Source organism: Geodermatophilus tzadiensis, assembly GCF_003002915.1.
In the GTDB taxonomy this organism is placed as follows: domain Bacteria; phylum Actinomycetota; class Actinomycetes; order Mycobacteriales; family Geodermatophilaceae; genus Geodermatophilus; species Geodermatophilus tzadiensis.
On record NZ_PVTG01000011.1, the window covers coordinates 111,067 to 167,753 of the forward strand.

Genomic DNA, 56,687 nt, shown 5'->3' on the forward strand with positions numbered 1-56,687 from the left:
GGGCAGCACGCCGGACGACGGGGCGCCCGACCGCGAGCGGCGCTCCGCGGCCGGCACCCTGCGCGACGTCCTCGGCGCGGTGGCCTCCGCGGCCGGCCGCCGGGGCGACGCACCGGCGGCCGCCGACGGCGAGGGCGGCCGGTCGCCGGGCGCCGTGCTCGGCGACCTGCTGGCCGCGGCGGCACCCCGGCTGCCCATCCGCGACGCCGCTCGCTTGCGGGCCGCCCACCCCGGGCGGACCGACGAGGAGATCGCCGACGCCCTCGTCACCCGGGCGTCCCGGCTCACCGCCGCCGTGGGCGCGGCCACCGGCGGCCTGTCGGCCGCCCACTGGTTCGCCCCGCCGTCGCTGGTGGCCCTGCCGCTGGAGCTCGGCGCCGAGACGGTGCTCGTGGCCGCCGTCGAGGTGGTGCTGCTCGGCGAGCTGCACGAGCTGGCCGGCCGCCCGGCGCCGGGCGACGCCCGTGAGCGGGCGCTGGCCTACCTCTCCAGCTGGACCCAGCAGCGCTCCGTCCAGGGCACCACGGAGCAGGGCGTCGGCGCGGTCCTGGGGACGGCGGGCTTCCGGGCGCTGCGGCGCCGGCTGTCCCGCCGGCTGGTGGGCAACGTCGGCTCGGCGGCACCGCTGCTGCTCGGCGCCGCGCTCGGCGGGCGGGGCAACCTCAAGTCCACCGAGACCCTCGCCCGCAGGGTCCGCACCGACCTCCGCCGCGCCGGCTCCTGACCCCGCGGCCGGTCGGCCGGACCGCCCGCGGCGCCGTTAGGGTCGCCGTCGTGGTCGACCCCCTCGAGGTCCCCGTCCGGCTCACCGCGGCGGGGGCCGAGCCCCCGCGGTACGCGCTGCCGGGCGACGCCGGCGCCGACCTGACCGTCACCGAGGACGTCGAGCTCGCCCCGCTCGGGCGGGCGCTGGTGGGCACCGGCGTGGCGGTGGCGATCCCGGAGGGCTACGCCGGGTTCGTGCACCCGCGCTCGGGCCTGGCCGTCCGGCACGGGGTCAGCGTGGTCAACGCCCCCGGCACCATCGACGCCGGCTACCGCGGGGAGATCAAGGTCAACCTGGTGAACCTCGACCCGACCACCCCGGTCACGCTGCGCCGCGGCGACCGGGTCGCCCAGCTGGTGGTGCAGCCGGTGGTGCGCGCCCGCTTCGTGACCGTCGAGGTGCTGCCGGAGAGCGTCCGCGGCGAGGCCGGGCACGGGTCCACCGGCGCGGGACAGGAGGCCTGAGATGCCCTTCGGACGACGGCGCAACCGGATCGACCGCAGCCTGCGCGAGCGCGGCGTCCCGCCGGAGCCGCAGCACCGGGAGCGCGAGGTCGACGAGACCACCGGCCCCTACGACGCCGCCGACGTCCCCGACGACGGCACCGTGCGCGTCGACCTGGGCTCGCTGCGGCTGCCCGCCGTCCCGGGCACGGAGCTCCGGGTCGACGTCAACCAGCAGCAGAAGGTCATCGGCGCGACGCTGCGCTACGGCGACTCGCTGCTGCAGGTCTCCGCCTTCGCCGCGCCGCGCGCCGCCGGGATCTGGGACGACGTCCGCGCCGACCTCGCCCGCGGCGCCTCGGGCCAGGGCGCCCGCCTGCAGGAGGTCGAGGGCCCGTTCGGCACCGAGCTCGCCGGCAGCATCGTGGTGACCCCGCCGGCCCAGCCCGGGGGCCCGCCGCCCAAGCCGGTCCGCCGCCCTGCCCGCTTCGTGGGCGTCGACGGCCCGCGCTGGTTCCTCCGCGGGATGATCAGCGGCCCGGCCGCCGAGACCCCCGAGGCCGCGGCGGTGCTCGAGGACGTGTTCCGCAAGGTCGTCGTCGTCCGGGGCACCGAGCCCATGCCCGTGCGTGAGCAGCTGCCACTGTCCCTGCCGCCGCAGGCCGCCGCGCAGCTCGCCCGCCAGCAGCAGGCCGGCCGGCCGGCCACGGCCCCGCCGCCGGCCACGGCCCCGCCGCCGGCCACCGCCCCGCCGCCGGCCACCGCCCCGCCGCGCACCGGCCGGCACGCCGCACCGCCCGACCCCGCCGGGTGAGCGCCCCCGTCCCCGTCGCCTACGGCGGGCACCCCGACCAGTTCCTCGAGCTGACCCTGCCCGCCGGCGGCGGCCCCGCGCCCGTGGCCGTGGTGCTGCACGGCGGCTTCTGGCGCGCCGCGCGCGGGGTCGAGCTGGCCCGCCCGCTGGCGGCCGACCTCGCCGGCGCCGGCTGGGCGGCCGTGGCGGTGGAGTACCGCCGGGTCGGCACCGGCGGCGGGTGGCCGGCCACCCTGGAGGACGTCGCCGCGGCGCTCGACGCGCTGCCCGGCCTGCCGGAGGCGGCCCGCCTCGACCTGACCGAGGTCGCCGTCGTCGGGCACTCCGCGGGCGGCCACCTCGCCGCGTGGGCCGCCGGGCGCGGCCGGTTGCCCGAGGGCGCGCCCGGCGCCGGCCCGCGGGTGCGGGTCACCGCGGCGGTGCTGCAGGCCGGCGTCCTCGACCTCGTCCGCGCCGCCGACCAGCGGCTCGGGAACGGGGCGACCCAGGAGCTCCTCGGCGGCGAGCCCGGCGAGGTGCCCGACCGCTACGCCGTCGCCGACCCGGTACGGCTGCTGCCCACCGGCGCCGACGTGCTGTGCGTGCACGGCACCGGGGACGACGTCGTCCCCCTCGAGCAGTCCGAGCGGTACGCCGCGGCCGCCGGCGCGCTCGGTGACCGGGTGGCGGTGCAGCCCGTACCGGGCGGCCACATGGAGCTGATCGACCCCTCGGGTGAGCAGTGGGCACGGGCGAGGGAGTGGCTCGGGCGGCGCCGCGCCGGCCGTGGCGGCAGCACTACCCTGGAGCCGTGACACAGACGCGTCCCGGCGGCTGGCTCTCGCGCACGCTGCAGCGGCTGACCGCCGACGACTCCACCATCGACGCCGAGGAGCTGCGCGCCGAGGCCGACCGCGCCGGCTGCGAGCCGGTGAGCGCCTGCCGCAAGGGCGAGGTGGTCACCGTCACCGGGCGGCTGAAGTCGGTGGTCTACACCCCTCGCGAGACGGTGCCGACCCTGGAGGCCGAGCTGTTCGACGGCTCCGGCTCGGTCACCCTGGTCTGGCTGGGCCGGCGGCGCATCCCCGGCATCGAGCCGGGGCGCACGCTCACCGCCCGCGGCCGGTTCGGCAGCTTCGAGGGCCGCAAGGTCATCTACAACCCCTGGTACGAGCTGAGCGCGGGGTGACCCCGGCGGCCGACGACGACGGCCGGCGCGATCCGGGGGGAGCAGCACCGCACGACGAGCCCGAGGACGACCGGCCGCTCACCTTCGACCGGCACCTGGTCCTCGACCAGCTCGGCGGCTGGCGCGGCATGGTCGACGCCTCGCTGCCGACGATCGCCTTCATCGTCGCCAACGCCATCGGCGACCTGCGCACCGGCATCTGGAGCGCGCTGGGCGCCGCCGTCCTCGTCGTGCTGTTCCGGCTGGTCCGGCGCGAGAGCCTGCAGCAGGCGTTCAGCGGCCTGTTCGGCGTCGCCGTCGCGGTGGCCATCGCCGCGGCGTCCGGGCAGGCGCGCAACTACTTCGTGCCCGGGATCATCCGCAACGCGGTCATCGGCGTGGTGCTGCTGGGGTCGGTGCCGCTGCGCTGGCCGCTGGTCGGCGTCCTCGCCGAGTTCCTGGCCCCCAGCCACCTGGGCTCGATGGCCGCGCACTCGCTGCCGGGGCTGCGGCGGCGGGTGGACAGCGCGCGGGCGCGGCTGCACCACCGGCCGCCGCCCGAGCAGGCACCCGACGGCCGCCGGGTCGACCCGGAGCCCGAGCGGCACTGGCGCGACGACCCCCGGGTGGTGCGGGCCTACGGGTGGCTCACGGTCCTGTGGGCGCTGACGTTCCTGCTGCGGGTGGCGGTGCAGACGCCGCTGTACCTGGCGAACGAGGAGGACCTGCTCGGTGTCGCCTCGCTGGTGCTCGGCCTGCCGGTGACCGCGGCCGCGCTGGCGGTCACCCTGTGGGTGGTCGCCCGGCTGCACCGCCACCGCGTGGCCACGGACGCCGGCGCCGCCCCGCCGCCGGACTGACCGGCGTCAGACGACGCTGGCGGAGAGCACCTGCTGCAGCTGCTCCTCGACGTCGGCGTGGGTGACGAACAGCAGCTCGTCGCCGACCTCGAGCGGCTCGTCGGGCGAGGGCGTGATCACCCGGTCGCCGCGCAGCAGCGCCGTCAGCACGGTCTCCCGCGGCAGCGGCACCTCGCCCAGCGGCCGGCCGGCCCACGGGGTGTCCTCGGCCAGGGTGATCTCCACCAGGTTGGCGGCGCCCTTGCGGAAGCTCATCAGCCGGACGACGTCGCCGACGGTCACCGCCTCCTCGACCAGCGCGGCGAGCACCCGCGGGGTGGAGACGGCGACGTCGACGCCCCAGGCCTCGGTGTAGAGCCACTCGTTGCGCGGGTCCTTGACCCGGGCGACGACGCGGTTGACCGCGAACTCGGTCTTGGCCAGCAGGGACACGACCAGGTTGGCCTTGTCGTCGCCGGTGGCGGCCACCACGACGTCGCAGGTGGCCAGCTGCGCCTCCTCGAGGGAGGACACCTCGCAGGCGTCGGCCTGCACCCACTCGGCCCCGGGCACCGCCCGGGTGCGCACCTTGCGGCCGTCCTTCTCGATGAGCATCACGGTGTGCCCGTTGCTGAGCAGCTCTCCGGCGATCGAGCGGCCGACCGCGCCGGCGCCGACGATGGCCACGCGCATCAGGCCCGCCCTCCCTCGGGGTGCTCGACCGTGGCGTGCACCCGGTCGGAGATCTCGTCGGTGGCCGCGACGACGAGCTGGTCGCCGTCCTGCAGCACGGTGGCGGCCGAGGGCAGCTGGGCCTCGCCGAAGCGGACCAGCCAGGCCGCCCGGGCGCCGGAGGCGGCCTCGAGCTCGGCGAGCTTGCGGCCCACCCAGCCGTCGGTGACGGTCACCCGCATCAGCAGCACCCGGCCGGTGGGCTCGCGCCAGATCTCGCTGACCTTGACCGAGAGCAGCTCGCGCAGCAGCCGGTTCACCGTCCACGGCACCGTGGCCACGCTCGGGATGCCCATCCGCTCGAACACCTCGGCGCGCTTGGAGTCGTAGATCCGCGCCACGACGTGCTGGACGCCGAACGTCTCCCGCGCCACCCGGGCGCTGATGATGTTGGAGTTGTCGCCACTGCTGACCGCGGCGAATGCGCCGGCGGAGTCGATGCCCGCGTCGAGGAGGGTCTGCCGGTCGAAGCCCAGGCCGGTGACCTGGCGGCCGGTGAACTCCGGCCCCAGCCGGCGGAAGGCCTCGGGGTCCTGGTCGATCACCGCGACGCTGTGGCCGATCTGCTCCAGCCGCCGCGCGATGGCCGAGCCGACACGGCCGCAGCCCATGACGACCACGTGCACGTGTGCTCCCCGAGTCGTCGTCGCGGGCGCCTGCGGCCCGCGTACCGGGCGCGAAGCTACACCCGCACGGCCGCGGTCCGGGGACCGTGCCGGACGCCACACACCCGCGGGGAGGACCCGCTCCTGGGTGGCGGCGACCGGTGCCCGGCGTCCGTACCATCGCCGCCGTGCCCAGCCTGTCCGACCTCGGACAACTCCCCAAGCGGCTCGTCCTGGGCCGACCGGTCCGCAGCGACCGGGTCGGCGAGTCGCTGCTGCCCAAGCGCCTGGCGCTGCCGATCTTCGCCAGCGACCCGCTCTCCTCGGTGGCCTACGCCACCCAGGAGATCCTCATCGTGCTGACGCTCGCCGGCACGGCGTTCCTGTTCCTGGCGCCCTGGCTGGCGATCGCCGTCGTGCTGCTGCTGGGGACCGTCGTCCTCTCCTACCGCCAGGTGGTGCGGGCCTACCCCTCCGGCGGTGGGGACTACGAGGTGGCGATCAAGAACCACGGGCAGTTCGCCGGGCTGGTCGTGGCCAGCGCGCTGCTGGTCGACTACGTGCTCACCGTGGCCGTGTCGGTGGCGGCCGGCACCGACAACGTCATCTCGGCCTTCCCGGCCCTCAACCAGCACCGCGTGGCCATCGCCGTGGGGCTGGTGGCGCTGCTGGCCGCGGCCAACCTGCGCGGGCTGCGGGAGTCCGGCCGCACGTTCGCCGTGCCGACCTACCTGTTCATCTCCGGGATCCTGGTCATGGTCGTGACCGGGCTGGTGCGGCACTTCTTCGGCACGGACATCACCGCCGAGAGCGCCGGCTACTCGATCAGCCCCGAGCCCGGGTTCGAGCAGCTGACCGGCCTGGCGCTGCTGTTCTTCGTGCTGCGCGCCTTCGCCTCCGGGTGCACCGCGCTCACCGGCGTCGAGGCGATCGCGAACGGCGTCCCGGCCTTCAAGCCGCCGAAGAGCCGCAACGCGGCGACGACGCTGGCGCTCATGGGCGGCATCGCCGCGACGATGTTCTCCGGCGTCACCGCGCTGGCCCTCTTCGCCGACGTCAAGTACGCCGAGCACCCCTGCGACCTCGTCGGCTTCACCGGCTGCGAGACCGAGCCGCAGCGCACGGTCATCGCCCAGGTCGCCGCGGCGACCTTCGGCGGGGACACCTCGGTCGGCTTCTTCTACATCCAGGCGGCCACGGCGCTGGTCCTCGTCCTCGCCGCGAACACCGCGTTCAACGGCTTCCCGCTGCTGGGCAACGTGCTGGCCCAGGACAGCTTCCTGCCCCGCCAGCTGCACACCCGCGGCGACAAGCTGGTCTACAGCAACGGCATCCTGCTGCTCGCCGGGTTCGCCGCGCTGCTGATCACCGCCTTCCAGGCCGACGTCAACCGGCTGATCCAGATGTACATCGTCGGGGTGTTCACCAGCTTCTCGATCGGCCAGTGGGGGATGGTCCGGCACTGGCGGCGCGAGCTGGCCACCGAGACCGACGCGCGGGCCCGCGCGCGGATCCGCCGGTCGCAGCTGATCAACGCCGTCGGCGGCAGCCTGACGACGATCGTGCTGCTGATCATCGTCGTCACGAAGTTCACCCGCGGCGCCTACCTGGTGATCCTCGTGATGCCGGTGCTCTTCCTGCTCATGCAGGCCATCAACCGGCACTACTCGCACGTCGCCGCACAGCTCACCCCCGACAGCAGCGCCCGGCTGCTGCCCAGCAAGGTGCACGCCATCGTGCTGGTGTCCAAGGTGCACAAGCCGACGCTGCGCGCGCTGGCCTTCGCCCGGGCGACCCGGCCGGACGTGCTCACCGCGGTGACGGTCAACGTCGACGACGCCGAGACCCGCGGCCTGCAGGCCGACTGGGAGCGCTACGACATCCCGGTGCCGCTGACGGTGCTCGAGTCGCCCTACCGGGAGATCACCCGGCCGGTGGTCGACTACGTCAAGGGGATCCGCCGGCAGAGCCCGCGGGAGCTGGTCATCGTCTTCGTGCCGCAGTACGTGGTGGGCCACTGGTGGGAGAACGTGCTGCACAACCAGAGCGCGCTGCGGCTGCGCGCCCGGCTGCAGTTCCAGCCCGGCGTCATGATCACCACGGTGCCGTGGCAGCTGGAGAGCTCGATCGGCCGGGGCGACGACGACCGGCGGCCGGGCCCCATGCCCGGCGACCTGCGCCGCGGCCTGACCGACGACCAGGTGGACGCGACCCCCTATGGATGAAGGACCCCCTGCCCCCCACCGCTCGCAGGCTCGCGGCAGGCCCCTGCAGGGGGCCAAGGGCCTGGGGTGGGTGGGCCGGGAGCTGGAGGTGACCGTCGGCCCGGTCGCGCACGGCGGGCACTGCGTCGCCCGCGCCGAGGGCCGGGTGGTGTTCGTCCGGCACGCGCTGCCGGGCGAGCGGGTCGTCGCCCGGGTCACCGAGGACCGCCAGCCCGGTTACTGCCGCGCCGACGCCGTCGAGGTGCTCGAGGCCGCGCCCGACCGCGTCGAGCGGCCCTGCCCGTACAGCGGGCCCGGGCGCTGCGGCGGCTGCGACTGGCAGCACGTCGCGCACGAGGGGCAGCTGCGGCTCAAGGCCGACGTCGTCCGCGAGCAACTGACCCGCCTGGGCGGGCTCGACGCCGCCGACCCGGTGCTGCGCGACCTCGCCGTCGAGGCGCTGCCCGGCGGACCGCTGCGCTGGCGGTCGCGGGCGCGCTTCGCCGTCGGCCGCGACGGCGTGCCGGGGCTGCGGCGGCACCGCTCGCACGACGTCGTCCCGCTCGGGGACTGCCCGATCACCGTCGAGTCCGCCGCGCGCGCGGTGCTCGACCGGCGCTGGCCGGGCGCCGGGGCGGTCGACGTCGCCGTCGACTCGGCCGGGGCGGTGACCACCACGCGCCTGGACCGCCGCGGCGTCCCGACGTCGACCCGCGTGCTGCGGCCGGGGGCGGACGTGCCGGCCGAGCCCGCCGGGCGGGCCGCGCGACGGGCCGGTGGGCGGGACTGGGAGGTCGAGGGCACCGGCTTCTGGCAGGTGCACGGGGCGGCGGCCGACGCGCTGGTGGGCGCCGTCGCCGCGTACGCCGGCGTCCGCGCCGGGGACACCGTGCTCGACCTGTACGCCGGCGCCGGCCTGTTCGGCGGGGCCCTGGCGCCCGCGGCGGGGGACACCGGCCGGGTGGTCTGCGTGGAGTCCGACGCCGAGGCGTGCGCGGCGGCCGAGGCGAACCTGGCCGGCCTGCCACAGGCCGAGGTGTGGCAGGGCGAGGTGGACGCCGAGGGCCTCACCGGGCTGCTCGAGGAGCTCGGCGGCACCCCGGACGTCGTCGTCCTGGACCCGCCGCGGGCCGGCGCCGGGCCGGCGGTGAGCCGCGTGCTGGCCGGCACCGGGGCGCGTGCGGTGGTCTACGTGGCCTGCGACCCGGCCTCGCTCGGCCGCGACACCGCCGTGTTCGCCGCCGCCGGGTACCGCCTCGCGGAGCTGCGCGGGTTCGACGCCTTCCCGATGACCGCCCACGTCGAGTGCGTCGCCCTGTTCACCCCTTCCCGCTGACGTCCTCCCGCGGGCGGCCTCCGGGTCACTGCCGCCCGCGGGGTGCGCGCTGCTCGGGGTGCCGGTCGACCGTCGGCGGGACCAGCCGGGGCAGGGCGGCGTGTCCGCCCACGACCCGGTCCGAGCGGGCGGCGCACCCGCCCCGGCTACGGTGGGTGGCGTGACCACCTGGGAGTACGCCTCGGTCATCACGGCCAACGACGCGGAGTCGCAGCGCGCGGGGGTGAGCGTCAAGCTCCCCAACGGCTCGCTCGAGCGGCAGCAGGGAGACACCAGCTCGGTGCTCAACCGGCTCGGTGGCGAGGGGTGGGAGCTGGTCAGCTACCACTCCAGCGGCGCAGGCACCTGGGGGTTCGAGCAGTTCTGGCTCAAGCGCCCCTCGGCCTAGGTCACGTCCGGTCGAAGGACCACCCCTCCCCCCACACCTCGCAGGCTCGGCGCGGGACCCTGGGGGGCGGCCATCCGGCCCGTCGGGTCGAACGAGCGTTCGACGTGCGGCACACTCCCCGCCGTGGGAGCTCCCGTCCCTCCGGGCTGGCCGGAGCAGGTGCGGCCGCCGGGTGCCCCCGACTGGGAGGCGACGGCGGTGGCGTGGCTGTTCGACCTGGTCCCGCCGGACTACCGCGCCCACGCCGTCCTGCGCCGCTACCCGGTGCTGCTCGCCCGGTTCGCCGCCGACCACGTGTCCGCCGGGCTCGAGGCCGCGCGGGAGGGCTGGCGCACCGTCCGCGTGGAGCTGGCCGACCACCTGCCGCCCGACGCGATTGAGGCCGCCGTCGCCGCCTACGAGCGCGAGGGCGCGCGTCTGGTGGCGGCCCGGCGCGGCGTCGAGGTGGTCGCCGGGGCGCTGCGCGGCGAGGTGTGGGTGCCCCGGCTGTAGGACGTGGGCCTTCGTCACCTGAGCCGGTCGGCCTCCCTGAGCGCGACCGCCAGCGCGCCGAGCACCTCGGCGCGGCCCCCCAGCGAGCCCGGGACCACGGCGAGCCGCTCGGCGGCGGCGGGGATGGCGGACTGCACGAGCGCCCGCCGCAGCGGCTCGATGAGCAGGTCGCCGGCGGCGCCCAGCTCGCCGCCGACGACGACGCGGTCGGGGTTGAGGGTGTTGACCAGGCCGCCGAGGACGAGGCCGACCGAGGTGCCGGCGTCGGCGACCAGCCGCCGGCAGGCCTGGTCCCCGTCGACGGCGCCGGCCACCAGGGCCCGCAGGTCGCCGTACTGCGGGGCGGCGGCGCGGATGGCCTCCAGCAGCGCACTGCCGCCGGCGGTGAGCTCCAGGCAGCCGCGGTTGCCGCAGCGGCACAGTGCCCCCGCGGGGTCCAGGCTGACGTGCCCGACCTCCCCGGCGGTGCCCCCGACGCCGCGCAGCAGGCCGCCGTCGAGGACCAGCGCGCCGCCGACCCCCGTCGCCATCTTCAGGTAGACGGTGAAGCGGGAGCCCCGGCCGGCGCCCCACCGGACCTCGGCCAGCGCGCCCAGGTTGGCGTCGTTGTCGGCGATCACCGGGACGGCCAGCCGCCGCCGCAGCTCCAGCGCCGGGGCGCTGCCCGACCAGGTCGGCAGGATGTTCGACTGCGCCACCGTGGCCTCGGCGGTCGCCGCGCCGCTCACCAGCGGCGTGGGCAGCCCGACCACCATCCCGGCGACGTCGGCCGTGCTCGCGCCCACGCTCTCCAGCTCGGCGCAGACCCGCGCCGCGACGGCGTCGAGGACGGCGTCGGCCGCGAGGTCGGCGACCGCCAGCGACACCACCTGCTCGCCGACCACCTCGTGGGAGAGGTCGGCGACGGCGACGCGGACGTGCGTGCGGCCGATGTCCACCCCGACGACCACGCCGGCCCGGCGGGTGAGCCGCACCAGACCGGCCGGGCGCCCGCCGGTGGGCTGGGCGTCGGCCGCGTCGGCCGGGCTGACCAGGCCGCGGCCCACCAGGTCGCTGACGTACCCCGACACCGTCGCCCGCGACAGGCCGGTCTGCTCCACCAGCTGGGCGCGGGTGGCCGGACCGCCGAGCCGCAGCGCCTCCACCAGGCGGCGCGGCGGCCCGGTGAGGTCGGGCAGCCACGGCCGGGGGTCCATGCCGGGGATGGTCCGGCGGGCCCCTTCTTCTGTCAACGATCGACGGAAGTCCGACGCCGAGGCGTGACCCCGGTGCGGCGCCGTCCGCTCCTCGCTCGCCCGGAGCCACCCGCCCGAGCGCGACTACAGTGGGTCGGCGGCCCTCCCGTGCCGTGCCCCTGCCGCCGACAGAGAGGACACCGCGCCGCCGTGTCGCTCCTGCGCTCCCTGCGAGACCCCGCCGACCTGAGGGCGCTGCCCGCCGACCGGCTGCCCGCGCTGGCCGCCGAGATCCGCGACGCGCTCGTCACCAGCGTCGCGCGCACCGGCGGCCACCTCGGCCCCAACCTGGGCTGCGTCGAGCTGACCATCGCGCTGCACCGGGTGTTCGACTCCCCGCGCGAGCCGATCGTCTTCGACACCGGCCACCAGGCCTATGTGCACAAGATGCTCACCGGCCGGGTGGGGGGCTTCGACCGGCTGCGCCAGCGCGGCGGGCTGTCGGGCTACCCCAGCCGCGCCGAGAGCGAGCACGACTGGGTGGAGAACAGCCACGCGTCGACGGCCCTGTCCTACGCCGACGGGCTGGCCCGGGCCTTCGCCGTCCGCGGCGACCAGCGGCCGGTCGTCGCCGTCGTCGGCGACGGCGCGCTCACCGGCGGCATGGCCTGGGAGGCGCTGAACAACATCGCCGCCGCCCAGGACCGGCCCGTGGTCATCGTCGTCAACGACAACGGCCGCTCCTACTCGCCGACCATCGGCGGTGTCGCCGACGCGCTGGGCACGCTGCGGCTGCGGCCGGGCTACGAGCAGGCGCTGCTGCAGGTGCGCCAGGCGCTGCACCGGGCGCCCGTCGTCGGCTCGGCGCTCTACGACGCGCTGCACGCCATCAAGAAGGGCCTCAAGGACGTCCTGACGCCGCAGGGCATGTTCGAGGACCTCGGCATGAAGTACATCGGCCCGGTCGACGGGCACGACGTCGAGACCATGGAGTCGGCGCTGCGCCGCGCCCGCTCGTTCGGTGGCCCGGTGATCGTGCACGCGGTCACCACCAAGGGCTTCGGCTACCCGCCGGCCGAGACCGACCAGATCGACGCCTGGCACGCCACCGGCGTCTTCGACCCCGACAGCGGGGCCAGCCCCAGCGCGGCCCGCGACTGGACGGCGGCCTTCTCCGACGAGCTGGTGCGCATCGGCGCCGAGCGGGCCGACGTCGTGGCGGTCACCGCGGCGATGCTGCACCCGACCGGCCTGGCCGCCTTCGCCGAGCGCTGGCCCGAGCGCACCTTCGACGTCGGCATCGCCGAGCAGCACGCGCTGACCAGCGCCGCGGGCATGGCGATGGGCGGGCTGCACCCGGTGGTCGCGGTCTACTCGACGTTCCTCAACCGCGCCTTCGACCAGCTGCTCATGGACGTCGCGCTGCACCGCCAGCCGGTCACCGTCGTCCTGGACCGGGCCGGGGTGACCGGCACCGACGGCGCCTCGCACAACGGCATGTGGGACATGTCGATCCTGCCGGTGGTGCCCGGGCTGCGCCTGGCCGCGCCGCGCGACGAGCCGACGCTGCGGGAGGCGCTGCGCGAGGCCGTCGAGGTCGCTGACGGGCCCACCGTCGTGCGCTTCCCCAAGGGGCCGCCGCCGGTCGACATCCCGGCGCTGGAGCGGCGCGGCCCGGTCGACGTGCTGCGCCGCGGGGAGCGCGCCGAGGTGCTGCTGGTCGCCGTCGGCTCGATGGTGCCGCTGTGCCTGGCCGCCGCGGAGCGGGCCGCCGACCACGGCATCGAGGTCACCGTCGTCGACCCGCGCTGGGTGGTGCCGGTCCCCGCGGAGCTCGTCGAGCTCGCCGCGGACCACCGCCTGGTGGTCACCGTCGAGGACGGCGGCCGGGCCGGCGGCCTGGGCACGACGCTGACCCAGGCGCTGCAGGACGCCGGCCGCGACGTCCCGGTGCGCGCGATGGGCCTGCCGCAGGCGTTCCTCGAGCACGGCAGCCGCGGTCAGGTGCTGGCCGACGCCGGGCTGACGGAGCAGGACGTCGCCCGGCGGATCGCGGAGTGGACCGCGGTGCTGACCGAGCGCGAGGAGCAGGCGCTGCCCGTCGACGGCGCCCCGCGGTGACGTCGGCGCCGGCCGGCGACTGGGTGATCGCCGAGATCCAGGTGGCACCCTCGCCGGCCGGGACGCCCGACGACCCGCACGCCCACGTCGAGGCCGCCGTCCGGGTCCTGCGGGACTCGGGTCTGCACGCGGAGGTCGGCGCGCTCGGGACGACGGTCGAGGGCGAGGCCGACGCGGTCTGGGCCGCGCTGCGAGCCGCGCACGAGGCGATGCTGGCCGCCGGCGCGACCAGCGGCATCTCGCACGTCAAGGTGGCCACCGTGTCCCGGACGATGGACAGCCTCACCCGCAAGTTCCGCTGAGTCCCGGGCGATGATCAGGTGACCTGATCGTCGCGTGTCCGACCTGACGGTGGGACGTCAGGTGGGACGCGCTGCGGTGAGGGAGGACGACGGACGGCCCAGGGCCCCCACGCGGTGTGCCCGTGCGGGCGGAACGGCGTCGGCAGCGTGGCCAGGCCCTCGAGGGTGGTGCCCGGCCGCGGCGGCTCGTCGCCCGTCCCCAGTCCCCAGCCGTGCTCCTGCGAGCGGGTGCCACGGTGACCGGCTCCGGGCCGATCTGCCCGTCGGCCACGGCCTCGGCGTACCGCTGCTGGCTGGCCGGCGCGAACGCGTCGGCGCGCTCCCGGGTCAGGTGCGGGAAGCGGTCGTGCAGGTTCTCCGCGGTGGAGCCATGGGTGCCGCTGGCGGTGGTGGTGACGGCGGTCATCGCGCCGGCGCACATGCGGTCGATCGCGTAGCCGGGCACCGACCTCGGCAGCCCGGCCAGCAGCGCGGCGGTGCGCCCGATGGTCAGCTCCTGGTCGCCGACCTGGGTGGTGGCGGCGAGGGCGACCTCGTCGGCACGCGTCCCGGCGTGGACGCCCGGGGGCCGGCCTTGCCGAAGGAGGTGCGCACACCGTCGACGACGACGACCTCACGCAGCGGGCGGGGCCGCCGCTTTCGAGATGGCACAGGACCTCCGCGGGGATCGGTACCGGCCGGTACGGCTCGGCGCGGACGGAGTTCGCCGTCGGTGACAGCGGGGTCGAGCACGCCTCGGCCGGTCCCGGGGGCGGCCTCACCCGCGATGGGGAGCGCCCCGTCCGGTCCGCCCGTCGAGGTCACGGTCCGACAACGCCGTCCGTCCCCCCTTGCACGGACTGTGAGCCAGCGCGCATCCTGACCGCCGCACTTCTGCGCATTCCCGACAGAACGGTGGACCCCTCCATGGCGCGACGGCGCACCCTCATGACGGCCCTCGCGGCCTCCCTCGTCTTCAGCCTGGCCGCGTGTGGCGGCGACAGCGGCGGCGGCGACAGCGGTTCCGGCGGTGGCGGTGGCGGCGGCGGCGAGTCCGCCGGCCGGGTCGGCGTGATCCTCCCCGACACCGAGTCCTCGGTGCGCTGGGAGAACTTCGACCGCCCCTACCTCGAGGCGGCCTTCGAGGACGCCGGTGTCGAGTTCGACATCCAGAACGCCGAGGGCGACGCCCAGCGGCAGGCGACCATCGCCGAGCAGATGATCACCGAGGGCGCCACCGTCCTCGCCATCGTCAACCTCGACTCGGCCTCGGGTGCGCAGATCCAGGAGCAGGCGGCCAACGAGGGCGTCCAGACGATCGACTACGACCGGCTGACGCTGGGCGGCTCCGCGGAGTACTACGTCTCCTTCGACAACACCGAGGTCGGCCGGCTGCAGGGCCAGGGCCTGCAGCAGTGCCTGGAGAGCAAGGGCGTCACCCAGGGCAACATCGCCTTCCTCAACGGCTCGCCGGACGACAACAACGCGACGCTGTTCTCGTCGGGCGCCCACGAGATCCTCGACCCGCTGACCCAGTACACCCAGGTGGCCGAGCAGGCCGTGCCCGAGTGGGACAACCAGCAGGCCGCGACGATCTTCGAGCAGATGTACACCCAGGCGAACGGCAACATCCAGGGTGTGCTCGCGGCCAACGACGGTCTGGCCAACTCGGTGATCCAGATCCTCGGGCGCAACAACGCCGCCGGTCAGGCCAACGTCACCGGTCAGGACGCCACGGTCGAGGGCCTGCAGAACATCCTCAACAACGACCAGTGCATGACGGTCTACAAGTCGGTCCGCGAGGAGGCCAACGCGCTGGCCGAGCTGGCCGTCGCGCTGCTCAACGGCGAGGAGGGTGAGACCACCGGCACCGTCGAGGACACCGAGGCCGGCCGTGACGTCCCGTCGGTCCTGCTGACGCCGCAGGCCATCTTCCGCGACAACGTCAAGGACGTCGTGGACGACGAGTTCGTCTCGGCCGACGAGCTGTGCGCCGGCGAGTTCGCCGCCGCGTGCTCGGAGCTCGGGATCGAGTAGTGGTCAACGGCCGCCGGGGCGTCGATGATGGGCGCCCCGGCGGCTGCGGCCCCGGCCGCACCGCACCACCCCGCCCCACCCAGCTCGACCGAGAGGCCCGGCGTGTCCGCACCCATCGACCGTCCCGAGGACGGCACCCCCACCCTGGAGCTCCGCGGCGTCAACAAGAGCTTCGGCGCCATCCAGGTCCTGCACGACGTGCACATGAAGGTCTACCCCGGCCAGGTCACCGCGCTGGTCGGTGACAACGGGGCGGGCAAGTCCACGCTCATCAAGTCCATCGCCGGCATCCACGCGATCGACTCCGGCGAGTTCCTCTTCGAGGGCAAGCCGGTCACCGTCAGCGGCCCGCGCGAGGCCGCCGCGCTCGGCATCGAGATCGTCTACCAGGACCTCGCCCTGGCCGACAACCTCGACGTCGTCCAGAACATGTTCCTCGGCCGCGAGCGCAAGAACGGCATCCTCCTCGACGAGACCTCGATGGAGGAGGCGGCGCGGGACACGCTGAGCAAGCTCTCCGTCCGGACCCTGAAGTCCGTGCGCCAGCTGGTCTCCAGCCTCTCCGGTGGTCAGCGGCAGACGGTCGCCATCGCCAAGGCCGTGCTCTGGGAGTCCAAGCTGGTCGTCCTCGACGAGCCGACCGCGGCCCTCGGTGTCGCGCAGACCCGGCAGGTCCTCGACCTGGTCCGGCGGCTGGCCGACACCGGCCACGCGGTGGTCTTCATCAGCCACAACATGGTCGACGTCTTCGAGGTCTCCGACCGGATCGCGGCCCTGTACCTGGGGCGGATGGCGGCCGACGTCCCCATCTCCCAGGTCGACCGTCCGCAGGTCATCGAGCTCATCACGGCGGGCCGCTCGGGCGACCTGGGCATCGCGCCCGCCGAAGCCGCAGCGGTGGAGGTCTGAGCATGTCGAGCACCCTGTCCACCCCCACCAGCGCGCAGGAGCCCGGCGGCGCCCCGTCCGGCTTCGAGGCCGACCGCGGCACGGACTCCCTCGGCGGGACCGTCCGGGCCTACCTCGACCGGGTCCGGGGCGGGGACCTCGGCGCGCTGCCGGCCATCCTCGGCATCGTCGTCCTCGGCCTGCTGTTCTTCGTGCTGCGGCCCGAGACGTTCCTGACCCCGCGCAACATGGCCAACCTGGCCGACCAGGCGGCGCCGATCATCATCCTGGCGATGGGGCTGGTCTTCATCCTGCTGCTGGGCGAGATCGACCTCTCCGCCGGCGTGGTCAGCGGCGTCTGCGCCGCCGTCATGGCCAAGCTGCTCGCCGACGCCGGCGCACCCTGGTACGTCTCGGTGCTGGCGGCCATCGTCACCGGCGTGGTGATCGGGCTGTTCACCGGCAGCCTGGTCGGGATGGTCGGCATCCCGTCGTTCGTCGTCACACTCGCGCTGTTCCTGGGCTGGCAGGGCTTCACGCTGCGGCTCATCGGCGAGGGCGGCACCGTGCCGGTGCGCGACCCGGTGATCTCGGCGATCAGCGACAAGAACGTGCCGGTCGCCCTCGGCTGGGTGCTCGCCCTGCTCACCATCGCCGTCTACGCCGCGCTGCAGCTCAACCGGTTCCGCGTGCAGAAGGCGCGGGGTCTCGCCCACGCCCCGCTCGCCGTGGTGCTCGTGCGCATCGGCGTCATCGCGGCCGTCGTCGTCCTGGTGACGGCGGTGCTGAGCGTCGACCGGGCGCCGGCCGTCGGCGTGGTCCTCGCCGGGGTCCCCTACGCGATCCCGCTCGTCGTGCTCCTGCTGCTGCTGCTGACCTTCGTGCTCGGTCGCACGAGCTTCGGGCGGCACGTGTACGCGGTCGGCGGCAACGCCGAGGCGGCCCGGCGCGCCGGCATCAACGTCACCCGGATCCGGGTGGCCGTGTTCGTCATCGGCTCGACCCTGGCGGCGATCAGCGGCATCGTCGCGGCCGCCCGGCTCGGCTCGGTGGCACCGGGGTCCGGCGGCGGCAACACGCTGCTCTACGCCGTGGGCGCCGCGGTCATCGGTGGCACCAGCCTCTTCGGCGGCCGCGGACGGGTGCGCGACGCCGTCCTCGGCGGCCTGGTGGTGGCGATCATCGCCAACGGGCTCGGCCTGCTGGGCACCGAGGCGTACCTGAACTTCATCATCACCGGTGGGGTGCTGCTGCTGGCCGCCAGCGTCGACGCGCTGGCCCGACGGCGGGCCGCTGCCACCGGGCACTGAAGAAGGACCTCCCTGCCCCCCACGCCTCGCTCCGCTCGGCGCGGGCCCCTGCAGGGAGGCCGTTCCAGCACCTCACCAGGGGGGCGGTCCCGGCAGTCGCCGGGGCCGCCCCTCGTGCGTTCAGGCGCGGGTGGCGGCGTCGGTCAGCAGCTCGCCGGTGAGCTCGACCTGCCACTCGCGGGCACCGCCGGCCCGCAGCGCCGCGGCGATCGTCGCCGGGTCCCGCGGCTCCGGCGGGGCCCACATCAGCCGGCGGACCAGGTCGGGCGACAGGACGTTCTCCACCGGCACCGCGTGCTTCTGCGACAGCTCGGCCAGCGCGGCGCGGGCCGCCTGCAGGCGGGTGGCCGCGGCGGGGTCGCGGTCGGCCCAGCGGTTGGCCGGGGGAGGCCCGTCGCCCGGGCGGCTGTGCGGCGGCAGCTCGTCCTCGGGCAGTCCCCGGCCGCGGGTCAGCGCGCCGAACCAGGTGCCGACCAGCTTGCGGTTGGCCCGGCCGCGGAACACCGGCAGCTCCAGCAGCGCGGCCTCGGTCTGCGGGTCGGCCTGGACGGCGGAGACCATCGCGGAGTCGGGCAGCACCCGGCCCGGGGCGACGTCACGCCGGCGGGCCAGGTCGTCGCGCGCCTGCCACAGCGAGCGCAGCATGCCCAGCTGGCGGCGGTTGCGCAGCCCGTGCACCCCGGACGTCCGCCGCCACGGGTCCTGCCGCGGCGGCGGGGGACCGGCGGCCAGGACGGCGGCGAACTCCTGCCGCGCCCACTCGGTCTTGCCCTGCTCCTCGAGGATCGCGGCCAGCGCGTCGCGCAGGTCGACGAGCACCTCCACGTCGAGGGCGGCGTAGACCAGCCACTCCTCGGGCAGCGGCCGGGTGCTCCAGTCGGCGGCCGAGTGGCCCTTCTGCAGCGAGTACCCGAGCAGCGACTCGACGACGGCGCCCAGCCCCACGCGCGGCAGCCCGGCCAGCCGCGCGGCCAGCTCGGTGTCGAAGATGCGGGCGGGCACCATGCCGACCTCGGCCAGGCAGGGCAGGTCCTGGCTGGCGGCGTGCAGCACCCACTCCTCGCCGCCGATCGCGTCCTGCACCGCGGACAGGTCGCCGAGCGGGACGGGGTCGACCAGCCCGGTGCCGGCCCCGGCGCGGCGCAGCTGCACGAGGTAGGCGCGCTGCCCGTAGCGGTAGCCGGAGGCGCGCTCGGCGTCGACCGCGACCGGCCCGCTGCCCGCGCGCAGGGCATCGGCGTACCCGGCCAGCGCCTCGGCGGTGTCGATCACCGGGGGCAGACCGTCGCGCGGGGCGAGCAGGGGGGTCGCTTCGGGGTGCTCGCTGCCGTCGTCGGCAGCGTCGGGCAGGGGCTCGGTGCTCAGTTGCCGTCCACCTTCTCGGCCGTGTCGTCCGTGCGTCCGCGGCCGGTCCTCCGGCCTCCGGGCGGATCGAGCCGGCCGGCGCGGACCCGGGGGCGTGCCCCCACCCCCGCGATGTTAGTTGCCGTCTGCCACCGGGCCGGAGGGGCCCAGCATCGCCACCCCCGGCGGGGGCAGGCCCGCGGCGTTGGCCAGCACCTCCAGCCAGGCGTCGAGGTGCCGGTCGAGCGCGGTGTCCTCCGCCGTCCAGGAGGCCCGGATCTCGACGTCGACCGAGTGCTCGGGGCCCGCGAGGTCGCCGAAGCGGGTGGAGGCGGTGCGGGTGACGGTGCCGCCGAGGGCGTGCGAGGCGGCGCCGCACCCGGCCAGCGCCTCGGTCAGCCAGCTCCAGGCGACCTCGGAGAACATCGCGTCGTCGACCATGTGCTCGTCGGTGGTGGCCGAGACGTAGCCGACGCAGCGGGTGGTGCCGTCCCAGGCCTCGTGGCCGGCGGGGTCGTGCAGCACGATGAACCGGGCGCTGGCGACCTCGACCTCCTCGTCGCCGTCGAGCTCGGTGACCCGGGCGCCGAGGGCGTGCGCGAACGGCGCCAGCCGCTGGGGCGCGGGGATGCGCTCGACCACGATCTCCGGGCGCACCCGCAGCGAGGCCAGCGACTCCAGGGCGGCCACGAAGTCGGCGGGCGGCGGGACGTCCCCGGCGCCCGCGCGTGCGCCGGCGCCGTCCCTCGGACCGGCCAGGCTGCGTGGCTCCACGACCGCAGGGTAGGGCCCCGCGGCGCGTCTGTCTCGGACGCGCCCCAGGTCGGACCCCGCGCGCGGTGGGGGAGCACCCGCCGGTCTGGGAGGATGGACCGTCGTGACCGCCGCTGCCGCCGCCGCCCCGTCCCCCGCCGACTCGGACCTGGTCCGGGCCGCGCGCGGCCTGCCGGTCGACCGCACACCGGTGTGGTTCATGCGCCAGGCCGGCCGCTCGCTGCCGGAGTACCGGGCCCTGCGCGCCGGGACGGCGATGCTGCAGGCCTGCCAGGACCCGGACCTGGTCACCGAGATCACCCTGCAGCCGGTGCGCCGGCACGGCGTCGACGCCGCGATCCTCTTCTCCGACATCGTGCTGCCGCTCGTGGTGGCCGGCGTCGACATCGAGATCAAGCCCGGCGTCGGCCCGGTCGTGGCCAGCCCCGTGCGCACGGTCGCCGACGTCGACGCGCTGCCCGACCTCGAGCCCGACCGGCTGGACTTCCTGGCGACGGCGGTGCGCCGGCTGGTCGGCGAGCTCGGCCCCACCCCGCTCATCGGCTTCGCCGGGGCGCCGTTCACCCTGGCCACCTACCTGATCGAGGGCGGCCCGTCGAAGGAGCACGCCCGCACCAAGGCGTTCATGTACGCCGAGCCGGAGGCGTGGGCCCGGCTGCTCGACCGGCTGGCGGTCTCGGCGGCGACCTTCCTGCGGGTGCAGGTGGACAACGGGGCCTCGGCGGTGCAGCTGTTCGACTCCTGGGCCGGCGTCCTCTCCGCCGCCGACTACGGCACCCGGGTGCAGCCGCACTCCCGCGCGGTGTTCGACGGGCTCGGCGACCGCGACGTGCCGCGCATCCACTTCGGCGTGGGCACCGGCGAGCTGCTCGCGCTGATCGGCGACGCCGGGGCCGACGTCGTCGGCGTCGACTGGCGGGTGCCGCTGGACGAGGCCGCCCGCCGCGTGGGCCCGGGCCGGTCGCTGCAGGGCAACCTCGACCCCGCCGTGCTGCTGGCCGACCGGGCGACGGTCGACCGCGAGGTGCGCCGCGTGGTCGAGGAGGGCCGCGCCGCCCGCGGGCACGTGTTCAACCTCGGCCACGGCGTGCTGCCCGAGACCGACCCGGGCGCGCTCACCCACGTCGTCGACCTGGTGCACGAGCTGTCGCAGCGATGAGCCGGCTCGTCGTCGTCGGCGCGGGCATCGCCGGGCTGACCGCCGCCTTCGAGTGGTCGCGGCGCCGGCCCGGCGACGAGGTGGTCGTGCTGGAGGCCGGCGGCCGCATCGGCGGCAAGATCGACCGGCTCGAGCTGGCCGGCCAGTGGTACGACACCGGGCCCGAGGCGGTCCTCGCGCGGGTGCCCGAGGCCGTCGAGCTGGTCGGGGCGCTCGGGCTGGGCGACCGGCTGGTGGCCCCCGCGACCACGCAGGCCTCGATCGTGCTGCCCGACGGGCGGCACCCGCTGCCGCCGGGCACCGTGCAGGGCGTGCCGACGTCGGCCGACGGGCTGGCCGGGGTGCTGACCACGGACGGCGTCGCGCGGGTGCGTGCCGAGGCCGACCTGCCGCCGCTGCGGCTGGACGGCGACGTGTCGGTCGGGGCGCTGCTGCGCGAGCGGCTGGGCGACGAGGTGGTCGACCGGCTGGTCGAGCCGCTGCTGGGCGGGGTCTACGCCGGCCGGCCCGACGACCTCTCGCTGGCCGCCACCATGCCGGCGCTGGCCGCCCAGCTCGCGCGCGCCGACTCGGTGCTGGCCGCCGCCGTCGCCGCACGCGACGCCGGGGCACGCAGCCGCGGGGACGCCGACGGGCCGGTGTTCGTCACCGTGGCCGACGGGATCGGCTCGCTGCCGCAGGCGCTGGTCGAGGCCTCCGGCGCGCGGGTGCGGCTGCGGACGCCGGCGCACGCCGTCCGCCGGGCCGGCGGGCGGCTCGAGGTGGCCGTCGGCCCGGTGGCCGCCCCGGAGGTGCTCGAGGCCGACGCCGTGGTCGTCGCCGCCCCCGCGGGGAAGGCGGCCCGGCTGCTGTCCCGGGTCGCGCCGGGCGCCGCCGAGCCGCTGCGCGGGATCCCGTACGCGTCGATGGCCGTGGTGGCGATGGCCTTCCCGGCGCAGCCGGTGACCGCGGGATCGGGCCTGCTGGTCCCGCCGGTGACCGGGCGGCTGGTCAAGGGCGTGACCGTCTCCTCGTCGAAGTGGCCCCACCTGTCCGACGGCGGGCTGCTGCGGGTGCGCGCCTCGGTGGGCCGCTACGGCGACGAGGCGCAGCTGCAGCGCGACGACGACGACCTCACCGCCGCGGTGGTGGCCGACGTCGCCGACCTGCTCGCCCTCGAGCGCCCCGAACCGCTGGAGGCCCACCTGGTGCGCTGGGGCGGGGGCCTGCCGCAGTACCTGGTCGGCCATCCCCAGCGGGTGGTGGCGATCCGGGACGCCGTCGCCGCAGTGCCGGGGCTGGCCGTGGCCGGGGCCGCCTACGACGGCGTCGGGGTGCCCGCCTGCATCCGCAGCGCCCGCCGCGCCGTCGACGCGCTGGCCTGACCCCGGCCTCGGGGACCCGGAGGGCTCACGGACCGGTCGGGCACGCCGTCAGCCCTCGCTCACAAGAGCAACAAGGTCGCTCACTCGCGGCAGCTCGAGTGGACCTGTCACTGCCCTTGCCAGCGGCTGGTGTGCTCCTGACGGCCCTTGTCCGGCGTCCGACGACACGAGCAGGTGGCAGGCCGCGCAGCCGCGGGAACCGGAACGCCGCGTCGTCCGGGGAAAGTCACCTCCTCGACTTCACGGACGGTGCCGTCCCGCCGATGACCGGAACAGCAGCGTGCCGCAATCGCCCAGGTCGGCCGCCCGTCGAAGGAGTAGCCGTGATCGTGGTCCGTCGAGTCGGCGCAGCCATCCTGGCTGTCGCAGCCGTCGCGGTGTGGTTCCTCATGGAGCCTGTTGAACCGCAGCGGCCGGTGGCGCAGGTCCAGGAGGAGGTCAGCGACCGGAGCTGGGAGATCCGCAACGCGCTCGCGGACTACGAGGCGAACGAGGCCCGCACCCAGGGGGCGCCGCAGCAGGCCGTGGTCAACGGTTGGGCGGCCAAGGACCTGCTGACGATCATCGCGGAGCAGCAGAACGAGGCGCTCACCCGTCCCGAGGTGCCGGCGCCCGTCGCACCTGTGGTGCCGAACGACGAGAGGGTCCCCGCGCTCGTGGGGCTACTCGTCCTGGGGCTCGCGCTCGCGGTCGCCACCGCCCCTCGCGGTGCCGTGGTGACGGCTGGCGTTCCCGGCTCGACCGGGGACGCGCCGACCCCTCCTGGCTCCGTGCACCCCGCGTCCGACGCAGCACCGCTGGTGCGAACGCTGTGAGGCTGTGGTCCGGGGGACGTGGCGGCGCGGGTGCAGGACGCACGGGTGGGGACATGACAGACGATCGCCCTGGGCACGCCGTGCCTCCTGGTGGACCACACCTGCCCCCGAGGGCCTCGACTGCACGGCCGCCGCTGGCCGCTCCTCCTCACGGATGGCTCCCGTGGGCCGTCGGCGCCGGGGGAGTGGTGCTCGGTCTCCTCGTGGGAGTCGTGGTCGCCGTGGCAGCCCTGGATCCCACCCGCTCGGACGAGTACCGGGCTCTCGAGGGAGAGGTCGCTGCCGAACAGTCGACGGCGGCAGCTGCTCAACAGGAGGCGCGGACCGCGGTCGAGGATGCTGAGGCCTCGGCGTCCAGCGCGGCGGCATCGGCCAGCCAGTACGTGGCAGACGTCGCCGAGCGGGAGGCGGCCGTGGCGGCACGAGAGCAGGCTGTGACGGCTCTCGAACAGCAGATCGTGGCGACATCGATCACCGAGGGCATGTGGACGGTCGGTCGTGACATCGAGCCAGGCACCTACCGGACTGCGGCGGCCGTCAGCGACGACTGCTACTGGGGCATCTACCGGTCCGGTTCGAACGGCGACGACATCATCGAGAACGACATCGTCAGTGGTGGCTTCCCGACGGTCACCCTGCGCGAGGGGCAGGACTTCGAGAACAACGGCTGCGGCACCTTCGTCAAGCAGTGAGGGCGACGGCGCCCCTCGGTGGCCGACTGATCAACGACATCACGGTGTGCGGCGAGCCTCCTGCGGCGACGTCAGGTGCCCGGCTGCATCCGCGGCGCCCGCCGCGCCGTCGACGCGCTGGCCTGACCGCGGCCTGACAGGCTCGCCCCCGTGACCTCCTCCGCCGTCCTGCGCGCCGCCCTGCTGGGGACCGCCGCCGGGGGCCGCAGCACCCTCGGTGTGGCCGGTCCCGTGCTCACCTCGTCCCCGCGGTGGCCGCTGAGGGCGGCCGCGCTCGCCGCCGTCGCCGGTGAGCTGGTCGGCGACAAGCTGCCCGGGACGCCGGATCGCACGATCCCGCCGAGCGCCGCCGTCCGGCTGGCCTCGGGCGCGGTGGGCGGGTGGCTGCTGGCCCGCCGGGCCGGGAGCGGGTGGGTGCTGCCGGCGCTGGCCGGGGCGGCCGGCGCCGCGGCGGGGACGCTGGGCGGGGCGCGCTGGCGGCGGGCGGCGGCACCGAGACTGGGGGCGCTGCCGGCGGCCCTGGCCGAGGACGCGCTGGTGCTGGCCCTGGCCGCCGCTGCGGTCCGCGCCACACCCGGCGCCCCGGCAGGCCGCCCGCCGGTCGCGCGATGATGGGGGCATGACCGAGACGCCCCAGGAGCAGCGCAGCGTCGGCAAGCGGGCCAACGAGCTCAACGCCCTCATCCGCTACACGATGTGGTCGGTGTTCCGGCTGGCCCGGCCGCTGGGCGACGAGCCGCGCACCGCCCTGGCCGACGAGGTGACCGGCCTGGTCGAGGAGCTGGCCGGCAAGGGCGTCGTCGTCCGCGGCACCTACGACGTCTCGGGCCTGCGCGCCGACGCCGACCTCATGGTCTGGTGGCACGCGGAGACGCCGGAGGCGCTGCAGGAGGCCTACACCCGGCTGCGCCGGACGGCGTTCGGCCGGCACCTGGAGCCGGTGTGGTCGCAGATGGCGCTGCACCGGCCGGCGGAGTTCAACCGCAGCCACATCCCGGCGTTCCTGGCCGAGGAGGAGCCGCGCCGCTACGTCTGCGTGTACCCGTTCGTGCGGTCCTACGAGTGGTACCTGCTGCCCGACGAGGAGCGGCGGGACATGCTCAAGGAGCACGGCATGCAGGCCCGGCCCTACCCCGACGTGCGCGCGAACACCGTCGCGTCCTTCGGCCTGGGCGACTACGAGTGGATGCTCGCCTTCGAGGCCGACGAGCTGCACCGCATCGTCGACCTCATGCGCGACCTGCGGGCCAGCCGCGCCCGCCGGCACGTGCGCGAGGAGGTGCCGTTCTACACCGGCACCCGAAAGCCGGTCGCGGAGCTGGTCGCCGACCTGCCGTGACGCCCGGTCGCGCGAGGATCAGGTGACCTGATCGTCGCGCGTCCTCCCCGACCGCCCACGGTTCGGTAGGACGCGCTGCGGTGAGGGAGGACGCGGTACGGCGAGGGCGGCCACCCGGCACCGGGTGACCGCCCTCGGGGCGTTCGGCCCTGTCGGGCCCGCTGCCTCGGGTCCACCGTGCGGCCGTGCTGGGGACTCTCCGCTGCCGCGTGGGCCTGCACGCCTGGCGCGCGCAGCGCAACGACCAGGGACAGGGCCACCTCGAGTGCGCCCGCTGCGGGAAGGAGGACGACCGCGGGGCGCGGATCTCGAGGATCGTCGGCGGCTGACCGGTCGCCGCGGCTACTCCGCGGGCACCAGCCGGATGGAGACGCTGTTGATGCAGTAGCGGTCGCCGGTCGGCGTCTGCGGGGCGTCGTCGAAGACGTGGCCGAGGTGGCTGTGGCAGGTGCCGCAGAGGACCTCGGTGCGGACCATCCCGTGGGTGCGGTCCTCGCGGAGCACCACGTCGTCGGCGGCCGACGGCTCGTAGAAGGACGGCCAGCCGCAGTGCGAGTCGAACTTGGTCTCCGAGCGGAACAGCTCGGCGCCGCAGGCCCGGCAGGTGTAGAGACCGACGGTCTCGGTGTCCACGTACTCGCCGGTCCACGGGCGCTCGGTGCCGGCCTGGCGGAGGACGGCGTACTCCTGCGGCGAGAGCTCCGCCCGCCACTGCTCGTCGGTCTTCGTCACCTTCGGCTGCTGCGCGGACGTCGTCATGCCCGGGAGAACGACCCGGGCCGCGGGCGGATTCCCCGCCTCACCGGCCCAGCCCCGCCTCCCGGGCCCGCACGATCGCCTGGGCGCGGTCGGTGACCTGCAGCTTGGTCAGCACGTTGGACACGACGTTGCGCACCGTCTTCGGCGACAGGAACAGCGCCGCGGCGATCTGCGCGTTGGACCGCCCGGCGGCCACCAGCTCCAGCACCTCCCGCTCCCGGGCGGTGAGCTGCGGGAACGCCGTCTCCGGGCCGGCCGGCCCGGCGCTGAAGAACTCCGCGATCCGCCGGGCCAGCGCCGCGCCGAACACCGCCCCGCCGGACGCGACGGTGGTGATCGCGCGGACCACCTCCTCCTGGTCGGCGCCCTTGAGCAGGTAGCCGCGCGCCCCGGCCCGGACGGCGGCGAACACCGTGCCGTCGTCCTCGCTCATCGTCAGCACCACCACGCCCACCGACGGCGCCTCGGCGGCGATCCGGCGGGTGGCCTCGATCCCGTCGAGCACCGGCATCTGCACGTCCATCACGACGACGTCGGGCAGCTGCTCGCGGACGACCTCGACCGCCGCCGCGCCGTCGGCCGCGGTGCCGACCACCTCCAGGCCCGGCACCGAGCCGAGCAGCAGCGCCAGCCCGTCCCGGTAGACCGGGTGGTCGTCGGCGACGACGACGCGCAGCGGCTCGTCAGGCTCGGTCACCGGTCGCTCCTCCCCGCGCGGGCAGCACCGCCCGCACCTCCGTCCCGCCGTCGGGCGGGCAGCTGACGGTGCAGTGTCCGCCGAGCTCGGCCGCCCGCTCGCGCAGCGACACCAGCCCGACGCCGGCCGCGCGCTCCGGCGGGATGCCGACGCCGTCGTCGGCGACGGTCACCACCAGGTCCCCGCCGGCGCGGGTCAGGCCCACCCGCACCCGGGAGGCGGCGGCGTGGCGGGCGACGTTGGCCAGTGCCTCCGACGCGATCCGGTAGGCCGCCACCTCCACGGCCGCGGGCAGGTCGGCCGCACCCTCGGCCTCGACGGTCACGGTCACCGGCGGGGGCAGCAGCCGCTCGGCCTGCTGGCGCACGGCACCGGCCAGGCCGAGGTCGTCCAGGGCCGGCGGCCGCAGGTCGTGCACCAGCCGGCGGACGTCGGCCAGCGCGGCGGCGACGTCGTCGCGGGCCTGTCGCAGCAGCCGGTCGGCGTCGTCGGGGCGGGTGGCGGCCAGGTTGCGGGCGGTGTCGATGCGCAGCACCACCGCACCCAGCGACGGGCCGAGGCCGTCGTGCAGGTCGCGGCGGAGCCGGCGGCGCTCCTCCTCCCGGGCGGTCACCAGCGACTCGCGGCTGGCCTGCACCTGGGCGGCCAGCGAGCTCGCGCGGGCGGCGGCGGCGGCCTGCCGGACGACGTCGGCCAGCAGCCGCTCGTCGCGGGTGAGCAGGTGCGCGCGGACGCCGTCGCGGGGCAGCAGCAGGCGGCCGACCTGCTCGTCGCGGTAGGCGATGGGCAGCGACTGCACGCCCCCCGGGCGCTCCCCGTGCTCGGCGACCAGCCGGCCGCCGTCGGCGGAGTCGACCTCGACGCCGACGTAGGGGACCCGGAACGCCTCGGCGATGCCGGCCGCGACCGCCGTCAGCTGCTCCTCCGCGCCGTCGGACCGCTCCAGCCGCTCGGCCAGGTCCGAGACGACGCGGTAGGGGTCCTCGCGCTCGCCGAGCACCCAGCGGCGCACCAGCCGCCACAGCGGGTCGCGCAGCGGGACGTAGACGACCGCGACCAGCAGCAGGGTGAGCAGGGTGGCGTCGCGCTCGCCGAACGCGTCGCCGAGCAGCGCGCCGGCCGCGCCCAGGACGGCGAGGTCGAGCAGCACCACCCCGACGGCGAGGCCGCCGTGGACGAGGGTGCCGCCGAGGAGCCGGTCGACGTCGACCGCCCGCGGCCGCAGGATGCCGACGGCCACCGCCGCGCCGGTGAGCGCGACGGCGAGGGAGAGGGCGAACGACGCCCCGTCGCCCGGCGCGAACAGGGTCCCCACCATCACCAGCAGGTCGACCACCGCCGCCCACAGCAGCCAGCGCATCCGCCGCCGGTCCTCGCCACCGGCCCGCCGGTACCGGGCGACGACGGCCGCGACCGGGACCACGACGCCCAGCACCGCCACGGGGAACGCCAGCCGCAGCAGCGGGAGGGCGACGGCCTCGGGCAGTGGCAGGCTCGTCGGGTCGAGGTCGAGCGAGCGGTAGACCTCCGGCACCCGGCTGCCGGTCCGGGCGTCGGCGATCTCCGACGGCACGACCAGGAGCAGCGTCGGCAGCAGCGCCGTCGACGCCAGGCTCACCACCGCCACCGGTCGCCAGCGGCCCGCGGGCAGCCGGCCGTCGGGGTAGAGCAGGAGCAGCAGCGGCAGGCCCAGCAGCAGCCAGGCGCCGAAGCGGTTCACGAACCAGAAGGACGCCGTCGCCCCGGCCAGCGGCGGGGCGTCCTGGACCGCGAACGTCAGCCAGGACTGGGCCAGGCCGTCGAGGGCCCACAGCAGGCCCGTCCCGCCCAGCACCCAGGAGACGGCGTTGCGCGGCGCCCGGCGCAGCAGCAGCGCGGTGGGGACCGCCAGCCCGACGCCGGGGAGCCCCACGGTCCAGCCGGGTGTGGCGCCCGCCGCCTCCCGAGCCGCGGCCGGGGTGAGGACGTCGAGCACCACGGCGCCGGCCGCCGCCGCGACGGTGGCCGCCACGAGCAGCCACCCGGCCGCCCGCGGACCGGATCCGGCGCCCGGGGCGCCGGGTGCGGGGGAGGCTGCCTCGGCCGGCGCCGCGCGTCGGGTCGTCGCGCGCCCGGTCACCGGGGCCTGGGTCTGCACGCGGGCGATCCTGGCCGACGGGCGTCCCGGCCGTCAGGAGGCAGGTGTCCCGTGTCCCCCGGGACGGCGACCGGGACCGGATCGAGGGCGGCGCGCCCTGGCCGCCCGGGACGCCGCCCCGAGACGGTTCTCCCAGGCGGTGCGCAGGGCACCGCGACCACCACCCGGGAGACGAGATGTCCCTCAGCACCACCCCCGCGCCGGCCCGCACCGACACCTCGACCGGGCTCGGCACCGCGCCCGCCCGCCCGGCGGTCCCGCTCCGGTCCGTCCGCCGCGCCGGGATCGCGGTCGCCACCGGCTCGGCGGCCTGGGCCGCCGCCACCCTGGCGTTCGGCATCGACCCCGCGAGCCGCTGGCAGGACCTGACCTACGAGGTGACCGCGCTGCTGTTCCAGCTCGGCCTCGTCGCCCTGGTGTCCGTGCAGCTGCGCACCGGGGCGATCGGCACGGGCCGGCTCGCCCGCTTCTTCCTCCACCTCGAGCACGTGCTGCTCGCCCTGGCGATCACCTCCACGTCCACCTCGGCCTTCCTGCCGCAGTACGCCGAGGAGGGCTGGTACCTGGCCCTGGACGCCTTCTGGCCGCTGTCGATGGTCGGCATGTTCCTCATCGGCATCCGCATCGCGATCGCCGGCCGCTGGACCGGCGCGGCGCGGTGGTGGCCGCTGGGCGCGGAGAGCTGGGCGCCGGTCAACATCCCGGTGGCGCAGCTCGCGCCGGAGTTCGTCGCCTACACCGCCGCCGGTCACCTGCTCGTCGGCTACGTCGCCCTCGGTGTGGTCCTGGCACTGCGTCCCGAGCTGACCGGGGCGCGCGACTAGGGCGGCCCCCTGCCCGGCGCCCCGCCACCCCGTGACCCCGGGTGGCGGGGCACCGTCGCGTGCGGCGGAGACTGCCGGGGTGACCCCGCCCGACCGGCCCCTGCCCGACACCTGGTTCCGCCGCGACCTGCCCGTACTGCGCGCGGTGGCCCGGCTGGTCGACGGGCCCGAGCACGGCGGCAACCCCTACCTGGGCCAGGTGGTGCCGGCCAGCGGTCTGGCTAAGCCCGACGTGCTGGCCGCGGCCCGGGCGCTGGCCGACGCCGGCTACGTCGAGGTGCTCACCACCTACTCCGGCGAGATCGTGCGCTTCACCGGCGTCTCGCCGGAGGCCCGCCGGCTGACCGGGTTGTGGCCGACGCCGCAGGGGGAGTGGGACCGGCTGCTCGAGCAGCTGTCCGCCCGGGCCGAGCACGCCCCGACCGACGTCGAGCGCGCCCGCTGGCGGGCCCTCGCCGACGCCGCGGCCGCCGTCGGCCCGGACGACGGCGCGCTGCTGATGTCCGCGCTCATCGGCGGGTACGTGCCCCGCGCCCGCTGAACCGGGCCCGGACACGGCAGCGCCCCCGTCCGGCGGACCGGACGGGGGCGCTGTCGGTGGCTCAGGCGATCAGAGCGGGGTGACGTTCGCCGCCTGCGGACCCTTCTGACCCTGCTCGACGTCGAACGAGATGCGCTGCCCCTCGTCGAGGCTGCGGTAACCGCTGGTCTGGATGGCCGAGTAGTGGACGAAGACGTCCGGTCCGCCACCGTCAGGGGTGGCGAAGCCGAACCCCTTCTCCGCGTTGAACCACTTGACAGTTCCTTCGGGCATTGCGCTCGCTCCTAGCTGCGATGGTGCATCGGGGTCCTGCCAGTGCGCAGGGCCTTCCCGACGGCACGACCCTAGCCTGCCGGGACGGGTCCGTGGGGGGACGGGGCTGATCGTTCTCGTCGCGACGTCCTCCACCCCTCCGGGTGAGGAGCACCGGCGGAGACCTGTTGTGTGCCACCGGATCGTCCGAGATCGGTGTCAGTCGGTCCACCAGGTGGCCGCTGTCACCAGGAGATGACATGACCCGCACCGTCCGCCTGCCCGGTCGCCGGGCCGCCCTCGTGGGCGCCTTCCTCGCACCGGTCGTCGGCCTGGCCGGAGCCGTCGGCACGGTCTGGACCTCGTCGTACGCCGCCTTCTCGGCCGCGACCGACACCCCGGCCAGCAACTGGGCGGCCGGCACGGTGGCCCTCAGCGACAACGACGCGAACACGGCGCTGTTCACCGCGAGCCGGCTCGCGCCGGGCGCCTCGGGGACGCGCTGCATCGCGGTGACCTCGACCGGCACCGCGCCCTCGAGCGTGAAGCTCTACGGCACCGGGTTGGCGACCACCAACCAGCTGTCGACCCACCTGACCCTCACGGTGACGCAGGGCACCGGCACCGCCGCCGACTGCAGCGACTTCACCGCCCTCGCGTCGGGCTCGGCGGTCTACGGCGGCACCCTCGCCGCCTTCACCGCCACCACCTACGCGGGCGGCTACGGCGCCTGGACGCCGACCGGCTCGGCCGCGGAGACCCGCGCCTTCCGGTTCTCCTACTCCTTCAGCACCTCGGCACCGAACACCACCCAGGGCGGCACGGCCTCGGTCGGCTTCACCTGGGAGACGCAGAGCCTCTGACGTCCTCCCGGAGCCTCGCCATGACCACCGATCCCGCCCCGGCCGTCCGCGGGCGCTCCGCGGGCCGACGCAGCGGCGGCGCCTGGCGCTGCACCTGGGCGGTGCTGACCGTCTCGATGCTGGCCCGCGGGCTGCTCGGTACCCTCGCCGGGCTGCTGCTGTGGTCGGTCGTGCCGGTGGCCGCGGGCTGGGAGTCGTCGGTGGTCGTGTCGGGGTCGATGGCCCCGACCCTCGACGTCGGTGACGTCGTCCTGGCCCGGCCCGTGACCGACGGCGACGTGACGCCCGGCCAGGTCCTGCTCGTCGACGACCCCGACCACGCCGGGCGGCTGAGGCTGCACCGGCTGGTCGAGGCGACCGACGCGGGCCTGGTGCTGCGCGGCGACGCCAACGCCCGGGCGGACAGCACGCCGGTCGACCGGTCCGCGGTCCACGGGGTCGGCGCGCTGAAGGTGCCGGTCATCGGCTCCCCGCTGGTCTGGCTCGGGGAGCACCGGCCGGCACCGCTGGTCGCCGGCGCGCTGGTCCTGGTCGGCCTGGCCGCCGTGGCCCTGCTGTACCGCCCGCCGGTACCCGTCGTCCCGGCGCGACCGGCGCCCGGCCGGCACCGGGCCCCCGTGCGCCGTCGGCCGGGACGCCTGTTCCTCGTGGTGGCCCTGGCCGCCGCGACCGCCGTGGCGCTCCCCGTCGTGTCGCCCGGCTGGGCCGGGTTCGTGGCCACCACGGCCGGCAGCACGGGGCAGCTGGACTCGATCCCCCACTACTCCTGCCTCAACGCGGCCGGCGACGTCGGGGCGGGCGGGATCACCGGCGCCGCCGTGGCCGACCGCTTCTACCCGCTGACCGAGACGACCGGGGCCACGGCCGCCGACACCGTCGGGACGGCGGCCAACGGCACCTACCAGGGCGGCTACACGCTCGGCGCGCCCGGACCGTGCCCGCGCGACGGCGGCCGGGCGGTGACGCTGAACGGCAGCACCGGCTACGTCAGCACCGCGACGACCGTCACGGCGGCCACGTCGCTGAGCGTGGAGGTGTGGTTCCGCACCACCACGACCAGCGGCGGCGTCCTGCTGACGCTGGCTAGTTCACCCACCGGCGCGTCGAACAGCACCGACCGGTTGCTCTACCTGGCCAACGACGGCCGCCTCTGGTTCGGGCTGCAGCCGGCCAACAACACCGTCCAGACGATCAGCTCCCCGGGCGCCTACAACGACGGCGCCTGGCACCACGTCGCCGTCACGCTGACCAGCGGGTCCGTGAACACCGGGTCCCGCCTCTACGCCGACGGTGCGCTCGTGGCCGCCAGCACCTCGATGACCACCGCCCGCACGACCGGTGGCTACCCGCGGATCGGTTACGACCAGCTGAGCAAGGACCCCTGGCCGGTGCGGCCGACCAGCAACCTTCTCGCCGGCTCACTGGCCGGTGCCACCTTCTCCCCGGGCGTCGTGCTCACGGCGGCGCAGGTCGCCGACCACCACACCGCCGGCCGCTGAGGACTACTCGCAGCCGACGCCGTCGTGGTCACGGTCGAACTTCGGGTCCCACCCGGGGTCCCCGGCGTGGATGGGCGCCGCGCCGGCAGCGCGGACCGCGTCGCAGTTCGCGTAGGTGGCCGCGGGCGCGGGGGCGGGCGCCGGTGCCGGTGCGGGTGCCGGTGCCGGTGCGGGGGCGGGCGCCGGCGCCGGTGCCGGGGCGGGAGCGGGTGCAGGAGCCGGGACCGGGACGGGCCGCGACGTCGTCGGCGCGGCCCGCGGCGTCGCGGGGGCCGCGGTGGTCGTGGCGGCGGCCGTCGGTGCGGGCAGGACGGCGACCACGCCGTCGGGCAGCGGCTGGTCGGGGCAGGTGCTGAGCACGGTGGCGATCGCGGTGCGCTCGGCCGCGGTCGCCCACAGCCCGTAGGTGACCTTCACCGCGACCTGCCGCGCCACGTAGGCGCAGCGGTAGGAGCGGTCCGGCGGCAGCCAGGTCGCCGCGTCGCCGTCCCCCTTCTGCTGGTTGAGCGGGCCGTCGACGGCGAGCAGGTTGAGCGGGTCGTTGGCGAAGGCGGTGCGGCGGGCGGCGTCCCACTGCTGGGCGCCCTTCTGCCAGGCGTCCGACAGCGCCACGACGTGGTCGATCTGCACCGCCTCGCTGGTGCCCTGGCCGCGCTGGAAGGCGATGGTCCGGCCGGAGTAGGGGTCGTCGAGGGTGCCGGTGAGGACGACGCAGTCGCGGGTGCCGGGCTTGAACGCCTCGCCGGTGAGGTCGCGGGCGAGGACGTCGTTGCGGGTGTCGCAGCCGTTGCGGTCGGTGTCCACCCAGCCGTTGCCGAACAGGTCGCGGTCGTAGCCGGTGCGCGGCGCGCGGCCCTGCACCGGCACGGCGGCCAGCGCCGCCAGGGCGGTCGTGGGCCCGGCGGATCCGACGGCGTCCGTGGTCGCGGCGTCGGACAGCAGGCCGGTGGCCGCCTCGACCGCCGGCACCGCCGACTCGTCGGTCTCCGTCTCGGCGGCCGCGGCGTCGGCCGCCACCTCGGCCGCCGCGGTGGACGTGGCCGCCCCCGTCGGGTCGGCGTGCGACGGAGGTGCGGCGGCCTGCGCCGAGGCCGCGGCCGGCTCCGTCTCCGGCAGGGTCGCGCCACCGGCGAGGACGGCGACCAGGCCCGCGCCGAGGACGGCGCTGCCGATGCGGCGCGAGGCGACGAAGGCCCACCGTGCCCGGCCGAGGACGACGGCGCACAGGCCGACCAGCAGCGCGGCGAGGCCGGCCGTCACGAGGCCGCCGCCGACCCCTCCGATGGCGATCCCGACTCCGACCAGCAGCAGCACGACGGCGGCGAGCACGCCGGGGAGGAGCCGGCCGCGCCGTCCGGCCGGTGCCGGACCGGGGGTCGGGACGGGCCGCCAGGGCGCCGGCGCGGGCGCGGGCGCGGCGAGCCGGGCGTGCTCGGAGAACGCGACGAGGACCTCGAACGGGTCCGCGCCGGCGAAGGGGAACCGCACGTCGACGCGCGTCTGCACCGCCCCGGGCAGCCCGGCGGCGAAGGCGCGCTCGGCCGTGCCGTTCGACACCAGCGCCCCGCCGTCGACGGAGAGGGTGACCTGCGGGCCGGACGGGCGGCGCGTCACCAGCCCGAGGTCGGTGGCCGGGCCGCCCGCGCCGGGCGGGACGACGTCGAAGCCGAGGGCGACGGCCTTGGCCACCACCGAGCGCACCGGCGACTCCGGGGAGCGCTCCCGGTGGTAGCGCAGGACGGCCTGGACGGCAGGGTCGGACAACGACGACATGCGAGCTCCCCGTGGCTGTGGTGCACCGGCTCGCCATGGTCCGCCACGCGGAACGCAGCCGTACAGCAACCAGGGGGCGGAGGGACGGGTGGGGCGGGGGAGTCGCCAGGGCCGCTCTCAGCCCTTGACGGCCCCGGACAGGAAGCCCTGGGTGACCTGGCGCTGCAGGACGACGTAGAGCACGACCACCGGGAGGATGGTGATCAGCGTGCCGGCGGCGAGGGGGCCGATGTCGACCGACCGCCCGCCGATGAACAGGTACAGGCCGAGCGTCAGCGGCCGGTAGCCCCCGCCGGGCATGTAGAGCAGCGGCACCAGGAAGTTGTTCCACTGCTGCAGGAAGGTGAACACCGCCAGCGCGCCCATGCCGGAGGTCACCAGCGGCACCATGACCCGCAGGAACAGCTGCCACTCGCTGGCGCCGTCCATCCGGCCGGCCTGCTCCAGCTCGGTGGGCAGGTCGGAGAAGAACGCCCGCATGAACCAGGTGCCGAACGACAGCTGCGTCGAGGCCAGGACCAGGTTGACCCCGATGAGGCTGTCGAGCAGGCCCATCGACCGCATCTGGAAGTACAGCGGGACCATGTAGGCGAAGAACGGCACCAGCAGCCCGAAGACCACCAGGTAGAACGCCACGGTGCGGCCGGGGAACGGCAGGCGGGCGAAGGCGTAGCCGGCCATCGTCGACAGGACGACGACGATCACCGTGCTGGGGACGCTGAGCAGGATGCTGTTGAGCAGGTAGCTGTCGAAGTCGCCGACGGTCCAGGCCGTGTCGAGGTTCTCCAGCGAGAAGGAGCTGAACAGGCCGAACGGGTTGGCCCGCACGTCCTGGGCGCTCTTGAGGGTCGTGGAGACGACCAGGACCACCGGGAACAGGGTGACCAGGGCCAGCAGCGCGAGCGCCAGGTGGCGGCCGATCCCCGGCCGGCCGGGCGCGTAGGCCCGTCCCCGCCGGCTCACGCGCCCAGCCCCTCGCCGGAGGCCCGCCGCTGCAGCCGGTTGAGCCACACCGCCACCGGCACGGCCAGCGCGGTCACCACGAGGGCGAGGGTGGTGCCGTAGCTGATCCGGCTGAGCTGGAAGGCGTTGCTGTAGGCGTAGGTCCCCAGCACCTCCGTGGCGTTCGCGGGGCCGCCCCCGGTCATCACGAAGACGATGTCGAAGACGGCGAAGCCGCCGATCAGCGTGAGCGCGGTGACCATGAGGAACACGGGCATGATCTGTGGCATCACCACGTACCGCAGCCGCTGCAGGTAGTTCGCGCCGTCGAGCATGGCGGCGTCGACCAGCTCCGTGGCGACGTTGCGCAGCGCCGACAGGACGATCACGAAGACGAAGCCGGTGGCCGTCCAGATCGCGGTGCCGAGCACGGCGAACAGCGCGGTGTCCGGGTCGCCCAGCCAGCCCCGGGTCACCCCGCCGAGCCCGACCGCCTCGAGGCCGCGGTTGAGCCAGCCGCGGGTCGGCGCGTAGATCCAGCCCCACACGACCCCGACGGCCACCTGGGGCAGCACGTAGGGCAGGAAGAAGACGACGCGGTAGAAGGTCGAGCCGCGCCGCACCCCCCACAGCAGCAGGGCGAGCCCCGTGCCCAGGAGGAGGGGCCCGGCGGTGCCCAGCACGATCCAGATGACGTTGTTCCAGGCGGCTGCCCACATCTGCCGGTCCTGCGCCAGCTCGGTGAAGTTGGCCAGCCCCACCCAGGGCGGGGTCGTGTCCAGGCCGTCGAAGTCGACGAAGACGTAGTAGACGGCGTTGAGCACCGGGAAGACGAGGAAGACCGCCATCAGCACGACCGCCGGCGCGACGAGCAGCACGCCCAGGCGCGCCTGCTGCCGGCGGGTGGCCGCGGAGACGCCGGACCGCTCCCGGCGTCCTCGCCGGCGCGACCTCCTCGGCTCGGGCAGCGGCGGTGCCGCGGCGGGAGCCGGCGCCGCGGTCACGCCGGCCCCCGGCCGCCGGAGGGGCCCCGGTTCACTGCTGCGACGCGGCCTGCATCGCCGCCGCCACCTCGGCCGGCGTCGACTGGCCGGTGAGCAGCGCCTGGATGCCGTCGAACATCGCCTCGTTGAAGGCCTCGGGCATGAGGACGTCGATGTTGTAGCCCAGCTGGCCGCCGCCCTCGGAGAGCGTGGAGACGTCCTCGAGCACCTGGGCGAGCAGCGGCTCGACGTCCAGTCCCGCGGTGTCGATGGGCCGCGGCGGGATGGTCTGCAGGTTCTCCACCGACCACTGGCCGTGCTCCTCGGAGGCGAAGAAGTCCAGCAGCTCGACCGCGCCCTCGGGGTTGTCGGTGTTGGCGCTGATCATCGGCCCCGAGCCCAGGCCGGCGGCGAAGACGCCCTCGCCGTCCGGTGCCGGGAAGGGCACGTAGCCGGACTCGAAGTCGGCACCGACGGCCAGGTCGTTGATGAACCAGCTGCCGGTGGGGATCATCGCCGCCTCGCCGGAGAGGTACTGCGCGGTCATCGTGTCGTAGTCGATCGACACCGGGGACTCGCCCAGCCAGCCGTTCTGGTTGGCCTCCTGCCAGAAGGTCAACGCGTCGACGACCTCGGGGGAGTCCCAGGACCGCTCGCCGGAGAGCAGCGCCTCCATGCCGTCGGCGCCCACGGCGCTCGACAGCGCCATGCTCAGCAGGTGGCTGCCGGGCCAGGCGTCCTGGTCCCCGAAGGCCATCGGGACCACGCCGGCCGCGCTGATCGCCTCGCACGCGGCGCGCAGCTCGTCGAGCGTCCGCGGCGGCTGGACGCCGAGGTCTTCCAGGACCTGGGTGTTGTAGAAGAGGCCGACGGTCTCCATCTCCCCGGGGATGCCGTGGACCTTGCCGTCGTAGGTGACCCGCTCCTTGGCGAAGTCGTAGACCTCCCAGCCGTTCTCCTCGTAGGCGTCGGTGAGGTCGTAGAGCAGACCGGCCTCGGCGAGTGCCCCGGCGAAGGAGGGCCCCGAGCCCCAGCTGATGACGTCCGGGCCGTCCTCGGCGCGCAGCCGGGTCTGCAGCACGGTGCGCATGGTGTCGATGTCGAGCTGCTGCACCTCGACCTCGATGCCCGAGGACTCGGTGAAGTCGGCCAGGTGCTCCTCGAGCCGGCTGAGCGAGTCGGCGTCCTCCAGCTGCTCGACCAGGTACACGAGCGTGTCCCCGCCCCCGCTCCCGCCGCCGTCGTCCCCGGAGGACGCCGTCTGTCCCGTGCACGCCGTGGCGAGCAGGCAGACCGCCGAGGTGGCCAGGACCTTCGAGGAGGAGCGCACGGGTGGACCCTTTCGACGTCGTCGTCCGTGGTGCAGGGCACACGGGTGGCGCATCGTCCGTCCCGGCCCGACGCGGCGTCAAGGAACGGCGACGGGTCGTTACGCGTCCGCAGCCGGAGGTCCTCAGCCCTGCAGGACCGCGGGCAGGACCAGCGCGACGAGGACGACGCTCTGCGCGCTGTGCACGGCGATGCCGACGAGCGCGCTGCGGTAGCGCCGCGCGGGGAGGGCGTAGGTCAGGGTGCCCAGCAGCAGGCCGGGGACGGCCCACCACCGGTGCAGGTGGTACAGGCCGAACAGCACCCCGTTGGCGACCCAGTCGTACCGGCCGAAGACGCCGGCCATCCGGGGGAGCAGGTAGCCGCGGAAGAGCAGCTCCTCGCCGACGACCGTGTTGAGGACGCACATCGCGACGAGGACGGCGAACCACCCCCAGGCGCCCGACAGGAGGTCGCGGCCGGCGTCGGTGCCCAGGAAGGTGAAGAAGTCGAGGCCCGCGTCGTGCGGGATCTTGGGCACGAGGTCCTTGGCGGCGGCGAGGGCGATCAACGGCACGACGACCCACCACATCCGCCCGCCGCGACGGCCGGTCCTCGGGTTGCGCGGGGAGCGCAGCCACAGCGCGTCGCGGACGACCGCCCAGCGGAGCGTCTCCTGCTCGCGGCGCACCAGGACCACCACGAGGACGAACTGCCAGGCGAGGCCGGCGACCAGCGCGAGGACCGTCGCCCGGGCGAGTGCGCCGGGCCCGTCGAGGCGGTCGGCGACCGCCGGTGCGACGACCCAGGCGAGCAGGCCCATCGGGAGCGCGGCGGCGGCCCAGACGCCGAGGACGCCGCGCAGGCCCAGCTGGGGGAGCACGGGCCCGTCCGGCCGGCCGGCCGGGGGCTGCGGAACGGTGGTGGTGGTGTGGGTGTCGGTCATGGCCGGGCCCTTCCTGGGGGGAGCCCCGGAGCGGGTCCGGGGCCGGGAGGAGCGTGCGGCACGAGCGTTCCGCCGGGCGGCGTCCGGCCACGAGCCCCGCGCGGGTCGACCGCCGCCCCCGCACGAGGGGTCCGGGAGAGCGGCGGCTCACCCGGCCGGCCGCCGCACTCCCTCGCGCGAGGGAGCAGGACGCCGCCGGCGGGGGTGTCGTCCCCGGTGCCCCGGGCGCGACGATGCGCCATGGCCCCGACGCCGACCGCCGCCCGACCGCACCCGCCGGGACGGTGGGCCGGCACCCGGATCGACGCGTGGCTGGCCGGTGGCCTCGGGGTGCTCGCCGTCCTCCACGTCCTCCTGCTGCCGGCGGGGCCGGCCTACGCACCGGTCGACGAGGGCAGGTTCCTCCTCGCGGTGCTCGGTCCGCTGGCCCTGCTCTGGCGGCAGACCGCGCCGGTGGTCGCCCAGGCCGGGGCGAGCGCCACGGTGGTGGTCAACGCGGCCGCCGGCTACCCCATCGGCTTCCTCGACTGGCCGGCGTGGATCGCGCTGTTCAGCTGCTTCGACGTCGGCGGACGGCGGGTGCGCGCGGCGGCCACGGTCGTCGCGGCGCTGGGCATCGCCGGGTACGTCGTGTTCGACCGCGGCGCGCCGACGGGCCAGCTGCCCGGCATCGTCCTGCACTTCCTCGTCGCCGTCGTCGTCGGCGAGCTGAGCAGCCGGAGGACGCGGGCCGTGGTGGCCGAGGCCCGCCTGGTCGCGGAGAGCCGCGAGCAGGCCCTGGCGGCCGAGCGGCTGCTGCTGCAGGAACGCAACCGGCTGGCCCGCGAGCTGCACGACTCGCTCGGGCACACGGTGAACGTGATGGTCCTGCAGGCGGGGGTGGGACGGCGGGTCTTCGCCGACAACCCGGCCTTCGCGCAGGAGGCCCTGGGCTCCGTCGAGACCGTCGGGCGCGCCGCGCTGGAGGAGCTCAACCGGGTGCTCGCGGTGCTGCAGCCGGACGACCCGCGGTCCGCGGAGCCGTTCGCCCCGACGGTCGCCGACCTCGGGCAGCTGGTGGACCGGATCCGGTCGACCGGCCGGCAGGTGGACCTGCGGACGACGGACGTCGAGCTGCCGGCCCCGACGGCGCGGGCGGTGTACCGGATCGCGCAGGAGGCGCTCACCAACGCCGTCAAGCACACCCCGGCCGGGCGGATCCGCGTCGCCGTGGACCGGCGCGGGTCCGAGGTCGTGCTCGAGGTGGTCAACGACTGCGCCCCCGTCGCGCAGCCGTCGTCCGGCCACGGGCTGGTCAACATGCGGGAGCGGGCCCGGCTGGAGGGCGGCGAGCTGGAGGCCGGCCCGGTCCAGGGCGGGTTCCGGGTGCACGCGGTGCTGCCCGTGGCCGCGGGGGTGCCGTCGTGATCCGGGTGCTGCTGGCCGACGACGACCGGCTGGTCCGCAGCGGACTGCGGGCCCTGCTCGACGGCGAGGAGGACGTCACCGTCGTGGGCGAGGCGGCCGACGGGCGCGAGGCCGTCGACCGAGCGCGCACGCTGCAGCCGGACGTCGTCCTCATGGACGTGCGGATGCCCCGCCTGGACGGGGTGAGCGCCACGCGCGAGATCACGTCCTGGCCGCGACGTCCCCGGGTGCTCGTGCTGACCACCTTCGACCTGGACGAGGTGGTCGACGACGCCCTGGACGCCGGGGCGGACGGCTTCCTGCTCAAGCGGGCCACCCCCGAGCAGCTGGTCGACGGCATCCGGACGGTCCACGCCGGCGACGCGCTGGTCGCCCCCGCGGTCACGCGCCGCCTGCTCGCCGCCCACGCCGGCCGCCGACCTCCCGACCGGGAGCGGCTCCGGGCCTCCGCCCACCTCTCCACGCGGGAGGCCGAGATCCTGCGCGCCCTCGCCGAGGGCCTGTCGAACGCCGAGATCGCCGGCCGGGTCTGGCTGTCGCAGGAGACCGTCAAGACCCACGTCAGGAGCATCCTGGGCAAGCTCGGGGTCCGGGACCGCACGCAGGCGGTCGTCTGGGCCTACCGCACCGGCTTCGTCGACCCGGCCTCCGGGGATCCCCCCGGTCCGCCCGCGCGCTGATCCGGGCGCGGGGGAGCGGTCGCAGAAAGGTCCGCACGGACCGCATCCGGCTGCCGGGCGGGCGCGCAGAATGGGGTCACCTCCTCCCCCGGGAGCCGACCATGGCACTGCGAGTCCACCTCCCCCACCGCCCGGCGCGCTCCGCTCCTCCGCGGGAGCGGCGCACCCTCGGCGCCCGCGTGTTCGCCGTGCAGCGCACCGGCGCCGTCCTCGTGGCCCTGTTCCTGCTCGTCTTCGGCCTGCTCGGCTTCGCCGGCGGCCTCGACTTCTTCTCCACCGAGGGCCGGCGCGTCCTCGGCCTGTCCTCCAACGGCCTGCTGTCCCTCCTCTCGGTGGTCGTCGCGCTCGTGCTCCTCGGGGCCGCCGCGCGCGGTCCCCGGGTCGCCTCCACCGTGATGATCGTCGTCGGCTCGCTGTTCCTGCTCTCGGCGTTGGTCAACCTGGCCGTCCTGCGGACCAGCCTCAACCTCCTGGCCTTCGAGTTCAGGAACGTGGCGTTCTCCGTCGCCGTCGGCCTGCTGCTGCTCATGCTCGGCGCCTACGGCCGGATCGGCGGGCACCTGCCCGAGGACAGCCCCTACGCCCACCCGCACGCGTTCGAGGCGGACGAGGACGACGGGCACCCGTCGACGCCGGCGGAGTTCGCCGCCGAGCGGGCGATGCGCGACGCCGAGGTCGCCGTCGTCCAGCACGTGGCCACCTTCGACCAGCGCCGCCGGGTGGCCGCGATGGCCCGGGTGACCAGCAGGGCCGACCGCCGGCGCGTGTGGATGTCCTTCGACGACCCGTGGCGCCGTCCCGGCTGACCCCGGGCCCCGCACACGGGTCGGCGGCGAGCGGACCGGCTCAGTCGACCCGGACGCGCACGGGGATGCTCTCCCACGCCCGCAGCGTGTTGTTGTGGTGCCGGACCGTCGGCCCGTCGAGCTCGATGGTGCGGACCCGGCGGGCCAGCGCCGTCAGGATCGCCTCGGCCTCGAGCCGCGCGACGTGCTGGCCGGCGCACTGGTGGATGCCCATCCCGAACCCGACGTGCCCCGACGGGTCGCGCGACAGGTCGAAGCGGTCGGGATCGCTCCACCGGCGCGGGTCCCGGTTCGCCGCGGCCAGGAACATGAGGATCTTGCGGCCCTCGGGGATGACGACGTCCCCGACCCGGACGTCGGTGGTCGCCGTCCGGAAGAAGGTCTGCACCGGTGACTCCCAGCGCACCGCCTCGTCGAAGGCGACGCGGGCCAGCGCCGGCTCCTCGCGCAACCGCTGCCACTGGTCGGGGTTGGTGGCGAAGGCGTACAGGACGGCGGAGATGCCGTGCACCGTCGTGTCCACCCCGGCGGTGAGCAGCGACCGCACGACCAGCGGGGCCTGCTCGGGCGTGATGTCGCCGCGGTCGCTCGCCGCCCAGATGTCCGCACCGAACCCGACCGGCGCGAGCACCTCGCGCCGGCACTGGGCGTTCACCCACGCGGAGAGCTCGGCGACGCGGGGCGCGCCCCTGGCGACGAGGTCGTTGTCCGGCCCGAACGCGTTGAAGGCGTGGTCGCCGTAGGGCAGCAGGTTCTCCCGGCCCGGCTGCGGGATGCCCACCGCGTCGGGGAACACGCGCAGCGGGAACGTCGCGGCCAGCGAGTGGACGGCGTCGAACGCCGGGCCGCGGGCGAGCACCTCCTCGACGAGGGCCTCCGCATCGGCCGCCCAGCCCTCGCGGAGCCTGCGGAGGGCGCGGGGGCCGAGGACCTTCTGCAGCACGCGCCGGGGTGCGTCGTGCCGCGGCGGGTCGGCCTCGAGCAGCAGGCTCGGCGGGCGCCACGGCTCCTCGTAGCGGAAGTTGGACAGGCCCACCCCGGCGGCGGACTGGAACTGCTGCCAGTCCACCAGGGCGGCGTGGACCTCGGCGTACCGGGCGAGCGCGTACACGTCGTAGCGGGCCAGGTGGACGACCGGTCCGGCCTCGCGCAGCTCCGCGTGCATCGGGAGCGGGTCCTCGAGCACCTCGTGGCTGAACGGGTCGACGTCGCTGGTGGGCAGCGCGGTGCCGGTGGGGGCGGTGGCGGTCATCGGGGTCCTCCGCAGGGCCTGGACGGGTCAGAGGTCGAGGACGAGGCGCTCGTCGCGCGAGCGGGAGACGCAGACGTACATGCAGTCGTTCGCGTCGCGCTCGTCGTCGTCGAGCAGGGCGTCGCGGTGGTCGGGGCGGCCGGCGAGCACGGTCGTCTCGCAGGTGCCGCAGACGCCGCGGCGGCAGGAGGACAGCACCTCGACGCCGATGCGGTTGAGCGCCTCCAGCACGCTGACGTCCGGGGTCACGGTCAGCGTCGTCCCGGTGCGGGCCAGCTCGACCTCGAACGGCGCGGTGCGCACCGGGGTGCCGCCCTCCTCGGCGACGAACCGCTCCGTGCGCAGCGTGTACGGCGGCCAGTCCGCGCAGGCCCGCTCCAGGGCGGCGAGCAGCGGCGAGGGCCCGCAGGCGTAGACGCGGGCGCCCTCCCGCGGTGCGCCGAGGAAGCCGGCCAGGTCGAGCAGCCCGTACTCGTCCTCGGGCCGGACGACGACGCGCTCGCCGTACGGCGCCAGCTCGTCGAGGAAGGCCATGGAGCCGCGCCGGCGTCCGCCGTAGAGCAGCCGCCACTCCGCGCCGAGCAGCTCGGCCTGCCGGAGCATCGGCAGGATCGGCGTGATCCCGATGCCGCCGGCCACGAAGAGGTACTCCTCCGACGGGACGAGCGGGAAGTTGTTGCGCGGCCCGCCGACGCCGACCAGGTCACCGACCTGCAGGTGCTCGTGGACGTAGCGGGAACCGCCCCGGCTGCCCGGCTCGAGCAGGACGCCGACCCGGTAGGTGTGCGGGTCCCAGCGGTCGCCGCACAGCGAGTACTGCCGGGTCAGCCCGTTGGGCAGCACCAGGTCGACGTGCGAGCCCGGGGTCCAGTCGCGCAGCCGGCCGCCGGAGGGGGAGGCCAGCTCCAGGGTGAGCACGTCGTCGGCCTGACGCTGCTTCGCCGTCACCCGCAGCGTCGCGGCCTCGGTGGCCTCCGCGGGAACGAGAGGCGTGGTGGCGACCATGGGGGAGAGGGTGGGGCACGGACGTGTGGCGCAGCCAACACCCTCTCAATGGACGAGAGACCGTCGGGCACACTGGGACCGTGCCACGCGTCGCGACGGGGGAGTCCTCGCTGAGCCGCGCCGTCCGCGTCCTCGAGGCCTTCACCGCCGAGGAGCCGGCGCTGAGCGTCTCCGAGGTGGCCCGCCGCTCGGGGCTGCACGTGGCCACCGCCTCGCGGATCGTCGGCCAGCTCGTCGAGCACGGGTTGCTCGGCCGCGCTCCCGACCGCACCGTGCACGTGGGCATGCGCATGTGGGAGCTGGCCTCCCGCGCCGCGCCGACCCGGTCGCTGCGCGACGCGGCCATGCCCTTCCTGGAGGACCTGCACGCCGTGGTCGGTCACCACGCACAGCTGGCCGTCCTCGACGGCGACGAGGTGATCTTCCTCGAGCGGCTGTCGGCCCGGGACGCCGTCGTCAACTACTCCCGCATCGCCGGCCGGCTGCCCCTGCACATCTCGTCGTCCGGGATGGTCCTGATGGCCTACGGTCCGCCCGAGTTGGTGGACCGGGTGCTGGCCCGGCCGCTCGAGAGCCGCACACCGGCGACGATCACCACTCCCGACCAGCTCCGGGCGGCCCTCGAGCAGGTGCGCCGCCAGGGCTACGCCCTGTTGACCGGACACGTCCACCCGGACGCGGCGGGGATCGCCGTCCCGGTCAGGAACGCGCTCGGCGAGGTGGTCGCGGCGCTCTCGGTGATCGTCCCCCACGACGCCCGTGCCGTGTCCGCCGTGCCGGCCCTGCTGGCCGGCGCCCGGGGGATCGGGCGGTCACTGGGCTGAACGAGGCGGGGCCCCGGCGGACGGGCGTCCGCCGGGGCCCCGCCCCTGCCCTCGGCCGCCGGCCGTCAGGCCCGACGCGGCTCCAACGGAGTCGCCCGCACGCAGCGGTACGTGCTGCCGTCGGCGGGGTCGCCGCGGCCCGTCCACTGCGCGACGAACGGGTAGAGGCAGATTGGCCGCGTCGCGCCGGCTTCGGTGGCCGCGTCCAGCGTCCGCGGCGCCCTGCCTTGCTCGACCCACTCGACCAGCGCGCTCAGCGGGTCGACCGGCTGGGCGCCGGCGCCCCCGCGGCAGTGCCCGACACCGGGGGCGACGAACAGCCGGGCGAACTGCTGCGTGTGACCGGGCCCGAGCTCGTCCTGCAGTCGCTCGTAGTAGTCCATCGTGCCCTGCACCATGACCCCGAAGTCGGCCGCGCCGTGCCACATGACGAGCTTGCCGCCGGAGTCCCGGAAGGCCGACAGGTCCGCGTCGGTCCCGCCGAACACCTCGTCGTACCGCTGCACCGACACGTCGAACCAGTGCCGGAACGACTCGTAGGTGAGCGTCCGCCAGTCGAAGTCCGGGTCCTGGGTGAGGAAGTAGCGCAACCACCAGATGTCGTAGGCGAACGGCTGCTGGACCAGGCTGCCGTCGGCCTGCGGCGAGACGTCGTGGAGCCCCGCGTACGGAGCGCCCGGCACGAGGCCGTACCACAGGAACCCGCCGTCCGCGTCGCGCACCCCCTCCGCGATCCGCCGCATGACCTCGACGTCCTCGGCCGTGATCACGCCGCAGGGGGTCACCGTGCCCTCGAGGGTGCCCAGGTCGAAGCGGCAGGCCAGCGGGTCCCCGATGACGCCGTCGACCACGCCGTCGCCGACGGTGTCGCAGGCGGCGACCGTGGCCGCCAGCGCGGCCTCGAACTTGCACGGGTGGACCGGGTTGTCCTCCTGCAACATCACGACCTGACCCCACAGCTGGGCGATCTGCAGCTCCGAGTAGTTGATGACCGGGGCCCCGGCGACGATCCCGTCGTAGTCGTCCGGGTACTTCTGCGCCTCGACGAGCCCCTGCCGGCCGCCGGTCGAGCAGCCGTTCCAGTAGGAGTACGCCGGCTCCTGCCCGTAGTAACCGGCGGTGACCGCCTTGGCCGTGACCGTCATGTCATGGACGCCCTCGTGGCCGAAGTCCTCGATCGCCGGCCAGTTCAGGCTGCCGTCGGGGTTGAGCCCGAACACGGCGTCGTCCTCCGGGTCGGCGTTGCCGCCCGCCGGGTTCCCGGCGTCCGTCCAGGCCGCGGCGTAGCCGGCGCGCAGTGCCGGAAGGGTGCGCTCCTCGCTGCCGCCGGTGAAGCCTCCGCCGCCGACGCCCTGGAACCGGCCGTTCCAGGTGGTATCGGGCAGGTAGACGTGCACGGTGACGACGCCGGTGTCCTCGGGGTCGTCGACGGTCAGGGCGACGCGGCAGGAGGCGGGCGTCGTGGCGTCACCCGGGTGCCGGACGGCTTCGGTGACCGTCGTGTTCGTGATCCCGAGCCGGGTGAAGGAGTCGGCATCGCAGGTCAGGACCGGTGCGACGGTGTCGACCGTGGTGGCCGGTGAGGTGGCGGGTGGGGCGGCCTGTGCCCCCGGGGCGACGACGAAGGCCAGGCTGGCCGTGGTGGCCGCGACCGCGAGCGCGGCGTGGTGGAGACGGCGGAACCGTCGACGTGGTGGCATGGGGTGGGTGCCTCTCGGGAGTCGGACGGGAGAGATCTGCCGGTCAGGGGGACGGACGTCGGGCGCTCGCCCCGCCGGGTGCCGATCCGCCGGCCATGCTCCGGCCGGGGTGAGGGAGATCACAGCGGGGAGCTGTCTTCGTGCGGGCGCGACATGTGTCGCTGGTGCTGGCCCGGTCCGTGCACCCGGGCACGTCCCCGGATCGCTGCCGGCCTGATCGGCCGCCGGTCAGCCCGTGGCGAGGACCGCGCGGATCGCCTCGGCGAACGCCTCCGGCGCCTCGACCGGCACGAAGTGCCCGCAGCCGGGCAGCGGCGTCACGGAGACGTCGCTGAAGAACTCCCCGAGGCGGTCGGCCCACTCGGCGGGGAACAGCGGGTCGTGCGACGGCCAGAGGACGTGCGTGGGCGTCCGGTGGCGCTCGGCGGGTTCGGGCACCTGCTCGGCGAGGCCGCGGGCCAGGGTGCCCGACCCCGCCCGGTACCAGCCGATCGAGGACGTGAAGGCACCCGGTCGCCCGTAGCGGTCGGCGAGCCGGTCCAGCTCCGCCGGATCGGGGGAGAAAGCGGGACCCGACCAGTGCGTCCAGAAGTGCTCCAGGTAGGTGCGGACGGCGTCGCGGTCGCCGTCGAGGAGCCGTCCGGACAGGTCGAGCCGGTGGAAGGTCTGGTACCAGAACTCCGTCACGACCTCCGGCGCGAGCAGCCGCCGCCCGGCCCCGGGCAGCGGCGGGGTGACCACCAGGGCCCGCACGCGCTCCGGGTGCTGCCAGGCGACGGTCTGGGCGATGCGACTGCCGATGTCGTAGCCGGCGAGCACGACCGGCCCCAGCCCGAGCTCCTCGAGCAGCCCGGCGACGCTGCGTGCCTGCGCGTCGGCGGAGTACCCCTCGTCCGGCCGGACGTCGTGCCCGTCCGACTCCCCGAACCCCCGCAGGTCCGGGACCACGACGTCGGCCGTGTCGGCGAGCAGCGCCGCGACCAGGCGGTGGTCGCGGCGGTCGCCGGGCCAGCCGTGCAGCAGCACCACCGGAGGTCCCTCGCCGCTGCGGTCGTAGGCCAGGGCGAAGGCGTCGACGGGAGAGCTGCGCGGCACGCGGGGCCTCTCGATCGGGACGGGCGGGCCCGGCGGGGGAGCACCCCGCCGGGCCCGGGGACGGTCAGGCCGAGGCGTCGGCCTGCTCGGTCTCGTCGGCCAGGTGGGCGATCGAGCGGGTGTCCTGGAAGGCGCGGACGCCCTCGATGCCCTGCTCGCGGCCCATGCCCGACTGCTTCATGCCGCCGAAGGGTGCGCGCAGGTCCAGCCGCGTGGCCCCGTGGTCGTTGACCCAGACGTACCCGCACTCCAGACGCCCGCCGAGGCGGGTGGCGGTCTCGGTGTCCGCGGTCCAGACGGAGGCGCACAGGCCGCCCCACGAGTCGTTGGCCAGGCGCACCGCCTCGTCGTCGTCGTCGAAGGGGATCACCGGGATGACCGGGCCGAACTGCTCCTGGACGACGACCCGGAGCGAGGGGTCGGGGTCCACCACGACGGCCGGGCGGAGGAAGTTCCCCTCGGCGAGCTCGCCGCCGGGCAGCTCGCCGAACTCCAGGACCGTGGCCCCGGAGTCCCTCGCCTCCTCGATGATCTCCGTGACGAACGCCTTCTGGGCGGGCTGGTGCAGCGGGCCCATGGTGGTGCCCTCGGCCAGGCCGTGGCCGAGGACGACCTGCTCCAGCCGCGCCGACAGCCCGGCCACGAGCTCGTCCATGCGGGACCGGTGCACGTACACGCGCTTGGCGTTCATGCAGATCTGGCCCGTGGTGTCGTAGATCGCCGCGAACAGCCGGTCGAGGTGGGCGTCGTCGAGGACCGCGTCCTCCCGGAAGATCGCGGCGTCGTTGCCCCCCAGCTCCAGGGTCACCCGGGTCAGGCTGCGGGAGGCCATCTCCATGATCTTCTTGCCGCCGTTGACGCTGCCGGTGAAGCAGACCTTCGCGACGTCCGGGTTGGCGATCAGGCCGGCCATCTCGCTGTCCCGCCCGGTGACGACGTTGAGCACGCCCGGCGGCAGCTTCTCGGCGACCCGCTGCACCAGGCGGGTGGTCGCCAGCGGCGTCGACGGCGGTGGCTTGACGATGGCGGTGTTCCCGGCCAGCAGCGCGTGCGGCAGCGACGCGGCGAGGATGGCCATCGGCCAGTTGAACGGCACGATGACGGTCACCACGCCCAGCGGCTGGTACTGGACGGTGGTCGCGACCGGGATGCCCGGTGCGGGGGGCAGCACCTTGCTGTGCTCCACCTCGTCCACCAGCGAGAGGGCCAGCTGCCACCGGATCTCGAAGACCAGCGCGTCGACCCACGACTCCGTGCGGATCTTGCCGTTCTCCAGCGACAGCACCCGCGCGTCCTCGTCGCGCTCGTCGGCGATCCCCTCGATCGCCGCGGCCATCTGCGCGGCCCGCTCCTGCGCGGACAGGGCCGACCACGCCGGGTAGGCCGCCTTCGCCGCCGCGACGGCGTCCGCCACGTCCTGCTCCGTCGCCGCGGCCGCGTGGCCGACGACCTCACCCGGCTTGGCCGGGTCGACGACCTCGAGCGTCTCCTCGGTCGAGCGCACCTGCCCGCCGATGTAGAGCCCCGTGGTCACCGGGGCCGTCGTGCTCACCGTGCCTGTCATGCGGATCGCCACCTCTCTGTGGTCTCGCTGTCTCGCTGCCGGTCCGGGGTCCCGACGCCGGCCGGGAGCCGGGTCGTCCCGGCTCCGGGGTCCTGTGCAGCTCCTGCCCTCAGCCCGACGGTCGCGTGGCGGCCGCCGTCGTCGGATGAGGGGTCCGGCGTCACGTCCAGGACCCCCACGACGACACCCGCGCCGGCTCCGGTCCTCCCGCGAGGAGTCCCCGACCGGGGCATCAGTCCGCGAGGCCCTGCTGCACCCGGGCCGCGGTGAGGGTGTTGGCCAGCAGCATGGCGATCGTCATCGGGCCGACCCCGCCGGGCACCGGGGTGAGCGCGCCCGCCACCTCGGCGACGGCGTCGGACTCGACGTCGCCCACCAGCCCGTCGTCCCCGCGGTGGATCCCGACGTCGATGACGGTCGCGCCCGCCTTCACCGCGTCGCGGCCGACCAGCCCGCGGATGCCCGCGGCGACGACCAGCACGTCGGCGCGCCGGCAGACCTCGGGGAGGTCGCGCGTGCGGGAGTGGCAGACCGTCACCGTCGCGTGGCGGGCCAGCAGCAGCTGGGCCATCGGCTTGCCGACGAGGACGGAGCGGCCGACCACCACCGCCTCCGCGCCCGCCAGGGGGACGTCGTACTCGTCCAGCAGGGCCATGACCCCGGCGGGTGTGCAGGGCCGCAGACCCGGCCGGCCCTGCGCGAGGAGGCCGGCGTTCGCGGTGGTCAGGCCGTCGACGTCCTTCTCCGCCGGGATGCGGGCGATCAGCGCGTCGGAGTCCAGGTGCCGGGGGGTGGGCAGCTGCAGCAGGATGCCCGACACCTGCGGGTCGGCGGCCAGCTCGTCGACCAGCGCGGCCGCGGACGCCTGGTCGACGTCCCCGGGGAGGTGGCGGTGCAGGTCCTGCATGCCCGCCGCGACGCAGAGGCGGCGCTTGTTGCGGACGTAGACCTCCGACGCGGGGTCGTCGCCGACGAGCACCGTCGCCAGGCCGGGAGCCCTCCCGCCCGCGGCGACGAGCTGCGCGACGCCGCGCCCGACGTCCTCGCGCACCCGGCGTGCCACCGCCGTGCCGTCGATCACCCGTGCGGTCACCGGGTCCTCCTCGAGACGCTCGGCCGGGCGGGCGCGCCGGCGCGGGGAGTGTCAGGCAACGTCCCTCAGCATCTGCTGGCGCCAGGTCTCGGTGGGCCCGAGGTCGTTGAAGGTGAAGACGTGGAAGCCCGCGAGGCCGTTGTCCGGCTTGCCGATGTGCGGGGCCAGCTCCCGGATGATCCGGTTGGGGCTGTAGCCGCCGGGGACGAAGAACCGCCAGAACAGGCTCTGCTGCTTCTTGAGGAACTTCGCCGACTCGCCGATGCCCAGTCCGCCGGAGACCCGTAGCAGCTTCTGGCGGTGGACCGCCCCGGGCACCCCGACGTGCACCGGCAGGTCGATGCCGCGGTTCCGCAGCTCCCGGGCCCAGGTGAGGATGACCTCGGGGTCGAAGACGATCTGGGTCGTGATGTGGGTGGCCAGGGGCGCCTTGTCCTTCAGCGCCTGGAAGAGGGTCTCCGTCGACGCGGTGGGGTGGCCCTCCGGGTGACCGCCGATGCCGATGTCGGTGAAGCCGTGGTCGAGCTCGTGCAGCGCGACCAGCAGGTCGTGCGCGTGGGCGAACTCCGTGGGGTCGTCGGTGGGGTCGCCGCCGACGACGAAGACGTCGGTGATGCCGGCCTCGCGGCAGCGCGCCACGACGTCGGCCAGGTGCGCGCGGTCGCGGACCTGCTGGGCCGAGAGGTGGGGAGCCACGGTGTAGCCGTGCCCGACGAGGGCGACGGCCAGGTCGATGGTGGCGTCCTGGCCCTTGGCCGGCGAGGCGGTCACCGTCAGGCGCACGTCCCTCGGCACGTGCTCGAGCACCGCCTGCTCGGTCTTCTTGAACGGGATCACCTCGTAGCCGAGGTCGCCGAAGGCGCGCCGCAGCGTCTCCCGTGTGGCTCGGTCCCGGACGCTCAGCGCGCGCTTCACGTGGTGTCTCCTCTGCACTGGTCGGGGCGAGCTCTTCGGTGCCCAGGAGGCCGCGCGGGGACCGCGACGGACCACCGTCGTGCTGCGACCATCGTGACCTCGGCCACCTCGCGGCCGGGACGGAGCTTTGGCGGCACCCGGTCCACCGGATCGGTCGCCGGGCGTACGTCAAACGTCGCGGTGCGACGGCCGGTCCCCTCCGGCCGGGTGCACCGAGCCGGTCCGCTGGACACGGCGGGCCCCCGGCGTGCCAGCATTCCCCCGGGTGAGCGGCGCCACGCCGCCCCGACGCCAACCGCGCACGAGGAGGTCCGGTGAGGTCAGGAGGACGGGTGGTCCTCGCCGCGCCGGCCACCCCGCTCACCCCCGGCGACGAGGTGGTGCGGTACGCCCCGGACGGCCTGGCGGTCATCGACGCCGAGGCGCGCTTCGTCGAGGCGAACCCCGCGGCCGTGCGGCTGTGCGGGCTGGACCCGGACGCCGTCGCGGGGACGCCGTCCCCGTTCCCCGCGCCGGACGACGAGCCGGCCGCGACCCGCTCGGGCGAGCCGACCGTCACCTGGGAGCCGGTGCCCGGCCAGCGGCGCGAGTTCGCCTACGTGCTCGCCCCGGTCCCCGGCCGGCGACGGTGGGTCGTGTCCTTCCGCGACGTGACGCTGAGCCGGCTGCGCGAGCGGCGACTGGCCGCCATCGCCACGGCCGCCAGCAGCGTCGCGTCCAAGCGTTCGCTGGTGGGGACCCTCGAGGCGCTGGCGCGGGAGGTGGCGCGCACGGACGCCCTCGCCGGCGTCCAGGTCCTCACGGTGAACTCGTCGGGCGACCGCCTCCACGTCATGGGCGCCGCCGGGTTCGGGCGCACCGCGAACTTCTTCGACAAGCTGCTGGAGTGCCGCGCCCTCGGTGCCCGGCTGATGATGCTGGAGGCGCTCGAGACCCGGCAGCCCCTCGTCGTGCCGAACCGGTACGAGGCGGTCATGGGCGACCCCGCGTGGGCGCCGCTGCACGAGATGATGGGCAGCCCCCGGTGGGACTGGTTCGTCAGCGTGCCCCTGCTGGTCCGGGGGGAGCCGGTCGGCATCCTCAACGCCTTCTACGCACCCGGCCAGGTCGTCGGCGACACCGAGCTGGAGTTCCTGCTGGCGATGGCCGAGCAGGCCGCGATGGCCGTCGACCACGCGGCGCTGCTCGAGCGGGAGCGCGACGTGGCCCGCCGCGAGGAGCGGCAGAAGCTGGCCCGCGACCTGCACGACTCGGTGGTCCAGCAGGTCTTCTCGATGATGATGCAGGCCCGGTCCCTGGGGGTGCTCGTCGCGCGGGGGATGCCGCCCACCCCGGACCGGGTCGCCCAGGTGGCCGACGACCTGAGCGGCAGCGCGGAGGCGGTCCTGGCCGACCTCCGCGGGATGGTGGTGGAGCTGCGGCCGGCGGCGACCACGGCCGGCGGGCTCGCCTCCGCGGTGCGGTCGCTGGTCGACACGACGGCCGCCCGCACCGGCCTGGAGGTGTCGCTGGACCTGGGCGACCCCGAGCGGTTCGCGGCGTTCGACGCCGACCTGCTCGAGGACGTGTACCGCGTCGTCGCGGAGGCGTTGCACAACAGCGTCAAGCACGCCGCCGCGACGAGGGTCGACGTCCGGCTCGCCGTGACCGCCCACGGCCGCCGGCGGCGCCTGGTCGCCGAGGTCGCCGACGACGGCCGGGGGCTGGTCGCCGGGCCCGGCGCGACGGACACCGGGAGCGCCGCGTCCAGCGGCTTCGGGATGACGGTCATGCGGGAGCGGGCGTCCCGGTGGGGCGGGACCGTCCGGGTGCTGCAGCCGGCCTCCGGTGGCACGTGCGTGCGGCTGACCCTGCCGCTGCCGGCCTCCGTCCCGGCGACGGTGGCTCCCGACGGGGAGGCCGCACGGTGACCGTGCCGGACCCGATCCGCGTCCTGGTGGTCGACGACCACGCGGTCGTGCGCCGCGGGGTGGTCGCCTACCTCGAGGCCCTCGAGGACGTCGAGGTGGCCGACGAGGCCGGTGACGGGCAGGAGGCCCTCGACCGGCTCGCCCGGGCGGCCGCGCACGACGAGCTGCCCGACGTCGTGCTCATGGACCTGCAGATGCCCGGGATGGACGGCGTGACCGCGACCGGCGAGGTGCTGCGCCGCTTCCCGCAGCTGAAGGTGGTGATCCTGACCAGCTTCGGCGAGACCGAGCGCGTGCACGCCGCGCTGGAGAACGGGGCCTCCGGGTACCTGCTCAAGGACGCCGGGCCGGCCGAGGTCGACGCCGCCCTCCGCGCGGCGGTCCGCGACGAGGTCTTCCTGGACGCGGCGGTGACCCGCCGGCTGACCCAGGAGATGCGGGCGCCGCGCACCGGGCTGGGCGTGCTGACCGCACGCGAGAAGGAGGTGCTCGTGCTCATCGCGGAGGGCCGGTCCAACAAGGACATCGCCCGGCACCTGGTCATCAGCGAGCGGACGGCCCGCACGCACGTCAGCCACCTGCTCACCAAGATGGGCCTCACCTCGCGGACGCAGGCGGCCCTGCTGGCGGTCAAGGAGGGCCTCGTCCAGCCGCGCTGAGGAACCGCCGCCGTCATCTGTCGCACCCGCGGCGAGACGGGAGCCCCCTCCGGGGTCGGGTCAACCGCGCGATCCGTCCGCCGGCCGGCCGCCCTAGCGTCGCCACGGGCGGGACCGGCGCCGTCGCGCCGCACCCGGCCGCACGACGGAGGGAGGACGACGTGGGCACCGCTCCCGGACCCGCCGAGGACGCCGCACCGGTCCAGGTCGTGTGCGCCACCGCCGGCCTGCTGCTCGACGTCCCCGCGGACACGGCCATCCTCGAGGCGGTGCGCCGGGCGGGCCTGGACGTGCCGGTCGCCTGCGGCGACGGCGGCTGCGGGGCCTGCGAGACGAGGGTCCTCGAGGGCACCCCCGACCACCGCGACGGCCTGCTCACGGCCGAGGAGCGCGCGGTGGGGGAGACGATGATGATCTGCGTCTCCCGGTCGGCGACGCCGCGGCTGGTCCTCGACCTCTGAGGGGCCCGCCCGCACGGGCCTCCCACGACGGATGACGTAGACGCCCCGGCCGCAGCGGTGGCCGCCGCGTGACATCGCGCCGATCCCGCCCGTCGTCCCCGCCCCTACGGTGGGCGGGTGGGCGCAGGCCGCCCGCGGTCCCCGAGTCGTCCGAGGAGGCGAGGTCGTGAGCACGTTCGTCCTCGTGCACGGGGCCTGGCACGGCGGCTGGTGCTGGGACCGGGTGGCCCCGCGGCTGCGCCGGGCGGGGCACGACGTGCACACCCCGACGCTCACCGGGCTCTCGGAGCGGGCCCACCTGCTCACCCCGCTCGTCGGGCTGGAGACGCACGTCGAGGACGTCGTCCGGCTCGTCGACGTGCTCGGCCTCACCGACGTCGTGCTCGTCGGGCACAGCTACGCGGGGCAGGTCGTGACCGCGGTCGCCGACCGCCGCCCCGGGCAGGTCGCGCGACGGGTCTACCTGGACGCGTTCGTGGGCTCGGACGGCGAGGCGGCCCGGGACCTCCTGCCGGAGACGGTGGAGCACCACTGGGCGGAGTCGGCCGCCGAGCAGGGATTCGGCTGGCTGGTGCCGGTGCGCAAGCTGTCCGTGCTCGGGGTGACCGAGCAGGCCGACGTCGACTGGCTCACCCCGAAGCTCACCCCGCACCCGTGGAAGACCTACACCGACCCGCTGCGGCTGACCGGGGCGGTCGACGACGTGCCCGCGGCCTTCGTGGAGTGCACCAGCTGGATGCGCGTCTTCGCCGGGCAGGCCGACCGGGCCCGGGAGCGGGGCTGGCCGGTGCACGAGCTCGCGACCGGCCACGAGGCGATGGTCACCGCGCCGGAGGAGCTGGCCGGAGTGCTGGCCGACGTCGCCGGCGACCGGCCGGCCCCGACCGAGGGAGAGGGGACCTGAGGTGGAGTTCCTCGTCCGGTCCGAGAACCGACTGCCCGCCGACACGCCGGCCGAGCGCCGCGAGGAGCTGCGGGCGGGCGAGCGCGCGCGGGCGATGGAGCTGCGCGCCGCCGGGGTGCTCAAGCGGCTCTGGCGGGTACCGGGCCGCAACGCCACCATCGGGCTCTACGAGGCCGAGGACCCGGCTGCCCTGCACGACGCGCTCATGTCGCTGCCGATGGCGCCGTGGCTCGACGTCCACGTCGAGCCACTGGCCACCCACCCGCAGGAGCGGGCGTGACGCGGGCACCGGTACGGGAGAGAGGAACGACGGCCATGAGCACCGACGCCGGCCCCGGACGCCGGGACCTGCCGGGGACCCCCGTCTTCGACGGCGACAGCAGCCGGCGGGGGCTGCGCATGAACAAGCTGTTCATGAGCCTGCGCCACGCCGACGCCCGGCAGCGCTTCCTCGCCGACGAGGCCGCCTACTGCCGGGAGTTCGGCCTGACCGCGGAGCAGGAGCGGGCCGTGCTCGGGCGCGACTGGCAGGCGATGATCGACCTCGGCGGCAGCATCTTCTACGTCTACAAGCTGGCGATGATCGACGGCCGGTCGATGCAGTACCTCGGCGGCGTGTTCACCGGCATGGGCGAGGAGGACTTCCTCGCCGCGATGCGTGCGGGAGGCCGCCGCGATGGCTGAGGTGATCTGGGGTCTGGCGACCTCGCACGTGCCCTCGATCGGGGCGGCGATGGACCGCGGCAAGACCGACGACCCGAACTGGAAGGCGCTCTTCGACGGGTACGCCCCGGCCCGCGCCTGGCTGGCCGAGCACCGGCCGGACGTCGCGATCGTCGTCTACAACGACCACGCCAACGGCATCGACCTCGACTTCGTGCCGACGTTCGGGCTGGGCACCGCCGAGCGGTACGAGGTCGCCGACGAGGGCTTCGGCCGCCGCCCGGTCCCCGACGTCGTCGGGCACCCCGAGCTGTCCCTGCACCTGGTCGAGAGCCTGGTCGACGAGGAGTTCGACCTCACCGTCTTCCAGGAGCTCCAGGTCGACCACGGCTTCACCGTGCCGCTGTCGGTCTGGACGCCGGACCCGGGGGACCAGTGGCCCTGCCCGGTGATCCCGCTGCTGGTCAACGTGATCCAGTACCCGCAGCCGACGGCGGCGCGGTGCTACGCGCTCGGCCGAGCCCTCGGCCGGGCCATCCGGAGCTACCCGGAGGACATCACCGTCGGCGTCCTGGGCACCGGGGGGATGTCCCACCAGCTCGCCGGCGCCCGGGCGGGGTTCATCAACCCCGACTTCGACCACATGTGGATGGAGACCATCCGCACCGACCCGGCGAGGCTGGCCAGGCTGACCCGCGAGGAGCTCATCACCCAGGCCGGCTCCGAGGGCATCGAGCTGATCATGTGGCTGGTGATGCGGGGCGCGATGGACGAGCAGGTGACCGAGGTGCACTCGGACTACTTCGTACCGGCGTCCAACACCGCGGCCGGCATCGCGCTGTTCGACAACCGGCCGCCGTCCGCCTGACGACCCGCGCCACCGCTGCCGGGCCCCCGGGACGACCCCGTCCCGGGGACCCGCCTCGTTCAGCGGGCGCGGTAGCCCTCGCGGGCGAAGTCGACGAACGGGACGGGGGCCACGGTGGCCCGGATCCGGACCTGCACGTGCTGCTCCACCGCCGGCTTGGCCGAGACCGGGTCCTCGCCCCACACGACGGTCACCTCGGTGCCGGGCGCGGCGAACTCGTTCTCCAGCGTGGCCAGCGAGACCATCGCCCGCTCGTTGGCCAGGTAGCCGCAGTCCAGCGAGATGCCGACCT

General features: G+C 75.5%; 59 protein-coding genes (2 of these 59 only partly in view). 37 read left to right on the forward strand and 22 right to left on the reverse strand.

The annotated features are described in order from the left end of the window. The 6 genes in view from LY71_RS14945 to LY71_RS14970 are tightly spaced (at most 50 nt apart) and all read left to right on the forward strand, a layout consistent with a single transcriptional unit that may run on beyond the window. Positions 1–724, forward strand: the 3' portion of a protein-coding gene (locus LY71_RS14945; RefSeq protein WP_106278940.1) for a hypothetical protein. Its footprint begins 173 nt before the window's first position; the window shows 724 of its 897 coding nt (coding positions 174–897); the start codon falls outside the window, past its left edge; the stop codon is at positions 722–724. Positions 725–774: 50 nt separating this feature from the next. Next, positions 775–1,230, forward strand: coding sequence for a dUTP diphosphatase (dut, locus tag LY71_RS14950; RefSeq protein ID WP_106278942.1), 456 nt, complete (start codon positions 775–777; stop codon positions 1,228–1,230). Position 1,231: 1 nt separating this feature from the next. Further along, on the forward strand, positions 1,232–2,023 hold the full coding sequence (locus LY71_RS14955; RefSeq protein ID WP_106278944.1) for a DUF3710 domain-containing protein: 792 nt from the start codon (positions 1,232–1,234) through the stop codon (positions 2,021–2,023). Further along, on the forward strand, positions 2,020–2,817 hold the full coding sequence (locus tag LY71_RS14960) for an alpha/beta hydrolase family protein (RefSeq protein WP_106278946.1): 798 nt from the start codon (positions 2,020–2,022) through the stop codon (positions 2,815–2,817). Before LY71_RS14955 ends, LY71_RS14960 begins: the two co-directional genes overlap by 4 nt. After that, positions 2,814–3,191, forward strand: a complete 378-nt coding sequence (locus LY71_RS14965; RefSeq protein WP_106278948.1) for an OB-fold nucleic acid binding domain-containing protein — start codon at positions 2,814–2,816, stop codon at positions 3,189–3,191. Before LY71_RS14960 ends, LY71_RS14965 begins: the two co-directional genes overlap by 4 nt. Beyond that, positions 3,188–4,030: a DUF3159 domain-containing protein gene (locus LY71_RS14970; RefSeq protein WP_106278950.1), complete on the forward strand. Its 843-nt coding sequence runs from the start codon at positions 3,188–3,190 to the stop codon at positions 4,028–4,030. The genes LY71_RS14965 and LY71_RS14970 overlap by 4 nt, the downstream gene beginning before the upstream one ends. 6 nt (positions 4,031–4,036) lie before the next feature. Here the strand turns inward: LY71_RS14970 and LY71_RS14975 are convergent, their stop codons facing one another. After that, positions 4,037–4,702, reverse strand: coding sequence for a potassium channel family protein (locus LY71_RS14975; RefSeq protein WP_106278952.1), 666 nt, complete (start codon positions 4,700–4,702; stop codon positions 4,037–4,039). Beyond that, complete coding sequence (locus LY71_RS14980; RefSeq protein ID WP_106278954.1) at positions 4,702–5,367, reverse strand: potassium channel family protein; 666 nt, start codon at positions 5,365–5,367, stop codon at positions 4,702–4,704. The genes LY71_RS14975 and LY71_RS14980 overlap by 1 nt, the downstream gene beginning before the upstream one ends. Before the next feature lie 167 nt (positions 5,368–5,534). Between LY71_RS14980 and LY71_RS14985 the strand changes: the two genes are divergently transcribed. From LY71_RS14985 to LY71_RS15000, 4 genes are all read left to right on the forward strand, one after another. Beyond that, positions 5,535–7,571 (forward strand): APC family permease, encoded by a 2,037-nt coding sequence (locus LY71_RS14985; RefSeq protein WP_106279139.1) that lies wholly within the window; start codon positions 5,535–5,537, stop codon positions 7,569–7,571. Then, a complete protein-coding gene (locus LY71_RS14990) occupies positions 7,564–8,886 on the forward strand; it encodes a class I SAM-dependent RNA methyltransferase (protein ID WP_106278956.1) in 1,323 nt (440 codons plus the stop codon). Before LY71_RS14985 ends, LY71_RS14990 begins: the two co-directional genes overlap by 8 nt. Before the next feature lie 160 nt (positions 8,887–9,046). Beyond that, complete coding sequence (locus tag LY71_RS14995; protein WP_106278958.1) at positions 9,047–9,274, forward strand: DUF4177 domain-containing protein; 228 nt, start codon at positions 9,047–9,049, stop codon at positions 9,272–9,274. Between the two features lie 123 nt (positions 9,275–9,397). Continuing rightward, positions 9,398–9,766, forward strand: coding sequence for a hypothetical protein (locus LY71_RS15000; protein WP_106278961.1), 369 nt, complete (start codon positions 9,398–9,400; stop codon positions 9,764–9,766). 14 nt (positions 9,767–9,780) lie between these two features. Here the strand turns inward: LY71_RS15000 and LY71_RS15005 are convergent, their stop codons facing one another. After that, positions 9,781–10,962, reverse strand: coding sequence for an ROK family transcriptional regulator (locus LY71_RS15005; RefSeq protein ID WP_106278963.1), 1,182 nt, complete (start codon positions 10,960–10,962; stop codon positions 9,781–9,783). Positions 10,963–11,151: 189 nt separating this feature from the next. Between LY71_RS15005 and dxs the strand changes: the two genes are divergently transcribed. From dxs to LY71_RS15035, 5 genes are all read left to right on the forward strand, one after another. Further along, positions 11,152–13,062 carry a 1-deoxy-D-xylulose-5-phosphate synthase gene (gene dxs / locus LY71_RS15010; protein ID WP_106278965.1) on the forward strand — a complete coding sequence of 637 codons (1,911 nt, stop codon included), beginning with the start codon at positions 11,152–11,154 and terminating at the stop codon, positions 13,060–13,062. Next, the gene (locus LY71_RS15015) at positions 13,059–13,364 is read left to right on the forward strand and encodes a thiamine-binding protein (RefSeq protein ID WP_245887921.1); all 306 of its coding nucleotides are present in this window, start codon (positions 13,059–13,061) and stop codon (positions 13,362–13,364) included. The genes dxs and LY71_RS15015 overlap by 4 nt, the downstream gene beginning before the upstream one ends. A 906-nt stretch (positions 13,365–14,270) precedes the next feature. Then, the gene (locus tag LY71_RS15025) at positions 14,271–15,380 is read left to right on the forward strand and encodes a sugar ABC transporter substrate-binding protein (RefSeq protein ID WP_106278967.1); all 1,110 of its coding nucleotides are present in this window, start codon (positions 14,271–14,273) and stop codon (positions 15,378–15,380) included. A 102-nt stretch (positions 15,381–15,482) separates the two neighbouring features. Next, positions 15,483–16,289 carry an ATP-binding cassette domain-containing protein gene (locus LY71_RS15030; protein ID WP_245887922.1) on the forward strand — a complete coding sequence of 269 codons (807 nt, stop codon included), beginning with the start codon at positions 15,483–15,485 and terminating at the stop codon, positions 16,287–16,289. A gap of 2 nt (positions 16,290–16,291) precedes the next feature. Continuing rightward, positions 16,292–17,578: a sugar ABC transporter permease gene (locus LY71_RS15035; protein ID WP_106278969.1), complete on the forward strand. Its 1,287-nt coding sequence runs from the start codon at positions 16,292–16,294 to the stop codon at positions 17,576–17,578. Between the two features lie 120 nt (positions 17,579–17,698). Here LY71_RS15035 and LY71_RS15040 read toward each other — a convergent pair whose 3' ends face one another. Further along, entirely contained in the window at positions 17,699–18,850 is a 1,152-nt protein-coding gene (locus tag LY71_RS15040; RefSeq protein ID WP_245887923.1) for an HRDC domain-containing protein, read from the reverse strand. A 207-nt stretch (positions 18,851–19,057) separates the two neighbouring features. Continuing rightward, positions 19,058–19,696 carry a DUF3000 domain-containing protein gene (locus tag LY71_RS15045; RefSeq protein WP_106278973.1) on the reverse strand — a complete coding sequence of 213 codons (639 nt, stop codon included), beginning with the start codon at positions 19,694–19,696 and terminating at the stop codon, positions 19,058–19,060. A 103-nt stretch (positions 19,697–19,799) separates the two neighbouring features. Between LY71_RS15045 and hemE the strand changes: the two genes are divergently transcribed. From hemE to LY71_RS23510, 7 genes are all read left to right on the forward strand, one after another. Beyond that, positions 19,800–20,855, forward strand: coding sequence for a uroporphyrinogen decarboxylase (gene hemE, locus LY71_RS15050; RefSeq protein WP_211297360.1), 1,056 nt, complete (start codon positions 19,800–19,802; stop codon positions 20,853–20,855). Then, positions 20,852–22,219, forward strand: a complete 1,368-nt coding sequence (gene hemG / locus LY71_RS15055; protein WP_106278977.1) for a protoporphyrinogen oxidase — start codon at positions 20,852–20,854, stop codon at positions 22,217–22,219. Before hemE ends, hemG begins: the two co-directional genes overlap by 4 nt. 323 nt (positions 22,220–22,542) lie before the next feature. Beyond that, on the forward strand, positions 22,543–23,034 hold the full coding sequence (locus LY71_RS15060; RefSeq protein ID WP_106278979.1) for a hypothetical protein: 492 nt from the start codon (positions 22,543–22,545) through the stop codon (positions 23,032–23,034). Between the two features lie 212 nt (positions 23,035–23,246). Next, on the forward strand, positions 23,247–23,726 hold the full coding sequence (locus LY71_RS15065) for an Rv1352/Rv1906c domain-containing protein (protein ID WP_146146154.1): 480 nt from the start codon (positions 23,247–23,249) through the stop codon (positions 23,724–23,726). Positions 23,727–23,876: 150 nt separating this feature from the next. After that, positions 23,877–24,338: a hypothetical protein gene (locus tag LY71_RS15070; protein WP_106278983.1), complete on the forward strand. Its 462-nt coding sequence runs from the start codon at positions 23,877–23,879 to the stop codon at positions 24,336–24,338. 7 nt (positions 24,339–24,345) lie between these two features. Next, a complete protein-coding gene (gene hemQ, locus LY71_RS15075; protein ID WP_106278985.1) occupies positions 24,346–25,065 on the forward strand; it encodes a hydrogen peroxide-dependent heme synthase in 720 nt (239 codons plus the stop codon). A gap of 185 nt (positions 25,066–25,250) precedes the next feature. Next, positions 25,251–25,394 carry a hypothetical protein gene (locus tag LY71_RS23510; protein WP_170121373.1) on the forward strand — a complete coding sequence of 48 codons (144 nt, stop codon included), beginning with the start codon at positions 25,251–25,253 and terminating at the stop codon, positions 25,392–25,394. A 13-nt stretch (positions 25,395–25,407) separates the two neighbouring features. On the opposite strand, the gene msrB is transcribed toward LY71_RS23510, so the two are convergent. From msrB to LY71_RS15090, 3 genes are all read right to left on the reverse strand, one after another. Beyond that, complete coding sequence (gene msrB / locus LY71_RS15080; protein WP_245887924.1) at positions 25,408–25,797, reverse strand: peptide-methionine (R)-S-oxide reductase MsrB; 390 nt, start codon at positions 25,795–25,797, stop codon at positions 25,408–25,410. A gap of 67 nt (positions 25,798–25,864) precedes the next feature. Continuing rightward, on the reverse strand, positions 25,865–26,521 hold the full coding sequence (locus LY71_RS15085; RefSeq protein ID WP_106278989.1) for a response regulator transcription factor: 657 nt from the start codon (positions 26,519–26,521) through the stop codon (positions 25,865–25,867). Further along, positions 26,508–28,658: a sensor histidine kinase gene (locus LY71_RS15090; RefSeq protein WP_106278991.1), complete on the reverse strand. Its 2,151-nt coding sequence runs from the start codon at positions 28,656–28,658 to the stop codon at positions 26,508–26,510. Before LY71_RS15090 ends, LY71_RS15085 begins: the two co-directional genes overlap by 14 nt. Before the next feature lie 176 nt (positions 28,659–28,834). On the opposite strand from LY71_RS15090, the gene LY71_RS15095 reads away from it, so the two are divergent. Continuing rightward, entirely contained in the window at positions 28,835–29,482 is a 648-nt protein-coding gene (locus LY71_RS15095; RefSeq protein WP_106278993.1) for a hypothetical protein, read from the forward strand. A gap of 79 nt (positions 29,483–29,561) precedes the next feature. After that, positions 29,562–30,023 (forward strand): hypothetical protein, encoded by a 462-nt coding sequence (locus LY71_RS15100; RefSeq protein WP_106278995.1) that lies wholly within the window; start codon positions 29,562–29,564, stop codon positions 30,021–30,023. Positions 30,024–30,092: 69 nt separating this feature from the next. Here the strand turns inward: LY71_RS15100 and LY71_RS15105 are convergent, their stop codons facing one another. Further along, positions 30,093–30,296, reverse strand: coding sequence for a cold-shock protein (locus tag LY71_RS15105; protein WP_073420333.1), 204 nt, complete (start codon positions 30,294–30,296; stop codon positions 30,093–30,095). Between the two features lie 239 nt (positions 30,297–30,535). Here LY71_RS15105 and LY71_RS15110 point away from each other — a divergent pair, with 239 nt between their 5' ends. After that, a complete protein-coding gene (locus tag LY71_RS15110; RefSeq protein WP_106278997.1) occupies positions 30,536–31,138 on the forward strand; it encodes a hypothetical protein in 603 nt (200 codons plus the stop codon). A 20-nt stretch (positions 31,139–31,158) separates the two neighbouring features. After that, positions 31,159–32,637, forward strand: a complete 1,479-nt coding sequence (locus LY71_RS15115) for a LamG-like jellyroll fold domain-containing protein (protein WP_106279000.1) — start codon at positions 31,159–31,161, stop codon at positions 32,635–32,637. 3 nt (positions 32,638–32,640) lie between these two features. Here the strand turns inward: LY71_RS15115 and LY71_RS15120 are convergent, their stop codons facing one another. The 5 genes from LY71_RS15120 to LY71_RS15140 all read right to left on the reverse strand — a co-directional run bounded on the left by LY71_RS15120 (position 32,641) and on the right by LY71_RS15140 (position 38,589). After that, on the reverse strand, positions 32,641–34,410 hold the full coding sequence (locus tag LY71_RS15120) for a GmrSD restriction endonuclease domain-containing protein (protein WP_146146155.1): 1,770 nt from the start codon (positions 34,408–34,410) through the stop codon (positions 32,641–32,643). A gap of 117 nt (positions 34,411–34,527) precedes the next feature. Beyond that, a complete protein-coding gene (locus LY71_RS15125; RefSeq protein WP_106279002.1) occupies positions 34,528–35,373 on the reverse strand; it encodes a carbohydrate ABC transporter permease in 846 nt (281 codons plus the stop codon). Beyond that, positions 35,370–36,356, reverse strand: coding sequence for a carbohydrate ABC transporter permease (locus LY71_RS15130; RefSeq protein WP_106279004.1), 987 nt, complete (start codon positions 36,354–36,356; stop codon positions 35,370–35,372). The genes LY71_RS15125 and LY71_RS15130 overlap by 4 nt, the downstream gene beginning before the upstream one ends. Positions 36,357–36,387: 31 nt before the next feature. Further along, positions 36,388–37,665, reverse strand: coding sequence for an ABC transporter substrate-binding protein (locus LY71_RS15135; RefSeq protein WP_170121374.1), 1,278 nt, complete (start codon positions 37,663–37,665; stop codon positions 36,388–36,390). Between the two features lie 123 nt (positions 37,666–37,788). Continuing rightward, the gene (locus LY71_RS15140; protein ID WP_106279008.1) at positions 37,789–38,589 is read right to left on the reverse strand and encodes a CPBP family intramembrane glutamic endopeptidase; all 801 of its coding nucleotides are present in this window, start codon (positions 38,587–38,589) and stop codon (positions 37,789–37,791) included. Positions 38,590–38,829: 240 nt separating this feature from the next. On the opposite strand from LY71_RS15140, the gene LY71_RS23800 reads away from it, so the two are divergent. The 3 genes from LY71_RS23800 (at position 38,830) to LY71_RS15155 (ending at position 41,482) form a co-directional block, all read left to right on the forward strand. Continuing rightward, the gene (locus tag LY71_RS23800; protein ID WP_106279010.1) at positions 38,830–39,996 is read left to right on the forward strand and encodes a sensor histidine kinase; all 1,167 of its coding nucleotides are present in this window, start codon (positions 38,830–38,832) and stop codon (positions 39,994–39,996) included. Then, complete coding sequence (locus LY71_RS23805; RefSeq protein ID WP_106279012.1) at positions 39,993–40,676, forward strand: response regulator; 684 nt, start codon at positions 39,993–39,995, stop codon at positions 40,674–40,676. The genes LY71_RS23800 and LY71_RS23805 overlap by 4 nt, the downstream gene beginning before the upstream one ends. Before the next feature lie 101 nt (positions 40,677–40,777). Continuing rightward, entirely contained in the window at positions 40,778–41,482 is a 705-nt protein-coding gene (locus LY71_RS15155) for a DUF4383 domain-containing protein (RefSeq protein WP_106279014.1), read from the forward strand. 40 nt (positions 41,483–41,522) lie between these two features. Here LY71_RS15155 and LY71_RS15160 read toward each other — a convergent pair whose 3' ends face one another. Both LY71_RS15160 and LY71_RS15165 read right to left on the reverse strand, forming a co-directional pair. After that, positions 41,523–42,734 (reverse strand): cytochrome P450, encoded by a 1,212-nt coding sequence (locus tag LY71_RS15160; protein WP_106279016.1) that lies wholly within the window; start codon positions 42,732–42,734, stop codon positions 41,523–41,525. Positions 42,735–42,761: 27 nt separating this feature from the next. Beyond that, positions 42,762–43,739 carry a PDR/VanB family oxidoreductase gene (locus LY71_RS15165; protein ID WP_106279018.1) on the reverse strand — a complete coding sequence of 326 codons (978 nt, stop codon included), beginning with the start codon at positions 43,737–43,739 and terminating at the stop codon, positions 42,762–42,764. A gap of 80 nt (positions 43,740–43,819) precedes the next feature. Here LY71_RS15165 and LY71_RS15170 point away from each other — a divergent pair, with 80 nt between their 5' ends. Beyond that, complete coding sequence (locus tag LY71_RS15170) at positions 43,820–44,563, forward strand: IclR family transcriptional regulator (protein ID WP_106279020.1); 744 nt, start codon at positions 43,820–43,822, stop codon at positions 44,561–44,563. Positions 44,564–44,628: 65 nt separating this feature from the next. Here LY71_RS15170 and LY71_RS15175 read toward each other — a convergent pair whose 3' ends face one another. The 5 genes from LY71_RS15175 to LY71_RS15195 form a co-directional block, all read right to left on the reverse strand. Then, positions 44,629–46,263 (reverse strand): tannase/feruloyl esterase family alpha/beta hydrolase, encoded by a 1,635-nt coding sequence (locus LY71_RS15175; RefSeq protein ID WP_106279022.1) that lies wholly within the window; start codon positions 46,261–46,263, stop codon positions 44,629–44,631. A gap of 228 nt (positions 46,264–46,491) precedes the next feature. Further along, on the reverse strand, positions 46,492–47,358 hold the full coding sequence (locus tag LY71_RS15180) for an alpha/beta fold hydrolase (RefSeq protein WP_106279024.1): 867 nt from the start codon (positions 47,356–47,358) through the stop codon (positions 46,492–46,494). Between the two features lie 64 nt (positions 47,359–47,422). After that, positions 47,423–48,922: an aldehyde dehydrogenase family protein gene (locus LY71_RS15185; RefSeq protein ID WP_106279026.1), complete on the reverse strand. Its 1,500-nt coding sequence runs from the start codon at positions 48,920–48,922 to the stop codon at positions 47,423–47,425. Between the two features lie 232 nt (positions 48,923–49,154). Further along, positions 49,155–50,015, reverse strand: a complete 861-nt coding sequence (gene folD / locus LY71_RS15190) for a bifunctional methylenetetrahydrofolate dehydrogenase/methenyltetrahydrofolate cyclohydrolase FolD (protein ID WP_106279028.1) — start codon at positions 50,013–50,015, stop codon at positions 49,155–49,157. Positions 50,016–50,066: 51 nt separating this feature from the next. Beyond that, positions 50,067–50,930, reverse strand: a complete 864-nt coding sequence (locus LY71_RS15195) for a methylenetetrahydrofolate reductase (protein ID WP_106279030.1) — start codon at positions 50,928–50,930, stop codon at positions 50,067–50,069. 314 nt (positions 50,931–51,244) lie between these two features. Between LY71_RS15195 and LY71_RS15200 the strand changes: the two genes are divergently transcribed. The 7 genes from LY71_RS15200 (at position 51,245) to LY71_RS15230 (ending at position 56,395) form a co-directional block, all read left to right on the forward strand. Next, positions 51,245–52,840, forward strand: a complete 1,596-nt coding sequence (locus tag LY71_RS15200) for a sensor histidine kinase (RefSeq protein ID WP_245887925.1) — start codon at positions 51,245–51,247, stop codon at positions 52,838–52,840. Beyond that, the gene (locus LY71_RS15205) at positions 52,837–53,499 is read left to right on the forward strand and encodes a response regulator (protein WP_106279034.1); all 663 of its coding nucleotides are present in this window, start codon (positions 52,837–52,839) and stop codon (positions 53,497–53,499) included. Before LY71_RS15200 ends, LY71_RS15205 begins: the two co-directional genes overlap by 4 nt. A gap of 161 nt (positions 53,500–53,660) precedes the next feature. Further along, positions 53,661–53,960 (forward strand): 2Fe-2S iron-sulfur cluster-binding protein, encoded by a 300-nt coding sequence (locus tag LY71_RS23810; RefSeq protein WP_211297361.1) that lies wholly within the window; start codon positions 53,661–53,663, stop codon positions 53,958–53,960. A gap of 166 nt (positions 53,961–54,126) precedes the next feature. Then, on the forward strand, positions 54,127–54,864 hold the full coding sequence (locus tag LY71_RS15215; RefSeq protein WP_106279038.1) for an alpha/beta hydrolase: 738 nt from the start codon (positions 54,127–54,129) through the stop codon (positions 54,862–54,864). Position 54,865: 1 nt separating this feature from the next. Continuing rightward, entirely contained in the window at positions 54,866–55,144 is a 279-nt protein-coding gene (locus LY71_RS15220; protein ID WP_106279041.1) for a muconolactone Delta-isomerase family protein, read from the forward strand. A 35-nt stretch (positions 55,145–55,179) separates the two neighbouring features. After that, positions 55,180–55,548: a protocatechuate 4,5-dioxygenase subunit alpha gene (gene ligA, locus LY71_RS15225; RefSeq protein WP_106279043.1), complete on the forward strand. Its 369-nt coding sequence runs from the start codon at positions 55,180–55,182 to the stop codon at positions 55,546–55,548. After that, positions 55,541–56,395, forward strand: a complete 855-nt coding sequence (locus tag LY71_RS15230) for a class III extradiol dioxygenase family protein (RefSeq protein WP_106279147.1) — start codon at positions 55,541–55,543, stop codon at positions 56,393–56,395. Before ligA ends, LY71_RS15230 begins: the two co-directional genes overlap by 8 nt. A gap of 59 nt (positions 56,396–56,454) precedes the next feature. On the opposite strand, the gene LY71_RS15235 is transcribed toward LY71_RS15230, so the two are convergent. Further along, positions 56,455–56,687, reverse strand: partial view of an aminomethyltransferase family protein gene (locus tag LY71_RS15235; protein ID WP_106279045.1) — the end only. The gene runs 1,129 nt beyond the window's last position; the window shows 233 of its 1,362 coding nt (coding positions 1,130–1,362); its start codon lies off the right edge, out of view; its stop codon occupies positions 56,455–56,457.

Bases quoted from the DNA above. Each gene is read 5' to 3' on its own strand.
- LY71_RS15175 (WP_106279022.1), bottom strand. From the start codon at position 46,263: ATGCCACCACGTCGACGGTTCCGCCGTCTCCACCACGCCGCGCTCGCG.
- LY71_RS15005 (WP_106278963.1), bottom strand. From the start codon at position 10,962: ATGGACCCCCGGCCGTGGCTGCCCGACCTCACCGGGCCGCCGCGCCGC.
- hemQ (WP_106278985.1), top strand. From the start codon at position 24,346: ATGACCGAGACGCCCCAGGAGCAGCGCAGCGTCGGCAAGCGGGCCAAC.
- ligA (WP_106279043.1), top strand. From the start codon at position 55,180: ATGAGCACCGACGCCGGCCCCGGACGCCGGGACCTGCCGGGGACCCCC.
- LY71_RS15120 (WP_146146155.1), bottom strand. From the start codon at position 34,410: ATGTCGTCGTTGTCCGACCCTGCCGTCCAGGCCGTCCTGCGCTACCAC.
- LY71_RS15140 (WP_106279008.1), bottom strand. From the start codon at position 38,589: ATGACCGACACCCACACCACCACCACCGTTCCGCAGCCCCCGGCCGGC.
- LY71_RS15160 (WP_106279016.1), bottom strand. From the start codon at position 42,734: ATGACCGCCACCGCCCCCACCGGCACCGCGCTGCCCACCAGCGACGTC.
- LY71_RS15155 (WP_106279014.1), top strand. From the start codon at position 40,778: ATGGCACTGCGAGTCCACCTCCCCCACCGCCCGGCGCGCTCCGCTCCT.
- LY71_RS15095 (WP_106278993.1), top strand. From the start codon at position 28,835: ATGTCCCTCAGCACCACCCCCGCGCCGGCCCGCACCGACACCTCGACC.
- LY71_RS15115 (WP_106279000.1), top strand. From the start codon at position 31,159: ATGACCACCGATCCCGCCCCGGCCGTCCGCGGGCGCTCCGCGGGCCGA.
- hemG (WP_106278977.1), top strand. From the start codon at position 20,852: ATGAGCCGGCTCGTCGTCGTCGGCGCGGGCATCGCCGGGCTGACCGCC.
- LY71_RS14990 (WP_106278956.1), top strand. From the start codon at position 7,564: ATGGATGAAGGACCCCCTGCCCCCCACCGCTCGCAGGCTCGCGGCAGG.
- LY71_RS14975 (WP_106278952.1), bottom strand. From the start codon at position 4,702: ATGCGCGTGGCCATCGTCGGCGCCGGCGCGGTCGGCCGCTCGATCGCC.
- LY71_RS23800 (WP_106279010.1), top strand. From the start codon at position 38,830: ATGGCCCCGACGCCGACCGCCGCCCGACCGCACCCGCCGGGACGGTGG.
- LY71_RS15165 (WP_106279018.1), bottom strand. From the start codon at position 43,739: ATGGTCGCCACCACGCCTCTCGTTCCCGCGGAGGCCACCGAGGCCGCG.
- LY71_RS15230 (WP_106279147.1), top strand. From the start codon at position 55,541: ATGGCTGAGGTGATCTGGGGTCTGGCGACCTCGCACGTGCCCTCGATC.
- LY71_RS15025 (WP_106278967.1), top strand. From the start codon at position 14,271: ATGGCGCGACGGCGCACCCTCATGACGGCCCTCGCGGCCTCCCTCGTC.
- LY71_RS15105 (WP_073420333.1), bottom strand. From the start codon at position 30,296: ATGCCCGAAGGAACTGTCAAGTGGTTCAACGCGGAGAAGGGGTTCGGC.
- LY71_RS15035 (WP_106278969.1), top strand. From the start codon at position 16,292: ATGTCGAGCACCCTGTCCACCCCCACCAGCGCGCAGGAGCCCGGCGGC.
- LY71_RS15185 (WP_106279026.1), bottom strand. From the start codon at position 48,922: ATGACAGGCACGGTGAGCACGACGGCCCCGGTGACCACGGGGCTCTAC.
- LY71_RS15110 (WP_106278997.1), top strand. From the start codon at position 30,536: ATGACCCGCACCGTCCGCCTGCCCGGTCGCCGGGCCGCCCTCGTGGGC.
- LY71_RS14955 (WP_106278944.1), top strand. From the start codon at position 1,232: ATGCCCTTCGGACGACGGCGCAACCGGATCGACCGCAGCCTGCGCGAG.